The sequence below is a fragment of the Planobispora longispora genome (assembly GCF_016863135.1).
Taxonomy (GTDB): Bacteria; Actinomycetota; Actinomycetes; order Streptosporangiales; family Streptosporangiaceae; genus Planobispora; species Planobispora longispora.
This window is the reverse complement of record NZ_BOOH01000017.1, coordinates 1-56,116: the sequence shown is the minus strand read 5'-3', so window position 1 is coordinate 56,116 and position 56,116 is coordinate 1. Positions and strand designations below refer to the sequence as shown.

Below are 56,116 nucleotides of genomic sequence, written 5' to 3'. Positions count from 1 at the left end.
GACGGCCCCGAAGTGCGGCTTGAGCTGCCGCTGCACCGTGAACTCGCGCCGCATGTCGTGGGCGGAGGCGGCCTTGTGGCCGCGCGGCGGCCTGCGCATGATCAGGTCCTGCCCGTCGTACCGGAGCAGGTAGGTCAGGTTCGACACGCCCCCGCCGAACTGGCGGACCTCCGGGAGCCCGGTCAGGCCCGGCAGCCGGGACGACAGCCAGGCGTGCAGCGCGGCGACGTCGAAGGCGTCCTCCTGCCGGACCTCTCCGGCCTCCTCACGACCCGCGGAGCTCGCGGAGCTCGCGGAGCTCGCGGAGCTCGCGGAGCCGGTCATGTGACGTCCTGGGGGGCGACGGTTGCGATAGGCACGGGAAACTCCTTCGTCTGGGGCGATGACAACATACCAAACGGTCGGTACGCTCACGGGACCGCTGTTCCACCGGGAGGGGTCGCTCCGCCGGGAGAGGTCGCCCCGGTCCGACGGAAGGGGCTCCCCATGCCACAGGTCCACACCGTCCGCGGCCCGATCGACACCGCCGAGCTCGGCCGCACCTACATGCACGAGCACGTGTTCGTCCTCACCGCCGACGTCCAGCAGAACCACCCCGGTGAGTGGGGCGACGAGGAGCAGCGGGTCGCCGACGCGGTCGAGAAGCTCCGCGCGCTGGCGGCGCAGGGAGTCCGCACGATCGTCGATCCGACGGTCATCGGCCTCGGCAGGTACATCCCGCGCATCCAGCGCATCGCCGACCAGGTGCCCGAGCTCAACATCGTCGTGGCGACCGGCTGCTACACCTACGGCGACGTCCCGTTCTTCTTCCACTACCGGGGCCCGGGACTCAGCGCGGCGCTCGGCACGGAACTCCCCGACCCCATGGTCGACATGTTCGTCGGGGACATCGTGGACGGCATCGCCGGCACGGGGGTGCGGGCGAGCCTGCTCAAGTGCGCCATCGACCACGCCGGGATGACCGGCGGCGTGGAGCGGGTGATGCGGGCCGTGGCCAAGGCCCACCGTCAGACCGGCGCCCCCGTCACCGTGCACACGCACCCGGCCAGCCGCACGGGGCTGGAGGTCAAGCGGGTGCTCTGCGACGAGGAGGGCGTCGACCCGCGCCGCGTCGTGCTCGGGCACAGCGGCGACAGCACCGACGCCGACCACCTCACCGAGCTGGCGGAGGCCGGTTTCATCCTCGGCATGGACCGCTTCGGCGTCAACCTCGACACCACCTTCGAGGCGCGCGCCGACATCGTCGTCGAGCTGTGCCGGCGCGGCTTCGCCGGGCAGATGGTGCTCTCCCAGGACGCCGCCTGCTACATCGACTGGATCGACCCGAACGTCCTGCCCTTCCTGCCGCAGTGGCACTACCTCCACATCGAGCAGGAGGTGCTGCCCTACCTGCGCAAGCACGGCGTCACCGAGGAGCAGATCACCACGATGCTGGTCGACGTCCCCCGCCGCTACTTCGAGAACGCCTCCGCCTACTGACCCGGCCCTGCACCCAGAACCGAGATGTCGGGATACCGGGATACCGTGCCCACCTGGTCCATTCATGTCCGGATAGCGGCACGCTGACGTAAATCCTGTCCAAGGACCAGTGTGTTCCCGCCGTCCCCAGGGGATCAGAAACGAAGATTCTCATGGTCCGCCCGGATCGGACATCGCGGATCCCGGCCCTTGGTGATGCCCTTCACGACCGGCACGGACGGCCCTCCCCGCAACCCGCGGGGAGGGCCGTCCGTCCAGGTCGAGGTGCCCCCCGCCTGTCCTCCGATTCCCGGGCAGCGGCCATGAGGCGATCAGGCAGCGAGTTCAGGAGGACTTCAGTGATCAAGCGCGGCAAGCCGACCAAGAACGGACAGGTCAAGCTCACCTTCACCGTGCCGACCGAGCGGGCGCCGGGTGGGATCTCCCTTGTCGGCGACTTCAACGACTGGGACCCGTACGCCCACCCGATGCAGCAGAAGAACGACTCCTACCAGGTGACCGTCACCGTCCCCGCCGACCGGGACGTCTGCTTCCGCTACCTCGCCCACGGCGGCGTGTGGTTCGACGACGAGGACGCCGACCGCCACGACCACCACGGCGGCCACCTGAACGCGGCCACGACGCCCGCGGCCCCGGCGGAGACCACCGGCGCCCCCTCCGGGCGAGCGCACCGCCCGAAGACCGCCAAGATGCCCACCGGCCGGGTCGCGGCGAAGAAGTCCCTGGTCACGCCCATTTCCGCCGCGGCGCCCGTGCTCACCACGTCGTAACCCGGAGGGCACGCCGCAGTCCGGAGAGAACGCCGTAACACCCCCGATCCCCCCACCGGCTCACTCGCATTCCGCACCCTCCGCCTACGAACTCTTTGCCGGACACGGAGATGACCCCACGAAGCGGACGGGGAGAAGGTGCGTATCGTCAGTGAGTTGGGGAGACGCGATGAGCCGTCCGAAGATAGGCAGGGCCGCGGCAGCGGCTTTGGTGACGAGCGCCGCGCTGACCGGGTGCATGCCGTGGGACAGCGACGATGAGGACAAGGTGGTCTCGGCCGCCGCCAAGGCCAAGGCCGCGGCGGCGCAGAAAGCCGCCGCGCTCAAGGCGAAAAGGGATAGGGCCGCGAAGGCCAAGGCCAACGAGCTGGGGCAGATCCCCGTTCTGATGTACCACCGGGTGATCGAGAAACCGTCGAACACCGACGACCGCACACCCAAGCAGTTCCGCACGGAGCTGGAGCGGCTGGCGAAGGAGGGCTACGTCCCGATCACCGCCGCCGAGTACGTCACCGGCAACATCGGCATCCCCGAGGGACGGCACCCGGTCGTCATCACCTTCGACGACGCGTCGCCGTCGCAGCTGACCCTGGACGGGACGGGCGCGCCGGCGCCGGACACCGCCGTCGCCATCCTGCAGGAAGTCGCCAAGCGGCACCCGGGTTTCCGGCCGGTGGCGACGTTCTTCGTCACCCGCGACATGTTCGGCAAGAGCACGCCCGAGGAGCAGACGCAGATGCTCACGTGGCTGCACGACAACGGGTTCGACATCGGCAACCACACCTACGCCCACGTCAACCTCCTCGGCAGGTCCAAGAAGGAGGTCAACGCGGAGATCGTCCGGGGCCACCGGCTCATCACCAAGCTGATCAGCTCCGCGCCGGTGACGCTGGCGCTGCCGTACGGCAACCAGCCGAGCACGAAGACGTGGGGCCTCAAGGGGCGCTCCGGGGACGTCTCCTACAACTACGGGGGAGTCTTCCTCGCCGGATACACCCCCGCGCCCTCGCCGTTCGTCAAGGACTTCGACGCGGTCGGCATCCCCCGGATCCGGGCGATGGACAAGAAGGGCGACTGCGCCAAGTTCTGCTCCACCGCCTGGCTCGACTGGCTGAAGCAGAACCCCGGCGAGCGCTTCACCTCCGACGGCGACGCCAAGACGGTCGCCTACCCGAAGTTCAAGGCGCCCTTCATGGTCAAGCGTTTCACCGACCGCGCCGTGGCCTACTAACCTTTCCCGGATGACAGAGATGATCTCGGAGCTGTTCGATCCGGCGGCATGGCGTGAGGTGGAGGGCTTCGACTTCACCGACATCACCTACCACCGCGCCGTGGACCAGGGGACGGTGCGGATCGCCTTCAACCGGCCCGAGGTCCGCAACGCGTTCCGGCCCTCCACCGTGGACGAGCTCTACCGCGCGCTCGACCACGCCCGGATGAGCAGCGACGTGGGCTGCGTGCTGCTCACCGGGAACGGGCCCTCGCCCAAAGACGGCGGATGGGCCTTCTGCTCCGGCGGCGACCAGCGCATCCGGGGACGCGACGGCTACAGGTACGCCGCCGGGGAGACCGCGGAGACCGTCGACCCGGCACGGGCGGGCCGCCTGCACATCCTGGAAGTCCAGCGGCTGATCCGTTTCATGCCGAAGGTCGTGATCTGCGTGGTGCCGGGCTGGGCGGCGGGGGGCGGGCACAGCCTGCACGTGGTGGCCGACCTGACGCTCGCCAGCCGCGAGCATGCCCGCTTCAAGCAGACCGACGCCGACGTGGGCAGCTTCGACGGCGGATACGGCTCGGCCTACCTGGCCCGCCAGGTGGGCCAGAAGTTCGCCCGCGAGATCTTCTTCCTCGGCGACGTCTACACCGCCGAGGACGCCCACCGGATGGGCATGGTCAACGCCGTGGTCCCGCACGCGGAGCTGGAGAAGACCGCGCTGGAGTGGGGCCGGAAGATCAACGGCAAGAGCCCCACGGCCCAGCGCATGCTGAAGTACTCCTTCAACCTGATCGACGACGGGCTCGTCGGCCAGCAGCTCTTCGCGGGGGAGACCACCCGCCTGGCCTACATGACCGACGAGGCCGTCGAGGGCCGTGACGCGTTCCTGGAGAAGCGGGACCCCGACTGGAGCCCCTTCCCCTGGTACTTCTAGACGCCTGATACTCCTGGACATCCGGTACTTCTTGCCGCCTGGTACTTCCAGGTCGCGGGCGCTTCCGGCCCACGCCGGGAAACCGGCTTTCCGCGGAAAACCGGCCGGATCGGAGGCCCGTACCCCATGCGGATGCGGCCTCCGCCCGGCTCGGGCAAGCTGGGGCGATGACGAAGCTCGACCGGCGGGTGGCGGAGGCGGCGGAGGCCGCGCTCGCGCAGCGGAAGTTCGTGACCGTGATCGACGTGCTCACCGGGGTGCGCTGGCTGCAGGCCCGGCACGTCGACACCTGGCGGCAGGGCAGGGTGGCCGCGCTGGAGCAGCTCGCGGCCGTGGACGGCGCGAAGATGGCCGACGCGGTGGCGATCCTGCGGCGCTGGGCCGAGGAACGGGGGCTCGTGCCCGGCGAGACCTCCTACACCTCGGCCGCCCGCGACCGGGGCCCGCTCCGGTTCCTCACCGAGGGGGACGACGCCGCCTTCCGGGTCCACTGGATCTCCCCGGAGATGAGCGAGGCCCGGCGCAGGCAGCTCGCCGAGCGGCAGAGCAAGGCGCCCGACCTGACGGTGATCGAGTCGCAGCAGGCGTGGGAGTGCGCGGACTGCCGCGACACCGGCCCCTACCTGATCATGGAGGAGGGCGCTCCCCACTGCCTGACCTGCGCGGACCTGGACCACCTGGTCTTCCTCCCCGCGGGCGACGCGGCGCTCAGCCGCCGGGCGAAGAAGGAGAGCGGGCTGGCCGCGGTGGTGGTCCGCTTCAACTCCCGGCGCAAGCGGTACGAACGCCTGGGCATCCTGGTCGAGGAGGCCGCGCTGGCGCTGGCCGAGGAGCGGTGCCTGGCCGACGAGGAGGTACGGCTGCGCCGCCGCGAACGCGACCGCGATCGGCGGGCGCACGAGGACGTGCGGTTCCAGGCCGGGATGGCCGAGGAGATCGTCCGGCTGTTCCCGGGCTGCCCGCCGGAGCGGGCCGAGGGGATCGCCCGGCACGCCGGGCAGCGCGGCAGCGGCCGGGTGGGGAGGACGGCCGCCGCCCGGGTCCTCGACGAGAACGCCGTCACGCTCGCCGTGATCGCCTCGGTGCGGCACCTCGACACCGACTACGACCGGCTGCTGATGTCCGGGGTGCCCCGGGCCGAGGCCCGCGACCGGATCCGGGCGGACATCGACCGGGTGCTCGGCGCCTGGCGGGCGTCCGGCTGACCCGTCCGGCCGCGGGCGCCGGACCGTCCCGCGGCCCGCCCGGCCGCCCGGCCGCGGGCGCCGGACCGTGAAACTGTCGGTGCCCGGGCTCACAATGGCCGGATGGAGAAGTGGCGTGAGGTCCGCGAGACGGTGCGCGAGTTCGCCCTGCGGTTCCCGGAGTCCTACGAGGACCACCCCTGGGGTGAGACGGTCGTCAAGGTCAACAAGAAGATCTTCGTCTTCCTCGGCGTCGAGGAGCCGACCGAGAAGTGGAACCCCACCCTGGGGGTGAAGCTCCCGGAGTCGCACGGCCACGCGCTCGCCCTCGACGGAGTCGAGCCCTCGGGATACGGCCTCGGCAAGGCCGGGTGGGTGACGATCCCGCTGACGGGCGCGCTGCCCGAGACCGAGGTGCTGCTCGACTGGGTCGAGGAGAGCTACCGGGCCGTGGCCCCCAAGAAGCTCGTCGCCAAGATCGACATCCCGGAGGCCTGATCCACCTCCGGGGTAGGCGGAGCGTCAATTCTTACCAAGATGCCGGTGGGTAACCTATCGGCGCTTCCGGACAGGGGCATCACCCCCACGTTTCCACAGGTCGGCGAGGACAGCCGATCCCCGGACGAGGGAGCCGAGGCCCGTGATCAACCGTGTCTTTCTGGACATCGACCAGCGGCACCGGTCCTCCGGTCCCCGCCGGCCCGGCCTCTCCGGCCTGTCCCTCCAGGTGACCGACGCGTGCAATCTCGCCTGCTCGTACTGTTACTTCTACGACAAGGCCCCCGTCACCCTCACCCGGGAGATCGTCGACCGGTCGCTCGACCTCCTGGATCGCGAGCACGACGCGTCGGTCCCGGAATGGCACATCAACCTGTTCGGCGGCGAGCCGACGCTCCAGCCCGAGCTGATCCGCTACATCTGCGCGCGGGCCTCGGAGCGTGCCGCCTCCGCCGGCAAGAAGGCGAGCTTCTCGCTGACGACGAACGGCACCCGGTTCGACCGGCGCTTCCTGGAGCTCACCACCGAGTTCGGAATAGCCACCATGCTCAGCCTCGACGGCAACCGGGCGGCCCACGACCGGTTCAGGAAGTATCTCGACGGGCGCGGGTCGTACGACACGATCATGGACAATCTGGAGTGGCTGAAGGCGGCGCCGCATTTCAAGGTCCGCCTGACGATCTCGCCGCCGACCGTCCGGCATCTGGCCGACAGCGTCGAGGAGCTGATCGGGCTCGGGATCACCGGCATCGCGACGAGCCCGGTCGTGGAGGAGACCTGGAGCGAGGACGATCTCCTGGAGTTCGCATCGCAGTGGCAGCGGATCGCGGCGATGTACATCCGCGAGCGGCTCCGGGGGAACAGGATCTCGATCAAGGGTCTGGACACGCGTGAGTCCCGGGAACCACTGGAGATCTGCAAGGCGCCCGCGGCCTCTCACTCCGGATGCGGCGCCGCGACCAGCTTCGTCTTCGTGAACGCCTTCGGAGACCTCTACCCCTGTCACCGCTATCCGGGCTACTTCGACAAGTCACCGCAGGTACGGCTGGGCTCCGTCTTCACGGGGATCGACCAGGAGAAACGATCTCGCTACCTCGCCGCGAACCTGGCCTCGTCGAAGAAGGGGTGCGGATCCTTCGTCAGTTCGACGAAGGAGCGCGGGGCGTGCGGGGAGTGCGCGATCCAGGGAGCCTGCGGAGGGGCCTGCATGGCCGTCAACGAGTACCTGACGGGCGACCCGGCACAGCCTCCCTCGGTTCCGGGCGCCATCGAGCAGATCAAGCTGTCCGTGCTCAACCAGGTCCACACGTATCTCACCGCCCGGGAACCCGGCGCGTGAGTCACAGGAAGGGACCGCGTGGCCGGAGACCGCGGGGTCCAGCCGTAAAGGACGTGAAGGGAGAACGAACCATGCCGGAGAACAGCGGAAGCACACCGGACGACGGGGAAGACATCGCGGAGTTCACCATCAGGAGGCCGTTCAACGAGCAGCGGCTCCTCAAGTCGTCGGACTTCGATGAGGCGATCAAGAGGGACCTCCAGCTTCCCGACGTCGACACGATCCTGAAGGACCTCCAACGCGAGTACGGGATCCGGATCGGCCTCTCGCCCAACCTGATCCGGAAACTGGAGGCGATCAAGGAGAGTGCCTGCGAGGACTCCCCCGACCTGAGATTCGGGTGCTACTCGACGGACGTCTGCATCATCTGTGACACCAACGACTACTGCCCGACGTGCGACACGATGGACTGGTGCGTGGGCTCGCACGACACCCACCTGGTCTGAGCGGCCCGCCGGGGGGCCCTTCAGGGGGCGTCGTGCGGGCGGGCGGCGAGGACACGGGTGAGCAGGGCGGTGAGGCCGGCCCGCTCACCGGCGTCCAGCGACGAGAACCACTCCTGCTCCCGGCGGGTCTGCTCGGCGAAGGCCTCGCGGACGGCGGCCTCGCCCCCGGCGGTCAGCGCGACCGTCACGGCGCGCCGGTCCTCGGGCACGGGGCGCCGCTCGACCAGGCCGTCCCGTTCCAGCGTGTTGACCACGTTGGTCACCGCCGAACGCGACATCACGGAGATCTCGGCGAGCCGGGCGGGCTGGGTCGGGCCCAGCAGCCAGAGCTTGAACATCAGGCGGAACCCGGGGAGCGTCCAGCCGCGCGGGCGGTGGATGCGCGTCTCCAGGTCCGTCACGAGCAGGTAGGCCAGCTGGAGCAGGCTGTAGGCCAGCTCGAACGCCTCGGCGTCGGCCGGGGGCGGCATGGCGGCCAGGCGCTGCCTGGCGTAGGCGGCGTACAGCAGGTCCGCCTTGGCCCCCGGCTCCCCGGCGCCCGCCAGACCCGCCATCCCCCCGGCCCGCGTCCCCTCCGCGCCATCGGCCCGCGGGCCTTCCGTACCCGTCGGGCTCGCCGCCCTTCCGGCCCGCGGGCTCTCCGCACCCGCCGCTCCGCCGGCCCGCGGGTCCCCCGTACGCGTCACGCCCGCCACTCCTCCGGTCCCCGGTCCGGGGTCTCCGCTCACCGTTCCCACCGGGCAAGTCTTGCGTAGACCCTCCCCCGGCGTGGATATTGTTATGGCTGTAACAATATTCGGGAGGTCCTCGTGCGCATCGTCATCGCCGGTGGCGGGATCGGCGGCCTGACCGCCGCCCTCAGCCTGCACGCCGCCGGCTTCGAGGACCTGACCGTCCACGAGGCCGCCCCGGAGCTGCGGCCCCTGGGCGTGGGCATCAACCTGCTCCCCCACGCGGTGCGGGAGCTGACCGAGCTGGGCCTCGCCGACCGGCTGGCGGGGATCGGGGTGGCCACCGCCGAGCTGGCCTACTTCAACCGGTACGGCGCCCCCATCTGGTCCGAGCCCCGGGGCCTGGACGCGGGCTACGCCTGGCCGCAGTACTCCGTGCACCGGGGGCGGCTGCAGATGCTGCTGCTGGAGGCCGTGATCGAGCGGCTCGGGCCGCGGGCCGTGCGGACCGGGAGCAGGATCACCGGCCCCGGCGAGGAGGACCTGCTCATCGGCGCGGACGGCATCCACTCGGCGGTCCGCGCGCACCTGTTCCCCGGCGAGGGCCCGCCCCCGTGGAACGGCCTGGTCCTGTGGCGCGGCATGACGTACGGCAAGCCGTTCCTGACCGGGCGATCCATGATCATGGCCGGGGACGGGACGCGGAAGTTCGTCGCCTACCCGATCGAGACGGGCGAGCGCACCCTGATCAACTGGATCGCCGAGCAGCCCCTGGAGGGCGAGGCCCCCGACCGCGGCGACTGGAACCGGCCGGCGGACCTGGGCGAGATCGGGCGGCACTTCGCGGACTGGCGCTTCGACTGGCTCGACGTGCCCGGGATCATCGCCGGGGCGGAGGCCGCCTACGAGTACCCGATGGTGGACCGCGAGCCGCTGCCGTACTGGACCTCGGGGAACGTCACCCTGCTGGGCGACGCCGCCCACGCGATGTACCCGATCGGGTCCAACGGCGCGTCCCAGGCGATCATCGACGCCCGCGTGCTCGCGCACTCCCTGGCCCACGGCGACCTGGCGGCCTACGAGGCGGCCCGCCGTCCCGCCACGACCGCCCTGCAGCTGTCCAACCGGCGGATGGGACCCGAGGTCGTGATGAAGCTCGCCCACGAACGCGCGCCGGAGGGCTTCGACGACATCGAGGACGTCGTCCCCTACGCGGAGCGGGCCGAGATCGCCGCCTCCTACAAGCGCACGGCCGGGTTCGACCCGGCCTCCCTCAGCGGGCGTCCCTCGTGGAGCGTGACGCGATGAGCACCGAACCACCCTCCGGACCGTCCGCCGAGCCGCCCTCCGGACCGCGCCGTGAGCCCTCCCCCGGGCCGCGCCGGAGCGCCGCGCCCGTGGATCTCGAACCGCTCGCCACGTTTCACGTGGAACTCGACCCGATCCTCGATCTGGGCGACTCGCAGTGGGGCCGCCGACGAGTGATCAACATCGTGGGCGGATCGTTCGAGGGCCCCAGGCTGTCCGGTGACATCCTGCCCGGCGGGGCCGACTGGCAGGTCGTGCACCCCGACGGCATGGCCAGCATCGACACCCGCTACACGCTGCGCACCCACGACGGCGCCCACCTCTACATCTCCACCTCCGGCGTACGGCACGGCCCCCGCGAGGTCCTCGACCGCCTGGCCCGGGGGGAGGCCGTGAACCCGGCCGAGTACTACTTCCGGCTGTTCTGCCGTTTCGAGACCGGTGACGACCGCTACCTGTGGCTCAACCGGACCCTCGCCGTGGCCTCCGGGGCCCGCACCGCCGACGCCGTCCGCTACGACGCCTACGCCCTCACCTGACCAGCCGTCATCCCGCCCCGACGCCCCCCTTGAGGAACCCGCGATGCCGAAGCTGAACCGCCCCCCGCTCCCGCTGAGCGTCGAGCACGACGCCCCCGTGCCGATGCGCGACGACACGATCCTGCGGGGCGACGTGCACCGCCCGGCCGAGGGCGGGCCGTTCCCCACCCTGCTGGTGCGCACGCCGTACGGCGAGAACACCTTCCGTTCGATCCCGGTCGTCCCCGCGCTGGAGGCCGGGTTCGCGGTGGTGCTCCAGCACTGCCGGGGGCGCGGCGGCAGCGACGGGGAGTTCCGGCCGTGGCTGGACGAGGGCGCCGACGGCCACGACACGATCGCCTGGATCACCGCGCAGCCGTGGTCGAACGGCGAGGTCGTCATGAGCGGCATGTCCTACCTGGCCGGGTGCGCCCTCCAGGCCGCGGCCACGCGCCCGCCGGGCCTGAAGGCGGTGGTCGCCTCGATGACGCCGCACGACTTCCACGACGGGCTGAAGTACCACGGCGGGGCGTTCGCGCTGGGCTCGGCCCTGAACTGGGGGGCGATGCAGACGATGCTCGGGCTGCTGCACGGCATGGAGGCGGGTGAGGACGTCGGCGCCGGGTTCGGCGCGATCCTGCCCGTCCTGGGCGACCAGGCCGCCGCCGCGCGCACCCTGCCGCTGAGCGACATCCCGGGCATCCCCTGGTGGAATGACTGGATCTCCCACCCGGACCGCGACGCGTACTGGCGGGAGCTGGCCGAGACGCTGCGGCACGACCGGATCGAGGTGCCGGTCATGCATGTGGCGGGCTGGTTCGACCTGTTCCTGTCCGGGACGCTGGAGAACCACCGCCGCCTGGGCGGCCCGCTGGTCATCGGCCCCTGGACCCACCTGGCGCCGGGAGCCTCGGGCGCCGGGCGGCTGGACTTCGGGTTCTTCGCCTCGGCGCAGGCGATCCGGCTGGAGCAGCGCCAGCTGGCCTTCCTGAAGGGCGAGGACACCGGTCCCGCCGTGAAGATCTTCGTCATGGGCGACGACGTCTGGCGCGACGAGGAGGCCTGGCCCCTGGCCCGCGCGGTGGAGACCCGCTACTACCTGCACGCCGACGGCCTGCTCTCGCCCGCGCCCCCCTCGGCGACCGAGCCGGCCACGTTCACCTACGACCCCCGCGACCCGGTCCCCACGGTCGGCGGCCCGCTCCTGCTGCCCGACCCCACCAACGTCGGCCCCCAGGACCAGCGCGACGTCGAACTCCGGCCGGACGTGCTCTGCTTCACCACCGACGTGCTCACCGGGGACGTCGAGGTGACCGGGCCCCTGTCGGTGACGCTGCACGCCTCCACCTCGGCGGCGGGCACCGACTGGACCGCGAAGCTGGTCGACGTGCACCCCGACGGCCGGGCCATGAGCGTGATCGACGGGATCGTGCGGGCCTCGGCGCCGTCCGGGGTGCACGAGATCGACCTCGTGGCCACCAGCCAGGTCTTCAAGGCCGGGCACCGCATCCGGGTGGAGGTCTCCAGCTCCAACTTCCCGCGCTTCGACCGCAACCCCGGCACCGGCCGCACCTCCGCCGAGACCGCCGAGCACGAGCTGGTCCTCCAGCACCAGGCCGTCTTCCCCGGCTCCCACATCACCCTGCCGATCGTTCCCCGCTGAGCGGCAGGGCCCCGGCGCATCGGAACCGGGGCGACAGGACCCGGCGCGTCAGGAGGGGTCAGGGCTGCTGCCAGGCCAGGCGGATGGCGAAGCCCACCAGGAGCACGCCGGTGACCTGCTCGATCCTGGCCCGCACCCGGGGCGTGCGCAGCAGCGCGCCGAGGCGGGCGACGATCACGTTGTAGAGGCTGAACCAGAGGAGGTACAGCCCCGCGAAGATCGCCGACAGCAGCAGGGCCCGGCCCAGGGTGTTGCCCTGGGTGGGCAGGAACTGCGGCAGGAACGTCACGAAGAACAGCGCCACCTTGGGGTTGAGCACGTTCGACAGCAGGCCGTTGCGGATGTGCTGGAGCGGGGAGCACCGTTCCGGCGCGGCGTCGGGGGTCACGACGGCGGCGGCCGTACGGCGGCTGGCGCGCAGGGACTGCACGCCGAGCCAGAGAAGGTAGATCACGCCCACGACCTTCAGCACGGTGAAGGCGGTGGCGGAGGCCAGCAGCAGGGCGGAGAGCCCGACGGCGGCGGCGGTGGCGTGGACGGTCAGGCCGATCAGGCCGCCGAACATGGTCAGCAGGCCGGCGGTGCGGCCGAAGGCGAGAGCGTTGCGGGTGATCAGGGCCTGGTCGGGCCCGGGAATCATGATCATTACAAACGCCGTGACCGCGAAGGTCGTCAGCATGGAACGGGGGTCTCCCTGAACGCGTGGTGAAACAAGTGCCTTGTGGGCTCGTTCATCCTATTCGTCCAGAGAGACCCTGAATCAACCGACCGGTAGCGTGATGTGAGTTACCGGGCGGAGGTACGGAAGGGCGCGGCCGGCCTGCCCAGGTTCGGCGCGCCGAGCAGCGCCCGGGAGGAGAGGGCGTAGATCCCGTCGTTGGTGAAGGCCCAGACGATCTTCCGGTCCCACTCGACGTAGACGGCGTGGGTCTGGTTGCCCAGCGCGTAGTCCGGGACGTTCTCGCTGAACCCGGCCGGGACGAACTGGGCCGCGATCTTCGGACGCCTGATGTCGCGGGTGTCGAAGAACTGCACGCCCGCGTTGTAGAACGCGTACGGCAGCAGTCCGGCCTCCGGGTCCCCCGGCGAGGTGTAGGAGCCCGAGCGCTTGGGACCGAAGCTCCCGCCGCGCTGGCAGTAGTCGGCGAACCTCGCGCCCTCCGCGGGCCGCGGCCGGGGCAGCGCGCCGACGATCCGGGGCGAGCGCGGGTCGCGGACGTCGATCTGGAAGACGTCCTTGTACGGCTCGCGGCAGTCCTCGCCCAGCGGGTAGCCGGAGACGTAGATCATGCCGGTCTTCTCGAACTGCGAGACGTCCACGTTGTCCGCCTCGGTGCCGCCGACGGACATCGGCAGGTCGAGGTGGGCGACCTCCCTCATCTTCGCCGGGTCGGAGATGTCCAGCACCGAGAGGCCGAAGCCGCCCAGCGCCGCGAAGCCGTACCGCCCGCCCTCCTCGATCGGCGTCGGGATGAACAGCGGCATCCGCGCGCCCATCCAGGAGGTCTGGTTGCCGCAGCGCGGGTTGCGCGCGTAGGCGGCGGACTCGTCGGCGACCTGGCCCTTCCTGTGCCACTCGCCGACCTTCCTCGGGTTGGCCGGGTCGGACATGTCGTAGGCCTGGTAGCCGGCCGAGTACAGGTAGGTCGGCACCTCGGTGTTGCTCCAGGTGTCCAGCGGCGCGACGGCGACGAACATGTGCTTCCCGCCGGTCCAGTACGGCACGTCCAGCGAGCCGGAGCCCTGCTGCGGCCCGGTGACCGGCGCGTTGAGCGGGTCGGCCACGCTCGCGTCGGTGGTGACCGTGGACAGCAGCTTCCAGTCCTTCTTCCGGGGCCCGTCGAGCCGGTAGACCTTGAAGCCCTTGAAGCTCGTCTGCGCCCGGAGCGCCGCCACGCCCTCGGGGTTGTCGAACTTCGTGCGCCCCAGCGCGTCGCCCAGCTCGCCGACCTGGCGCTTCTGCTCGAAGCTCTGCACCATCACGTACGCCTTGAGCTTCGCGCTCCACTGGATCGTCGAGGCGCCCCAGTAGTCGTGGGCGTCCCAGTCCTTCCCCTTGTGCAGCTCGACGTTCTCCCCGTAGGGGACCTTCACGTCGGAGCGGCTCAGCCGCTCGACGATCCTCACCTTCCGCACGTCGGTGACGTCGTAGACGCGGGCCTCGCTGCGGTCGTACTGGAACAGGTAGCGGCGGCCGTCGAAGTCGACGATGTTCTGCCAGGTGTGGAAGTAGTCCGGGGTGAAGTCCGCGCCCCGGTAGGCGGCCTCGACCTTGATCGGTCCCTCGATGTGGGAGCGCGGGTCGTAGCCCTTGGTCTTCGGGAACAGGTCCCGCGCGCCGCCGGGGAAGGCGTGGCGCTCCTCGCTGGCCGGAGTCAGCGACGGGTGCCGGAAGGAGCCGTCGAGCTGCATGCCGTACGTTCCGGCCCCGGGCTCGGACGGACGGCGGTCGCCGCAGACGGAGGGGATGTTCGGATCGTCGGGGGCCGTCGCCCGCGCCGCCGTGCCGGAGGTGAGGAGGAGTCCCGCAACACCGGAGGTGACCAGGGCATGCCGGAGAAAGTGACGCATGGCGCGGCCTTTCGCACAGGAAGGGGGGAACGCGCCCAGCCTCGCCCCTGAGGCCTCTCCCGTACCATCCGCCGTTCCACAGGATGGAACCACCGGCGTTCCGCCATGTGGAACGGAGGTCTTCCTGAACGCGCGGTGAAACAAGTGCCTTGCAGGCGCATTACTCCTATTCATCCGAATACCCCGAGATCCACCCGGTCTGGGAAAATCGACGGAGGAATGCTCCCGGAGTGGATCACACCGGCCAGAATTCGCCGGGGATATCCGAACCGGGCACGAAGGCGGCGTCGACGGAGAAGGAGGCGTGTGGACGAGAACGTGTCACTGGCTCGGCTCGCCCACCGGCTGGAGGAGGCCGTGAACGAGTTACGCGGCATCCCCGTCGGCGTCGAGCGGCTGGAGGACGGCGAACTCATCCTGCAGCAGATCGCCCACGCCATGGGCGCCTCCGACGAAGTGCGCGCCATGTACCCGACGGGCACGCCGGAGGTCGGCCGCCGGGGGCGGAGGAACATGCCCGAATTCCTCGTCGCCCTGCGGCGCGGCATGCGGGCCCGGCTGATCATCCACACGAGCATGCTGGACGACCCGGTCAGCGCGGCCCGGGTCAGGGAGATGCACGCCGGCGGCACCCTGTACCGGATCATCGACGAGCCGATCCAGCAGCTGCTCGTCTTCGACCGTTCCGTGGCGTTCCTCCGGGTCACCCCCGTCGCCCACGCACCGGGCGCCCTCCTCATCAGGCAGCAGAGCCTGATCGCCGCCTTCATCGACCTGTTCGAGCAGACCTGGGCCAGGAGCAGGGAGGCCACCGAACCGGCGTACCGGCTGACCCCGCGCGAGCACGAGGTCCTCGCCCTGATCGCCGAGGGGCGCTCCAACGGCGCCGTCGCCCGCGCCCTGTCCATCACGGAGGCCGCCGTCGGCAAACACATCGCCAGTGTGTTCACCAAACTCGGACTCCCCAACACCGAGGACGACAACCGGCGGGTGCTCGCGGTGCTGGCCTATCTGCGCGGCTCGGTGCGGTAACGGCGCGGGGGTAGGGATAGACCTACCACGTCCTCGCCCCAGCCTCCATGCGGGCGAGATCGATTACGGACTTCAATGGACGTCATGCAACGTATGACTGGATTATTGGTCGGCGCGGTCTTCGGCGCGGTCTTCGTCGTCATCAACGCGCAGAGCCCGCTGAACACCCTGACCGCCGGCCTCCTGCGGGTGATCGCCTGCCTGGCGGCCGCGAGCGTCCTCGCCATGTGGTTCCTCACCGTCCGAAGAGAACGGTCCGCCGGGACGCCCGCCGCGGCGTCCGCCGGGACCACCCCGTCCGCCGGGACCGCGCGGCCCGGCGGTCCGGGCATGTACGGCCGCGGCTACCTGGTCATCCTCGTCGCCGAGGTGGTCCTGCTCTACGGCGGGCTCCAGGTGCTGGCCGCCTGGGAACGTCCCGTGCAGACCAACGTCGCCTGGATCGCCCTCGTGGTCGGCGTGCACTTCATCGCGCTGGCGCCCGTGTGGAAGGACTGGATGATCGCCGTGCCCGGCACGGTCCTGTCCCTGCTCGGCGTCGCCGGCCTCGTCATGGTGTCCACCGGCGCCCTGGACTGGGTGCCGTTCGTCAGCGGAGTGCTCTCCGGGGTGGTGCTCCTGGTCGGGTGCGTCGCCTTCGGCTGGCGCATCATGGCGGCCACCCGGGCTCAGGCCGTCCAGACGGTCTGAACCCGGGGCCCCGGCCCCCGATCCCTGGGAGTCCCCGAATCCCTGAGAGCGTCCGCAGCCGCCCTCAGGTCACGGTGAGGCGCTGCTGGTACCTCTCCTCGCGCCAGTGCTCCTTCTCCAGCACCTCGGCCAGCGTGACCGCCGCGTCGTAGACGTCCGCGAACCGGATGTAGAGCGGGGCGAAGCCGAAGCGGAGCAGGTCCGGGGCGCGGAAGTCGCCGTGCACGCCCCGGTCGATCAGGGCGCGCATGACCGGGTAGCCGTCGGGGTGGAGGAAGCTGACCTGGCTGCCGCGCCGCTCCGGGTCGCGCGAGGAGGCGAGCGTGAGGCCGTACGGCGCGCAGAGCTCCTCCACCAGCTCGATGAAGAGCGAGGTCAGAGCCACGCTCTTGGCCCGCAGCTGCGACAGGTCCACCCGCTCCCAGATGTCCAGCGAGGCGTTGAGCGCGGCGAAGGACACCACGTGCGGAGTGCTCACGGTGAAGCGCCGGATGCCCTCGGCCGGGCGGTAGAAGGGCTCGAACGCGAACGGCGCGGCGTGACCGTGCCAGCCGGACAGCAGGTGCTCGGTCGCGTTCTGGTGGCGCGGGTGCACGTAGACGAACGCCGGGGAGCCGGGGCCGCCGTTGAGGTACTTGTAGGTGCAGCCGACCGCGAAGTCCGCCGCGGTCACGTCCACCTGGAAGGCGCCCGCGCTGTGGCACAGGTCCCAGATCATCAGCGCGCCGGCCGCCTGCACCCGCGCGGTCACCCCGGCGGTGTCGTGGCGGTCGCCGGTGCGGTAGTCGACCTCGGACAGCAGGACGCACGCGACGTCGTCGTCCAGCGCCCCGGCCAGGCCCTCGGAGCCGCGCACGTCGCGGATCTCGTAGTCACCCAGCCCCTTGACCAGGCCCTGGACCATGTACCGGTCGGTCGGGAAGTTCTCCAGGTCGGAGATGATCACACGGCGTCCCGGGCGGAGCCGCAGGGCCGCCGAGACGGCCTTGACGATCGCGATCGAGGTGCTCTCGCCCACCACGACCTGACCGGGGCCCGCGCCGATCAGCGGGGCGATCCGGTCGCCGGTGGTCTCCGGCAGGTCGAACCACCCGGCGGCGTTCCAGCCGCCGACCAGCCGGCCCGCCCACTCGTCCTCCACGACCCGCGTGACCGCGGCCGAGGCGGTCTTCGGCGGGGCGCCGAGCGAGTTGCCGACGAGATAGATCGTCCCCTCGGGGAGGACGAACTCGTCCCTGAAGTCCTTGAGGGGGTCCGCGGCGTCGAGCGCGACGCAGTCCGCGCGGCTGATTGTCACGAGTCGTCTCCGGAGTAGGTCCTTACCGATGCCCCCATCATCGGACATCGACGGTGGTCAGAGCATCACCGGGTTCCAGGGAACGGAACTCCCGGCTCCTCCTGCCGCCGATCAGCCCAACCGGCCGCGGTCCGGGGTCAGCCGCACCACCGTGTACGGCAGCACCGGGCTTTCGGCTCCGTACTGGAAGTTGACCACCAGCAGGTCGCGCCCGTCGAACGCCGCCGTGGAGGGGCCGTGCAGCCTCGGATCGGTGACCCGCGCCAGCAGTCTGCCCCGGCCGGAGCCGGCGTCGAGCCGTATCACGTTGACGGTGTTGCCGTCACCGTCGGCGTTGCTGACCGCGTAGAGCGTGCGGCCGCGGAGGAGGAGGCCGTCACCGCGTACCAGGGCACCGCCCAGATCGATCGGCCTGACGGTGCGCCGCCGCAGATCGACGCGGTGCAGCACTCCGTCGTTGTAGTCGGCGACGACGAGGTGCCGCTGGTCCGGGGTGACCGCGATGCCGTTGAGGTTGAAGCCCTCGGTGTACACGATGCCCGTGCCCCGAAGGTCGAGGAAGGCCCGCAGCGGTGCGGTCGCCCCGTTGCCGCCCCGCAGCTCCGCGGCGCCGATGCGGTAGATCGTCGGTTGGAACGAGTCGGTGACGTAGACGTCGCCGTTCCCGGCCACGGCGACGTCGTTGAGCATCGAGTTCGGCGTGGCGGTGGCGAAGCGGTGCAGCAGGGCGCCGGTCCGCGTGTCGTACACCCACACGAAGCCGGTCGCCCCGCCCGCGACGATGAGACGGCCTGCGGCGTCGACCTTCATCCCACCGGCGGTGGTCCGGCCGTCGGCGGCGTTGCCGGGCAGCCACACCGAGGTCCGGGGCGAGCGGACGTCGCCACGGTAGATGCGTCCGTCGGTCACGCTGCCGACGTAGAAGTACGGCGTCCTCGGGTCGCGGGCGATGCCCTCGGGGTAGGCGTCGTCGCCGGCCAGGACGTAGACGCCGGGCCGGTCGGCCGGGGTCGCCGTCGCCGCCAAGGTCGCCGCCGTTGTCGTCGTCGCCATCGCCGCCGATGCGGCGCCGGCGGAGGAGGCGAGCACCACAGCCGCCACGGCCGCGGAGAGAAGTCGGTGAATACGCACAGTTTTCCTTCGATTGTCGGTCCCCGCCAGCCTCGCCCACGGACCGGCACCCCAACAAGATCGTTTTTGGTATCCCGGTATACCCTCGCGGTATGCCGGTCGACCTGCGACTCATGCGATATGTCGTCACGATCGCCGAGGAAGGCGGCTTCCAGCGCGCCGCCGAACGCCTGCACATGGCCCAGCCGCCGCTGAGCAGGCAGATCCGCGACCTGGAACGCCAACTCGGGGTGGCGCTGTTCCACCGCCGCCCGACCCGGCTCACCGAGGCGGGCAAGGCGTTCGTGGCGTCCGCGCGGAGGATGCTGGCCGACGCCGACGCGATGATCGAATTGATGCGGGCGGTGAGGCAGGGTGAGTCCGGCACGGTGCGCCTGGGGATGGTCATCAGCGCCGCCCACGAGACGGTGCCGGAACTGCTCGCCGCGTTGCGGTCGGCGCACCCGGACGTCACCGTCCGGGCGCGCGAGGCCTGGTCGGGCGAGCTCGACGCCGGCCTGCGGGCGGGCCGGTTCGACCTGGTGCTGGGGCGGATGATCCCGCGGCGGCCCGGCCTCGCCCGGCAGACCGTCCGACGGGAGCCGCTGGTCGCGGTCGTCGGCACCGCCCACCCGCTCGCCGGCCGCCCGGCGGCCGCCCTGTCCGACCTGTACGGCAGCCGGCTCCGCCTGGTCCCCGGTGACGTGGCGCCGGACTACCGCGGCGCGGTCCTCGCCGCCCTGGCGCCTACTGGCCTGGAGTTCGAGGCGGACGACTGCGAGGTGCTCGGCTGGCGCCACCTCGGTCTCACCGACGGCGAGAGCTTCGCGCTGGTACCGCGTTCGCTCGGCGCCCTGCCCGCGGCCGACGGCGTGGTTCTCCCGCTCACCGACCACCTGCCCGCCCCCGACCTGGAGCTGGTCTGGCGGCGGGACGCCCTGCCCCCGGCCGGTGTCGCCTTCGCCCGCGTCGCGGAGGCGACGGCGCGTGAGCGCGGCTGGCTGGAAGCCGCCCCCGTCGGCCTGCCCGCCTGACACCGACGCCGCCCGTGTCGCCTGCCCGCCTGACACCGACGCCGCCCGCCTGCTACGGCGAGGTGACGGCGACGACCGCCGGGACGGTGGCGGCCGTCCCGCGCTCTCAGCGGCCGAGGAACCGTACGGCGTTGCCGCCGAGGAGCTTGGCGCGGGCCGTACCGGACAGGAACTCCGCGCCCCGCACCAGCGACCCGACGGGCGACTCCCCGAGCGGGTAGGGGAAGTCGGAGCCGAGCATCACCCGGTCCTCGCCCATCGTGTCCACCAGCAGCCGCAGCGCCCGCTCGTCGAACACGACCGAGTCCACGCTGAAGCGCTCCACGTAGCGGGACGGCGGCAGCTCCGAGACGCCGACCAGGTCGTTCCGGCGGTGCCAGGCGTTCTCGAAGCGCCCGAGCCAGAAGGCGAACGAGCCGCCGCCGTGCGCGAAGCAGATCCGCAACGACTCCGGCACCCGGTCGAAGACCCCGCCGAGGATCATCGCCAGCACCGACAGGTGGGTCTCGGCGGGCATGCCGACCAGCCACTGCGCCATCCAGCGCTCCAGCCGGGGGCCGCCCGGCAGGTCCCACGGGTGGACGAAGACGGGCGCCCCCACGGCGGCGCAGTGCTGGAGGAACTGCACGATCCCCGCGTCGTCGAGGTCGCGGTCCCCGACGTGGTTGCCGATCTCGACGCCCGCGTGCCCGGCGGCCAGGCACCGGTCCAGCTCGGCGCAGGCCAGGTCCGGGTCCTGGAGCGGCACCTGGCAGAACGGCACCAGCCGCTCGTCCGCGCAGATCTCCAGGGCCAGGTCGTTGAAGATCTCGGCCACCCGCACCGCCTGCGCCGCCGGGCGCTCGTAGGAGAAGAACACCGGGGTCGGCGAGACCACCTGCACGTCCACCCCGTCGGCGTCCATGGCCGAAAGGCGGCGGGCCGGGTTCCAGCAGTCGTCCTGGATCCGGCGGAACTCCCGGTCGCCGAGGAGGATCATGGCCTCCCGCTCGGAGTCCACCCGGAGCCGGGGGGCGTCCGCCCAGCCCAGCTCCGGCCAGCCCTTCGGGACGTGGTGGGTGTGGACGTCAACGATCACTCGTCATCCCTTGCCCGGGTGGAGCGCACCGCAGTTCTCGCAGGTGCGGGCCTTCTCGTCGGCGTAGAACGCCTGGAAGATCGGGGGCAGGTCGGTCACGATGTCGCGGACCTGGAGCTCCACCTCGTGGACGACCGCGCTGCACTCCTGGCAGTACCAGAGGAACTTCTCCAGCACGCCCTCCGGCCGGATCCGCTCGACCACCAGGCCGATCGAGCCCTCCTCGGGGCGCTGCGGCGAGTGCGGCACGTTCGCCGGGAGCAGCCACATCTGACCCTCGCGGATGTGCACGGTGTCCGGCCCGTCGGGGGTCATGACGTTGACGTGCATGTTCCCGCGGACCTGGTAGAAGAGCTCCTCGTAGGGGTCGATGTGGAAGTCGGTGCGCGCGTTCGGCCCGCCGACGACCATCACGATGAAGTCCCCGGCCTGCTCGAAGAGGACCTTGTTGGCCACCGGGGGCTTGAGCAGGTGGGCGTGCTCGTCGATCCACGCGGTGAAGTCGATGGGGGGAATCATGGCTGGTCCTCTCGGAGCGGGTGATAGGCGACGGCCTGGATCTCGATGAGCAGGTGCGGGTGGGGCAGCTGGTGCACGGCCACGGTGGTGCGCGTCGGGCCGGTCTCGTCGAAGTACTCGGCGTAGACCCGGTTGTATCCCCCGAAGTCATTCATGTTGACCAGGTAGGCGGTGATCTGGACGAGGTCGCTCAGGTCGGCCCCGACGGCCTTGAGGATGTCACCGATGTTCTCGATCACCGCCCGGGTCTGCGCGGCGATGTCGAGCGTGACCGTGCCGAACGCGTCGGCCGCGGCCCCGACGATCGTGTTGTCCGGGCGGCGGGAGCTGGTGCCGGAGACGTAGATGAAGTCCCCGGCCCGCTTGGCGTGCGGGAACCGCCCGCGCGGGACGGCCTTGCCCTTGACGACGATCCCCTCGCTGTTCCCGCCGCTCACGAGGCCGCCTCCCCGCCACGGGTTCCCCCGGTGACGGGCTCCCCGGCGGTCGTCTCCCCGGCGGTCGATCCTCCCGCGGACGGCTCCGCGGTGAACGAGACCGAGCCCAGATGCTGGATCTCCGCCCTGACGTGGGCCCCGGCCGGCAGCGGCTCGGCGGCCGTGGCGGCTCCGGCCAGCAGCACCCAGCCGGGCTCCAGGACCGTCCCCTCCGCCGCGGCCAGGCGGGCGGCCTCGACGATCGCCCGGCGCGGGTCGCCCAGGATCGCGGCGGTGGAGCCGACCTGGACCGGGCGGCCGTCGATCTCGAAGACGACGCCGAGGTTCCAGCGCGCGGGGTCGTACGGCCGCCAGGGGCCCACGACGTACCCGGCGGCGGAGGTGTTGTCGGCGATCACGTCGGGGAGCGAGAACCGGAAGTTCTCGTACCGCGAGTCGATGATCTCGATGCCGGGAGCGGCGGCGGCGATCGCGTCCGGCGCGAACGCGTCGGCGACCGAGGCGATCCGCCGCCCGATCAGATAGACGACCTCGGGTTCCACCCGGGGATGGATGTAGCCGGCCAGGCCGACGGCGGCGCCGTCGGGGATGGCGGTGGAGGCGGTGACGCGTCCGAGGATGACGTCGTGCACGCCCATCTGGCGGCGCTTGCCCTCGCTGGTGAGGCCCAGTTTCACCCCCGAGATCCGGTCCCCGCGCTCCAGCCGGAGCCGGAGCAGCTCCTGCTGGACCCGGTAGGCCGTGGCCACGTCGCAGCCCTGCTCCGGCTGCGGCACGGCGCGGGCCGTACGGGCCGCCTCGTCCAGGATCTCCGCCAGCTTGCGGACGTCGGCGGTCACCGGTTCTCCTTCACTCGGGCGCCGTCCCCGTCCCCCGCCGGAGCGGAGCCGTTCCCGGCCCGGGCCAGGTCCAGCGCGATGTCCACGATCATGTCCTCCTGGCCGCCCACCATCCGGCGGCGGCCCGCCTCGGCCAGGATGGCCCGGGCGTCCACCCCGTAGCGCGCCGAGGCGGCCTCGGCGTGCCTCAGGAAGCTGGAGTAGACCCCCGCGTAGCCCAGCGTCAGCGTCTCCCGGTCCACCCGGACCGGCCGGTCCTGCAACGGCCTGACCAGGTCGTCGGCCGCGTCCATCAGGGCGTTCACGTCGCAGCCGTGCTCCCAGCCCATCAGGTCGGCCACCGCCGCGAACGCCTCCAGCGGGCAGTTGCCCGCGCCCGCGCCCATCCCGGCCAGGGAGGCGTCCACCCGCAGGGCGCCGCCCTCCACCGCCACGACCGAGTTGGCCACGCCCAGGCCCAGGTTGTGGTGGGCGTGGATGCCGATCTCCGTCCCCTCGTCGAGGACCTCGCGGTAGGCCCGGACCCGGGCCCGGACCCCGTCCATGGTCAGCCTGCCCCCGGAGTCGGTCACGTAGACGCAGTGCGCGCCGTACGACTCCATGAGCACGGCCTGCCGCGCCAGCTCCTCCGGCTCCGCCATGTGCGACATCATCAGGAACCCGGCCACGTCCATGCCGAGGTCCCGCGCCGTCGCGATGTGCTGGGCGGAGATGTCGGCCTCGGTGCAGTGCGTGGCGATCCGGACCGAGGTGACCCCGAGCGCGTGGGCGCGCCTGAGGTCGCCGACGGTGCCGATGCCCGGCAGCAGCAGGGTGGTCAGCCGCGCCCGCCGTACGGCTCCCGCGACCGCCTCGATCCACTCGTCGTCGGTGTGCTCGCCCGCGCCGTAGGTGAAGCTGCTCCCGGCGAGCCCGTCCCCGTGGGCCACCTCGACCGCCGCGACCCCCGCGGCGTCCAGCGCCGCCGCGATGGCGGCGGCCTGGGCGGCGGTGTAGCGGTGCCGGATGGCGTGCATGCCGTCCCGCAGGGTCACGTCCTGAACGTAGATCCTCACGGGGCCACCGTCCTGTCCGCGAGAGGGCCGGCGGCGCGGGACGCGGACTCTCCGGCCGCGTCCGGCGCGGCGCGCTCGGCGAGCCGCTCGGCGGTGCGCAGCGCGGCCGAGGTCATGATGTCCAGGTTGCCGGCGTAGGCCGGGAGATAGTGGGCGGCGCCCTCGACCTCCAGGAAGACGCTCACCTTGACCCCGCCGGTCCGCTCCCCGGTCGGCAGCGGCTCCCCCGCCGGGATCCCGTCGAACTGCACGTCCTGCTTGAGCCGGTAACCGGGGACGTACTGCCGCACTTTCTCCACCATCTCCCCCACGGCTCCGGCCACGGCGGCCTCGTCGCACCCGTCCACCAGGCAGTAGACGGTGTCCCGCATGATCAACGGCGGTTCGGCCGGGTTCAGGACGATGATCGCCTTTCCCCGGGCCGCCCCGCCGACCCGCTCGATCGCCCGGGAGGTCGTCTCGGTGAACTCGTCGATGTTGGCCCGGGTGCCCGGCCCGGCCGACCGGGACGCGATCGAGGCGACGATCTCGGCGTATCTGACCGGGACCGCGGAGGCCACCGCCGCCACGATCGGGATCGTCGCCTGCCCGCCGCAGGTGACCATGTTGAGGTTCGGCTCGCCGAGGTGGGCGTCCAGGTTGACCGTCGGCACCACGTACGGGCCGATCGCGGCGGGGGTCAGATCGATCACCCGCTTGCCGTGCTCCCGCAGCACCCGGTCGTTGCCCGGGTGCGCCGCCGCGGAGGTCGCGTCGAGCACGACGTCCACGTCCGCGAACTCCGGCAGCCGCACCAGGCCCTCGACGCCCTCGTGCGTGGTCGCCAGCCCGCGCCGCCCGGCCCGCGCCAGGCCGTCGGAGCCGGGGTCGATGCCGGCCATCGCGACGACCTCGACCTTCCGGGACAGCAGCGCCTTGAACATCAGGTCGGTCCCGATGTTCCCCGACCCCAAGATCGCGATCCTCACGGTCGCTCACCGCTCCTCACTCGCTCCGCGGGCGACCTCGTCCCTCGGCCGACCACTCCACTCGCCCCGCCGGGCTCGCTCCGCCTCACTCGAAGACCGCCCTGACCGAGCCGACTCCGTCGATGTGCGCCTCGAACACGTCGCCGGGCTCGACCTCCACCACCGGGCCGAGCGCCCCGGTGAGCACGATGTCGCCGGCCCGCAGCGGGAAGTCCGTGCCGTCCAGCGCGTTCGCCAGCCAGACGGCGGCGTTCAGGGGGTTGCCGAGGCAGGCCGCGCCCGCGCCGGTGGAGACCTCCTGGCCGCGCCGGTTCATGGTCATCCCGGCCAGCCTGAGGTCGAGGCCGGTCAGCGGGGTCGGGGTGGCGCCGAGCACGAAGGCCCCGCTGGAGGCGTTGTCGGCGATCGTGTCCACGAGTGTGATGTCCCACCCGGCGATCCGGCTGTCGACGATCTCGATCGCGGGCAGCACGAAGTCCACGGCCCGGATGACGTCGGCCACGGTGAACGGCCCGCCGGTCAGGTCGGCGCCGAGCACCAGGGCGATCTCCGCCTCGGCCCTGGGCTGGAGGAACCGCCCGGTCGGCACGGGCAGCCCGTCCAGATGGGCCATGTCGGCGAAGAGCATGCCGAAGTCGGGGCTGTCCACGCCGAGCTGGCGCTGGACCGCCGCCGAGGTCAGGCCGATCTTCCGGCCGACCAGCCGCCGCCCCTCCGCCAGCGCCCGGCGCGTGTTGATCGCCTGTACGGCGTAGCCGGTCTCGGCGGTCCGGCCGGGCAGGGTCTCGCGCACCGGCGGGCACGGCTTGCCGCTCCGGGCGGCCTCCAGCAACCGGTCGGCCGCCTCGGTGAACACGTCGACGGCCTCGCTCCACTCATCGGTCATATCTCGGCCCTTCCCGGCTCCAGCTTGATCGTTATCGTGGTCGGCTCGGAGTAGAAGTCCAGCGAGCGCGTGCCGCCCTCGCGGCCGATGCCGGAGAGCTTCACCCCGCCGAACGGGGTGCGCAGGTCCCGCAGGTACCAGGTGTTGACCCAGATCAGCCCCGCCTCCAGCGACTGGGCGACCCGGTGGGCGCGGCTGAGCGAGGACGTCCAGACGGTCGCGGCCAGGCCGTACTCGCTCTCGTTGGCCAGGGCGACCGCCTCGGCCTCGGCGTCGAACGGCGCGACGTGGCAGACCGGGCCGAAGATCTCCTCCCGGTTCACCCGGGAGCCGGACGGCAGACCGGTCAGCACGGTCGGCTCGACGTAGTAGCCGCCGTCGCGGTCGTCGCCGAAGCGCGGCGCCCCGCCGCCCGCGTGGATCTCGGCGCCCTCGTCCTCGGCCAGCGCGTAGTAGGACAGCACCTTGTCCCGGTGCTCCGCCGAGATCATCGGCATCATCGTGGTGTGCTCGTCCTGCGGGCGGCCGAAGGCCAGCTCTCGTGCCCGTCCGGCCAGCCGGGCGACGAACTCGCCGAACACCGGCCGCTCCACATAGAGCCGCTCGGTGCACAGGCAGACCTGCCCGCCGTTGGTGAACACCGACCGCACGGCGCCCTCCACGGCCGCGTCCAGGTCGGCGTCGGCGAAGACCAGCCCGGCGTTCTTCCCGCCCAGCTCGAACGAGACCGGCTTGACCCGGTCCGCCACCGACTTCATGATCGCCGATCCGGTACGGCTCTCGCCGGTGAAGGTGACCGCGTCCACCCCCGGGTGCTCGACCAGGAACTGCCCGGCCGAGCCGGGGCCGAAGCCGTTGACGACGTTGAGCACGCCCGGCGGGAGCCCGATCGAGGCGGCGATCTCGGCCAGCACGGCCATCGAGCCCGGCGTGTGCTCCGACGGCTTGACCACGACGGTGTTGCCCGCGACGAGCGCGGGGCCGATCTTCCAGGTCGCCAGGAGGAACGGCAGGTTCCACGGCACGATGACCGCGACCACGCCCAGGGGCCTGCGCACGGTGTAGCTCAGCACGTCCTTCAGGTGGAACGCGTTCTCCGGGTGCTGGGCCGCGATCTCGGCGAAGGACCGGAAGTTGGCCGCGCCCCGGGGGATGTCCAGGGTGCGGGTCTGCGTGATCGACTTTCCGGTGTCCGCGATCTCCGCGGCGACCAGGTCCTCGAACCGCTCCTCGATCGCGTCGGCCAGGCGGCGCATCCAGGCGGCCCGCTCGGCCGCCTGCAGTCCCGACCATCCGGGCAGGGCGGCACGGGCCGCGGAGACCGCCCGGTCCACGACGGAGCGGTCCGCCTCGTGGACCCGGCGGACCTCCCGGCCGGTGACCGGGTCGTATCCGGCGAACGTCTCGCCCTCGGCGACCGGCAGCCCACCGATGAAGTGGGTGACCAGGTCAGACACGGTTTCTCCTCGGGGCATCCTGGGGAATCGGGCATTCTTCTCTACCTATGGGTATAGAGCGACGGGCCATCGATGAGCAACAATTCGTTCCGTGACACGGAACTCCGACCGCCTCTCCATGCTGGAGAAGTCCTGGCTCGTGCTGGACGCGTTCCGCCCCACGGGAGGGCCGCTGCGCCTGACCGACGTGGCCGAACGCTGCCACCTGCCCAAGACCACCACCTTCCGGCTGCTCACCGAGCTCGCCGAGATCGGCGCCGTCGCCCGGCGGGAGAACGGCTACTATCTCGGCCGCCGGCTGTTCGAGCTCGGTTGCATCGTCCCCCTTGAACGCGATCTCCGCCATGCGGCGCTGCCGTTCATGCACGATCTGTACGAGGCGACCCACGAGACCGTGCATCTCGGGGTGCGCGACGGCCTCGACGTCGTCTACGTGGAGAAGATCCGCGGTCAGGAGGCCTTCGCCCTCCCCTCCCGGGTCGGCGGCCGCCTCCCGCTGACCTGCACCGGCATCGGCAAGGCCCTGCTGGCCTACTCGGGCCCCGAGCTGATCGAGGAGGTCCTCGCCCGCCCGCTGCGCCGCCTGACCCCGCACTCGATCGTCGATCCCCGGCGCCTGGAGGAGGCCATCGGCCAGATCCAGGCGGCCGGCCTCGCCTACGAGCGCGAGGAGGCCCAGCCGGGCGGCGCCTGCATCGCGGCCCCGGTGTTCCACGAGGGAGCCGCCGTGGCCGCCCTGTCCGTCTCCGTCCCGCTGCCCCGCTTCCACCCCACCCGCCTGGCCCCGGCCGTCAAAGCCGCCGCCCTCGGCATCTCCCGTGCCCTCTCCCGCACCATCTGACGCGGATCGCGCCGGTACGGCGCGCACCAAGGCCAAAGGCCCGACGCCGGTACGGCGAGACGTGGCACGGACGTGGTCGGCGCCGCCGTACGGGTGGTCACGCGATGGAACACTGAGGGAGTGCTCGTCGAAAGCGTCATACCCGTGTCCGATCAGCCCGTCATGGAATTATTCGTCACGCAGAGCACAGGACCCGCTGACCGCACTCTGCTGGTGATCCACGGCGGTCCCGACTGGGACCACACCTACCTGCGTGAGCCACTCACAGAGCTTGCCGATCGCCATCGGATCGTCCTGCCGGATCTACGCGGCTGCGGGCGTTCCACCCGTGGTCTCGCCGATGACCGATACACCCCTGCCGCCGCCACCAACGATCTCATCCGGCCCTCGGGCTGCCCTTACTTCTGATCCAAGGCCGCCAGGACATGGTCTTCCCTGTGGACCTGGTTGAGGACACCGTGAAACTGATCCCTTCTGCCCGCGCCGTGGTGATCGAGGAGGCAGGACACATGGCCCACATCGACCAGCCCCGCATATGGCTCGATGCCATCGCCGACTTCCTGTCCTGACCGCTCGATCACCGCGTCACGATCAACACGATGAGTCGCCGCACCGGCGCCGGTCGCGCTCGGCGGCCGCTGCGGGAGACCTTTCCTGGAGGTCACCTTCCTGTACCCCGTGCCGTCGATGGGAGCGTTTCGGCGCGGCATGATGGCCTCATGGGGCGGGCGTGGGAGGCATGGGGAGATGTCGTCGTCGCGGCCGTTCTGGCCGTCCCGCTCGCCACTCTGGCCGCCTTCCTCCTCGCCCGCTCCCGCACCCGCTCCGGGCACTCCTCGCCCCGCCGTACGGCCCTCGCCGACGTGGTCATCGTGGCCGGGACCGCCCCCTGGATCTGGATGATCCTCACCCCCGGGACGGAGCCGGGGGTGCATCTCGTCCCCCTGGTCGACCTGCTCGACCAGCTCGTCCTGCTGTCCCCCGGAGCGGTGTTCGTGCAGGTCGGGGGCAATCTTCTGGTCTTCGCCGCGCTCGGCGCCATGCTCCCGGTCCGCTCGCCGCGCTTCGCCTCGATCGGCGCGGTGGCGGGCGTCGCGGCGGGGGCCTCGCTCCTCGTCGAGCTCCTGCAGTACGGCCTGCGCCTGGACCGGGTGAGCTCGGTGGACGACGTCCTCCTCAACACGGCGGGGGCCGTCCTCGCGGCCGTCGTCACGCGCCGGTGGTGGGCCCGCCGATAGCGGTCGGGATCGTTCCAAGGTAACGGACCGAGAAAACTCTCGTAGATCGCCACAGGGGCACGATCCACTCAAAAGAAGCACGGGACCAACCTCTGTATCTGTGCGATCGTGGACAAGGCGGGGCAAGTTCTCTGGAGACGCCAAACCCGGCTGGTGACAGAGGGTGATCACACGTGCAGCAATCCCCCGTACCTCCCGAGACCCCGATCTACCGGCGCATCGCCGACAGGCTCCGCGAAGCGATCCTGTCCGGCGAGCTCCGGGACGGGGACCGGCTTCCGGGCGAGAACGCCCTCATGGCCCAGCACGGCATAGCCCGCGCGACCGCCAGGCAGGCGCTCTCAGTGCTCATCAACGAAGGGCTGGCCGTGCCCAAACGCGGCTCGGGAGTCTACGTCCGGCAGTTCCGGCCCCTCAGGAGGCACGGCTCCCGGAGACTCTCCCAGGAACGGTGGGGGCGAGGGCAGGCCATCTGGGACTCCGACACCAGGGGCCGGCCGTACACCGTGGACGACATGCAGATCGCCAGGGAGGAGGCGGAGGAGGAGATCGCCCGCGTGCTGGACAGCGCGGAGGTCTGGGTACGGCGCAGGCGCTACTCGGTGGACGGGCGGCCGGTCCAGATGTCCGTCTCCTACTTTCCCGCCGCGCTGGTCGAGGGCACCGCGGTCGTGCGGGAGGACACCGGCCCCGGCGGTGTCTACGCGCGCCTGGGCGATCTCGGCCACGCCCCGGCCCATTTCACCGAGGAACTGAGGGCCCGCATGCCCCATCCGCACGAGACCGTTCTGCTGGACCTCCCGGCGGGCACCCCGGTCATCGTGATCATGAGGACGGCCTACAGCGCGAACGGCATCCCCGTCGAGGTCAACGAGATGATCCTCGACTCGGCCTCATATGTACTTCAGTATGACTTCGACGCATAGATCAAGGGCAATAGTCAACCGATAGGTTGACCTGACCCTCGCGATCATTGATTTCTCTAGAGATGTGCCTCACCTTCGGAAATGGAACGTCACAGCGGTGGCCCTGGGCGCGGGGAAGGTGCGTGGATGTCTTTCGACCGGCATCTGGCGGAGATAGCCCGGGAGTTTCCCGACTGGACGATCTGGCGGAGTGACGCGGGGCGGTGGTGGGCCACTCGCCATCACCCGCTCACTCCCGTGCAGCGCGAGGCGGGCTGCGCGATGACCATCGACGCGGACGACCCGGACGGACTGCGCGAGCAGCTCTACGACCAGAGGGAGCGCCTTGACGGCACGATCCCTTGACGACCGCCCGGTGCCGGAGTCAGCCCAGCTCAAGCGGCTCCGGCGCCGGGCCCCCAATCGCGGAAGCCTCTGACCCTATCGGGGGCGGGGGCTTCCGCCCGCAGGCCTGCCCGCGAGTGCCGATGGGCTGCACTCGCGGATCTCCCGTGAACCCCGCCGCGGGCCTCGCCCGCGGCGGGGTTCACGGGCCTCACTTGCGGGTGGCGAGCTCCTCGTCGTCGTCCCGGGCGGGTTCGAGGGTCACGTCGGTGTCGTCGGCGGCGGCGGGTCGGCCGTGGGCGGGGGTCCGCGTCCCGTCCTCCTCGTCCTCCACGATCACGCGCACCGCCTCCACGTCCACCTCGGGGGCGGACTGCGGGGCGGGGGCGACGGCCGCCACGGCGGCCGGGGCGATGGCGGCCGGGACCGGCGCGGAGGGCAGGACCGCGTCCTCGTCGATCAGCGGGCCGGCGACGCCCTCCCGCTGGATCAGGTCGCCGATGACCGCGCCCATCTCGTTGAGACGGCGCATGACCTCGCGGTGGGTGTCGGTCAGGTAGGTGACGCGCCGGCCCGTGCTCTCGTCCAGGACCGAGGCGCGCTGCTGGGCGGAGGTCAGCGTGGCGTGGGCCTCGGAGCGGGCCGAGGTCAGGGTCGCCTCCGCCTCGGCCCGGGCGGAGGTCAGCGTGGCCTCCGACTCGGCCCGGGCGCTCCGCAGGGTCTCGTCCGCCTCCATGCGCGCCGCGTTGAGCTTCTCCTCGGCGTCGTTGCCCGCCTGCGCCAGCATCTGCTCGGCGTTGGCGGTGGCCTCGCCGACCCTGCGCTCGGCCTCCTGCTGGGCGGAGGACAGGATGCCCTCGGCGCGCTCCCGGGCGGAGGTCAGCATGCGCTCGGCCTCCTGCTGGGCGGAGGACACGACGCTCTCGGCGTGCTCCCGCGCGACGGCCAGCATGCGATCGGCCTCGGTGGCGGCGTCGTCCCTGACCTTGGTGGCCTCGGTCGCGGCGACCTCGCGCTTGGCCGCGGCCTCCTCCTCGGCCAGTTTGAGGATCTGGCTGAGCCGCTGGCCGAGCTCGTCGTAGTCCTGCGGCGCCTCGGAGAGCCTGCGCCGCGCCTCGGCGAGCTCCAGCCTGCCCTGCTCCGCCTGATCGATCGCCCGCGCGACCCGCTCCTCCAGATCGCGGATCTGGTTGCGTGTGCGGATCATGTAGTCATGGACCTGACGGCGGCTGTAACCGCGCATGACGACCTCGAACGAGTCCTCATGCATCAGGTCGGGAAAGCTCTCATGCTGGTTTGTCATCGTGATGCCCGTAGAGGTCGTGTGGCGGAAAAGGAGACGTCAGGAAACGACTCTGCTGCCATCTACCCGAGACCGCAACCGGAACGCCGGACCTCCTTGCGGAAATACCGGACACCCTCACTCCCCGTAACATCGGTCCCATGACGACGACCCCCTACATCGCCTCACTCGACGACGGTGCTTCCCCTGACATCCACCCGGAAGCATACGTAGCCCCGGGAGTGGTGGTCGTCGGCCGCGTACGGCTCGGCCGCGCCGCCAGCGTCTGGTACGGCTCGGTCCTGCGGGGCGACGACGAGGCCGTCGAGGTCGGCGAGGAGTGCAACATCCAGGACCTGTGCTGCCTGCACGCCGACCCCGGCCAGCCCGCCGTGCTGGAGCCGAGGGTGAGCCTGGGTCACAAGGCCATGGTGCACGGGGCGCACGTGGAGACCGGGGCCCTCGTCGGCATCGGCGCGATCGTGCTCGGCGGGGCGCGGATCGGCGCGGGATCGCTGGTCGCCGCCGGAGCCCTGGTCGGTCCCGGGAAGAAGATCCCCGCCGGGGTCCTGGTGGCGGGCGTCCCGGGCAAGATCGTCCGTGAGCTCACCGACGACGACCGCGCGTCCTTCGCCCGCACCCCGGACAACTACATGGCCAAGGCCGCCCGCCACCGCGCCGCGACGGCCCTCCCGCCGGCGTGAGCCTCCGCCCCGCGGCGGCCCGCCGGGGCCCGGTCCCCGGCCACCGCGCCGCGACAGTCTTCTCACCGGCGTGAAGCGCCCGCCGCCGCGCTCCGGCGGCGGGACGGGACCGTGAGTAACATGACCGCCGTGCGACAGTGGGACGGTTTCGCCGCCATCGAGAGCGATGTGCGTGCCATCGTCGCCGACCCCCGGTGGGCGGCGCTGCCGCCGCCCGCGCGCGCCCAGGCCGTGGCGCTGCGCGTGCTGGACACCCCGGACGGCGGGCGCTGGCTCTTCGGCGCGCACGCCCGCTGGTACCGGCAGGACCCGGCCGACGGCCGCTGGCACCTGTCCCCGCCCCCGGCGGACCGGGAGACGCGCGCCGCGGCCCGGATCGTCCGGATCGCCTCGGTGATCCTGCCGCATCTCGTCCCGGCCGGTCCCGACTTCGCCGTGGATCGGGGGTCGGTCCAGGGCTTCGTCGGCCCGGACGTGCCGCACGGCGTCACCGAGCGGGTCCGGACGCTGGTCGTCGCCCAGCGCGGCAGGCGCAGGGAGGACTTCCCGATGCACGGCCCCTTCACCGAGCTGTTCGCCGGGGAGGTGGCCAGCCCGGTCGCCGCCGTCTGGGGCACGCTCATGTGGTGCGCCTACGCCCCCGCCTTCGACGGCAACGAGGTGCTGCTGTCGATGTTCGGGGAGTTCCTGTCCCGCCCGCTCCCGGGTGACGAGTGGGTCCGCTGGCTCGCCCCCGTCTCGCTCGACGACCTCATCGCCCTGTACGGCGAGCGCGTCCGGGCCGGCCATCCCGAGGCCGGGCTCCGCCTGGTCGCGCTGATGGCCGACACCGCCCAGGCCGTCCGGGGCGACCGCCGCTTCCGGCCCCGCGCCGAGGCTCTGCTCGCGATGGTCGCGCCGATCCTCCGCCGGACCGGCGAAGACGTCTCCGCCGCCCACCGGGGCGACGACGCGCTGCGGCAGGCGTGGCTGGCGCGGTGCCCGGCCCACGTGGCGCTGGCCGAGGTCTCCCCCGGGGACCGCTTCCAGCACGCTCTCTACGACCTCGTCGAGGCCCTGGGCTTCCTCACGCCGAAGGGCGCGGACCCGCGGGCGGTGGCGGGGGCGCTGCTCGCCGCCGACGTCGCGGCGCACGCGCCCCGGGCGGCCGACCGGATCTACCCGTGGCTGGATCCGGAGCTCCGCCACATCCTCCACGTCGTGCTCACCCGGTCCACGCACCCGCTGCGGGGCTGCTGGCCGCGTTCCCGCGACGCCGCGTCCCCTCCGGCGTCTTCCGGGGCGTCCTCCGCGCCGCCCGCCGTGCTGCCCTCCGCCCTCCAGCCGCCGGACCGGGCCTCGGCGGCGGCTTTGCTGGGCGCCGCCTACGCCACGGGGCTGGCATGGTGCCGGCTGACCGGGACGGCCGTACCGGAGCGGGGATTCGCGACGGCCTCGGCGCTCGCGCAGCGCCTGGCTCATGAGCGGGACGATCCTGTCCCGGGCGTGCCGGGAACGTACCCGCGTCACTTCTGAAACGGGCTGGCCCACACGAGCGGACTTAAACCATAGATCTGGTTATTTCATCCTTACTTCCCCTATATCCGTCTAATACCCCTCGTGTCACACAATTAGCTGAATCGTGATCTCGCATTCGGGAAATGACCCTTCAGGGTGCGCGGTGGGGGCGCACCGGGCTGTACCGAATGGTCCCGATGGGCCATGGGCACGCAAGAACCCCCGCCGTAACCTCGAAGTGGGTGTGGGCTGCGGAAGGAAGGACGACGCGGTGGGGCACGACGAGCTGGACCTACGGGTCCACGACCGTGACGCGTTGGACGAGATCGCGCTCTATGCCGAGGTTCTCAGTGCCGTCGCCATCAGCGAACGGCCTCTCACCTTGGCGGAGCTCGACAACGCGCTCGGATTGAGCGCTCCGGCGACATGCTGAAGCGCTGAGGCAACCATCTGCACCGCCTAGTCCCGGGCCCCTTCCGAGGGGTCCGGGACGTGGCCGGGAAAGACCCTCGGGTGACTAGTCACGACCGGACAAGCCGGGCAATAGCCGCTGACGCTTCCTTGACCTTCTCCTCCGCCTCCGGCCCCCCCGTGCTGATGGCGTCGGCGACGCAGTGCCCGATGTGGTCTTCCAGCAGCCCCAGCGCCACCGCCTGCAGGGCCCGCGTCACGGCCGAGACCTGCGTCAGCACGTCGATGCAGTAGGCGTCTTCCTCCACCATCCGCTGGAGGCCCCTGATCTGCCCCTCGATCCGCCGCAACCGGGTGAGATAGGCCTGCTTGTCCCCGCTGTACCCATGCATGACCTAACGGTACCCGCGTCAGCCACGGCTGGAAGCAGCCGTGATCAGTTCCTCCCACTTTCCGGCCACCACGGGCGCCCCGTAGGCGGCCGCGGCCTCGAGCGCGCCCGCCGCCAGCGCCCGGCGCCTGCGCTCGTCGTCGATGAGCGCGAGCAGCGCGGCGGCGTACGCCTCGATCTCGCCCTCCCCCTCCGGGACCAGGACCCCGCTCCGGCCGTGCGTCACGAACTCCCCCGCCCCCCGCGAGTTGTCGAACCCGATCACCGGCACCCCGCTGGCCATCGCCTCGATCACCGTCATCCCGAGCACCTCGGCCCGCGACGTCACCGCCACGATCGAGGCCTTGGCGAACTCCCCGGCGAGGTCGGGGGTGGTCCCCATGAAATAGACGTGGTTGTGCAGGCTCAGGTCGCGGACCAGGGCCCGCAGGCGCTTCTCCTCCGGGCCCCCGCCGTACAGCCGCAGCCGCCAGTCCGGACGCTTGTCGGCGATGACGGCGAAGGCCCGGATGAGCCGGTCGTAGGCCTTCACCGGCACCCAGCGGCCGCCCGCGGCGATGATGCGGTTGTCCATGCGCGAGCGCGGCCAGGGCCCCGCGGGCAGGGCGTCCGGGATCAGGCCGACCCCGACGCCGCCGTCCATCAGGCGCTCCCAGTCCTGGCGGCCGCTCTCGGTGGCGGCGGCGACCGCGTCCAGGCGCGGGTAGAACTTCTTGATCGGCCCGGGCACCGGTGGGCGGCCCCACTCGCGGGCGATGCGCACCATGTCGCGGGGCGCGTGCCGGGCGGCCTGCACGCCCAGCCCCGGCCTGGTGGTGATGAGCGCGTCGGCCCGGAGGGCGCGCAGCCGCCGCCACAGGGCGACCTCGGTCCGGAGCTGTCCTCGCGGGAGCAGGTGGCGCACGCCCGGCCTGGCGTCGACCACCCAGGAGAGCTTCACCGCGGACTCGACCGGGAAGAAGGGCCGCTCCCTGTGCCGGCGGACGCTGAGGATCTCGACCTCGTGCCTTCGTGCCAGCTCTCCCGCGAGGTTGATGACGGAGCGGACGTCGCCGCGCATGCCGTACGCCGAGGGAACGAGCAGGCAGATCCTCACCCACCCACCTCGATCATGAGCGTGTCGTCGGCGGTGTAGCAGGGACGGACCGGCACCCCGTCGATCTGGGCGGCCGGGTAGTGCAGGCGGCGGCGTTTGCCGTCCACGTCGTCCAGCCGCGAGCCCAGGCGGAGCGGCTCGGACAGGCCGTCCACCTTCAGCGTGGGCTCCCAGGTGCCCGGTTCCTCCGGCGCGACCCCCACCACGTCGCACAGGGAGAGCGCGGCGTGGAAGCGCACGCCCTGGACCGTCGCGGCGGCGGTCAGCTCGGCGTCGGTCCCGCTGCGGCGCAGCGCCAGGCGGGCCTCGTGCCGCGACTCGTCGTCGTCGAGGCCGGTGAAGGCCAGCAGCCCGGTGACCTCGAAGCGGCCCTCCCGGAACCAGACGGCGCGGACCTCCGCGGCCGGCTCGACCTGGTCGACCTTGAGCGCGAGGAAGCCGTTGCGCGTCCGGTAGGCCCGGTAGGCCAGCGTGCGCCGGCTCAGCGCGTAGGCGTCGAGGTGGTCGAGGGAGAAGCCGGGGTCGACGCTGCGCAGCCGGGTGCGCCGCCCTTCCCGCTCCAGGTAGACGTCCCAGCGGCCGGATCCGAGATCGAGCGGGGCGAGGGAGACCGCGAGCGTCACGTCACGGGTCTCCTCACCGGGCGTCCCGGGGGCGCCCAGCGTCACGTCGCGCTCTTCGGAGGTCGCCCGGTGGCGCAGCACCAGCCCGACCCCCTCGGTGAGAGGGTCGTCGACGGCCAGCCGGAGGGACAGAACGTCGGCCAAAGTGACTTCGGCATCCATGACGACGACGCGCACCGCCAGCCCCTCCCCGTCGAATGAGCTACGCGACGTTGAGGTTACCGTGATTTTTCCGTAATCAGAAGGAAGAGTTTCGGACCCAGTGTCCTTTTCGCTGAGGGTTGACGAAAAGTCAGGCACGGCCCGCAAAACGCGGGCCGTGCCTGACGTCCGGTCGGGAAACCCCGGCGGGCGCGGTCAGCGCGAGATCATCCGGGGCCGGAGAACCCGGCGGCTCAGGAGGCCTCCACCGGCTCGCCCTTGATGGACTTGATCAGGAGCTGGGACACGTCCACGACCTCCAGGGTCTCCTTCGCCTCGCCCGCGTTCTTCTTCTCGTTGATCGAGTCGCCCAGCATGACCAGGCAGAACGGGCAGGCGGTGGAGATGGTGTCCGGGTCGGTGGTCAGCGCCTCGTCCACCCGCTCGGTGTTGATGCGCTTGCCGATCCGCTCCTCCATCCACATCCGCGCGCCGCCGGCGCCGCAGCAGAAGCCCCGGTCCTTGTGGCGGTGCATCTCCTGGGTCTTGACGCCGGGGACCTTGGACATGATGTCGCGAGGCTGCGAGTAGACCTTGTTGTGGCGGCCGAGGAAGCACGGGTCGTGGTAGGTGATCTTCTCCTCGATCGGGCTGACCGGGACCAGCTTGCCCTCGTCCACCAGCTTGGCCAGCAGCTGGGTGTGGTGGACGACCTCGTAGTGGCCGCCGAGCTGCGGATACTCGTTGGCGAGGGTGTTGAAGCAGTGCGGGCAGGTGGCCACGATCTTCTTGACCCCGGCCTCGTTCAGCGTCTCGATGTTCTGCTGGGCCAGCATGTTGAAGAGGAACTCCATGCCCAGGCGGCGGGCCGGGTCACCGGTGCAGGCCTCCATCGGGCCGAGCACCGCGAACTTCACATCCGCGATGTGCAGCAGCTCGGCCACGGCCTTGGTGGTCTTCTTCGCCCGGTCCTCCAGGGCGCCGGCGCAGCCGACCCAGAAGAGGTACTCGGTGTCCTCGGGCATCTTCTCGTCGACCATCTGGACCTCGAAGTCGAGCTCCTCGATCCAGTCGGCCCGCTTCATCTCGGACATGCCCCACGGGTTGCCCTTGTTCTCGAGGTTCTTGACCATGACGCCGGCCTCGGTCGGGAAGCTCGACTCCACCATGACCTGGTAGCGGCGCATGTCGAGGATGTGGTCGATGTGCTCGATGTCGACCGGGCACTGCTCGACGCAGGCGCCGCAGTTGGTGCAGGACCACAGCACGTCCGGGTGGATGACGCCGTCCTCGCCGACCAGCGGCTTCTCCAGCAGGGCCAGGACGTCCTGGCCGGCGTGCGCCCGCTGCTCCTCGGTCGCCATCAGGTACGGGGCGATCGCGAAGACGTGGTCGCGCTGGTCGAGGATGAGCATCTTCGGCGAGAGCGGCTTGTCGGTGTTCCACGCCGGGCACTGCGACTGGCAACGGCCGCACTCGGTGCAGGTGTAGAAGTCGAGGAAGCCCTTCCAGGTGGTGTCGGTGATCTTGCCCCGGCCCAGCCGGTCGCCGTCGAGGTCCTCGTCCTCGAAGTCGACGACCTTGCCGTCGATGCGCATCTCCTGCGCCGGGCCCAGGGCGTTGGGACGGCGGGAGAACAGCACGTTCAGCGGCGCGGTGAAGATGTGCATGTGCTTGGAGTTCACCACGATGACGAGGAACACCAGCATGACGCCGATGTGCAGGAGCAGCCCGATCTCCTCCAGCAGCGTGCTGGTCGGCAGGATCGAGGCGACCGCCTCGGAGACGAAGGCCCCCGACTCGTAGGGGAAGTTGCCGGTGTTGACCGCCGCGCCGCGCGCGAGGAACAGCGTCCAGATCACGTTGAAGATCATGAACAGGACGAGCCAGGCGCCGCCCAGGTGCGAGCCGGAGAAGCGGGAGCCGCGGCCGAGCTTCTTCGGCGAGTTCTTGATGCGGATGATCGCGAAGGTCGCCAGGCCCAGGAGGCAGGCGAGCGCGATGAAGTCCTGCAGGAAGCCGAGGACCGGCCAGGTGCCGATGAGCGGGATGTGGAAGTCCGGCGTGCCGGTGATCGCGCCCTGGATGAGCGCGCCGTACGCCTCAAGGTAGACCGTGGCCAGGATGAAGAACGCCCACATGACGAAGAAGTGCGCGACGCCGGACGCCGTCCACTTCAGCAGCTTCTTCTGCCCGAAGACCTCGACCAGCTGGGCCTGGATCTCCGCGCCCGCGTTGTCCTTGGCGTACTCGATCCGCTCGGGGGCGGGCGGGCCGATGGTGGCGAGCTTGTACAGGAACAGGACGCGGCGCGCGGCGAGCGCGAGCGCGACGACTGTCATGACGAGCCCGATGATGGCTACCCAGAGCACGGGTCCTCCCACAGACGGCGTTGGCTGCCAGCGTACGACCGCCGGTCATCCACGGTGACAAGGGGTCACCCCGGATCCTACCCGTGGGTAACTTCCATCCGGGATGGGACCCTCGGCAACCGTGGTCACCTTATGGTTAATTCATACTCCGGAACAATGCTCTAGACACGTCGAAACGCCGCGAACCGCCGTACAAACCGCGTGAAACTCCGAACGGGCGGCTCAGGTTCCGTCGATGTACCGCTGGACGGTGGGCGCGAGCAGCGCGACCAATTCCTCGATGCCGACCGAGGCGATCGGTTCGAGCCTGATCACGTACCGCACGAGCACCACGCCGAACATCTGCGCGAACGCCGCCTCCATCCGGAGCGGGGAGACCCCCAGCGCCTCGCCGACCTTCTCCAGCAGCGCGTGCGTCATGAACTCCCGGATCATGCCGACGACCTGCTCGTTGGTCATCGCCGTGCGCATCAGCGCCAGCACGGGCTGACGAGCCTGGGCGTCGGCGGTGATCGTGAGGATGAACCTGACCAGCCGCTCCCCGGTCTCCTCCCGCGGCCCGGCCACCAGCAGCGGGATGATCTCCTCCGGGTTGACCGGCAGCTCCATCGCCGCGACGAACAGGCCCTCCTTGCTCGTGAAGTAGTGGTGCACGAGCGCCGGGTCCACGCCCGCCTCCCGGGCGATGCCCCGGATCGTGGCCTTGTCGAACCCCTTCTCGGCGAACGTCCGGCGGGCCGCCGCCATGATCTCGCCGCGCGTGTCCGCCGATCCCGGCCTGCGCCCCGGCCTGCGCCGCCCCGTCGTCACCTCGCTCACGCGGCCTCCTCCGCCGGCCGCGCCCGCGACGCCGCCGTGCCCGTGGACCGCTCGCCGCGCTCGCTCACGCGTTGGCCGCGGCCGCGAGATGGAGGCGGGCGAAGGCCAGTCCTTCCGCGAGGTCGTCGATGCGCTCGGTGCGGCTGGCCGCCTTACGCGTGTTGATCTCCAGGACGACCAGGCCGTCGAAGCCGTTGCCCGCCAGCCGCTCCAGGATCGGCGCGCAGGGCTGGTTGCCGCGCCCCGGCACCAGGTGCTCGTCCCGGTTGGGGATGCCGACCCCGTCGGCCAGGTGCAGGTGGGCCAGGCGGTCGCCCAGCTTCGTGAACATCTCCCAGGCGTCGGACCCGGACACCGCCGTGTGCGACAGGTCCAGGGTGACCTGCGGGAAGTCGTACTCGACGGGGTTCCAGTCCGGGGAGTACGGGACCACCTTGTTGCCCCGGGCCCGAAGCGGGAACATGTTCTCCACCGCGAAGACCACGTCGGTCTCCTCGCGCATCCTGGCGAGCCCGACCTCGAAGTCGCGCGCGTAGTCGCGCTGCCAGCGGAACGGCGGGTGCACCACCACCGTCTTCGCGCCGACCCGCTCCGCGGCCTGCTGGGCGCGCTTCAGCTTCGCCCACGGGTCCTTGCCCCACACCCGCTGGGTGACCAGCAGGCAGGGCGCGTGGATGGCCAGGATCGGCAACTGGTAGTGGTCGACCAGCCGCTCCAGGACGTCGACGTCCTGGCTCACGGGGTCGGCGCCCACCATGATCTCCACACCGTCGTACCCCAGGCGCGCCGCCAGCTCGAAGGCGTCCGGGGTGCGCTCCGGATAGACCGACGCCGTGGACAGCGCGACCTGCGCGCTGGGCACCCGGATGACGCTCATCGGAAACTCCTCGCCTTCGCGTTCTCATCCGCGAACGACTCGATGCCCGTCTGCCCGCCTGCCCGCCCGCTTCGATCCCTCACAGTGTTCAGACTAAGCGCGTCCGTTACGGAATGGCGTCCGGCCACCCCCGTGCGGCCCAGATCACATGACGGGCCGGGGCACGAGCCACATTCCCGGACGCTACCCCGATCCGGGCACGGTTCACACTTCCGATCGCATACCCGGGCGACGCACCGGAACACATGTCCGGATCCCACGGCTACGGTTGAGGGATGCCGCGGTTCGTGAAGGGCGCCATCCCCAGCCCCAACATCTGGAACAACCCCCACGTCTACGAGCTGGAGAACCGGGCGGTCGACCCCGAGGGCCGGATCGAGGCCGCGATCACCGCCATCCGCCCCTGGGCCGGCGCCACCGTCCTCGACATCGGCTGCGGGACCGGCTACCACCTGCCCCCGGCGTCCGCCACGGCCGCGCGGGTGATCGGCGTCGAGCCCCACGCCGACCTCGTCGAACTCGCCAGGCGCCGCTGCCGCGCCCTGCCCAACGTGGAGATCCACGCCGCCACCGCGCAGGCCATGCCCCTCCCGGACGCCTCGGTGGACGTCGCCGTCGCCCGCTGGGCCTACTTCTTCGGCCCCGGCTGCGAGCCCGGCCTGGCCGAGCTCTCCCGGGTCGTACGGCACGGCGGCGCGGCCTTCGTGATCGACATCGACGCCACCAGGGGCGCCTTCGGCCGCTGGTTCAGCCAGTCCGTCCCCGCCTACTCCACCAGGGCCGTGGAGAACTTCTGGGCCGCCCGGGGCTGGACCACCCAGCGTCTCGACCTGCGCATGTCCTTCGAGCGCCGGGCCGATCTGGAGGCGGTCCTGCGCATCGAGTTCACCCCGGCGATCGCCGAGCGGGCCATCGCCGAGACCCCCGGCCTGGAGCTCGCCTACCCCAACCTCCTGCGCTGGCGCCTCTACTGACCGCGCGGGCCGTCCGTGCCCGCCATCATCCGCGACCCCCACCGGCGCACCACCGGGGTGCCCGCCCCCACCAGCAACAGCACCAGCAGCGGAGCCAGCGTCACGCCCAGCGCGAACCCGGCCGCCACGTCGTGCGGATAGTGCACGCCGACGAACACCCGGGAGAAGGCCATCAGCGCGGCCAGCGGCAGCACGAAGGCGGCCAGCGCGCGCCAGGCGAGGACGAGGGTGCCGGCCGCCGCCGCCGCGATCACCGCGTGGTTGCTCGGGAACGACCAGTCCCCCGCCTCGGGGCAGGTCGCGATGGTCACCAGTCCCCGGCACGGCCGGTCCTCCCGGACGACGACCTTGACGACCTCGCTGAACAGGTAGGTCAGGGTCACGGCCACCGGGCCGAGGAGGACCAGCGCCATGTCCCGCGGCCGGAGCCTGCGCGCCCGCCACCAGGCCAGGAAGTACAGCGCCGCGAAGACGAGCAGCCCCGCGTCCGTCCCCGTCTCCGCGAAGGCGTGCAGCCACGCGGGGGTGCCCCGGGCGAACTCGACGATCTCCTCGTACACGCCCTGCCCCTCGAACGAAAGTGAACATTCCGTGAATGATCGATTCTAGGTCGAAGCGGCGCGGGACGCGGCGGTCGCAGGACGGCCGCAGACCCGTCGGCCGGGGGACGCCGGGCCGGGAACAGACGGGCCGGGCTTGACATTGACACCGGCGTCAAGGATTACCGTCGTCGCATGAGGAGGGCCGGATGCGGATCGGGGAGCTCGCCCGGCGGGCGGGGATCAGTACCAGGGCGCTGCGCTACTACGAGCAGCAGGGGCTGATCACCGCGCGGCGTGCGGCCAACGGTTACCGCGAGTACAGCGAGGACGACCTCAGACTCGTCACCGAGATCCGCTCGCTGCTCACCGTGGGGTTCACGCTGGAGGACGCCAGGCCGTTCGTGGCCTGTCTGCGGGCCGGGCACGCGTCGGGCAGCTCGTGCCCGGAGTCGGTCGCGGTCTACCGGCGGAAGCTGGCCGAGATCGACGACGAGATCCGAACCCTCCTGGCCCGCCGGGCCGAGGTGGCCGCGCAGCTCACCACGGCCTGCCCTGGATGCCTACCGAGAGAGCAGGACGAGAAATGATCACTTTGACCGCCGAGAACTTCGCCGAGCAGGTGCTGGACAGCGACAAGCCCGTCCTGGTGGACTTCTGGGCCGAGTGGTGCGGCCCGTGCAAGATGATCGCGCCGGTCCTGACGGAGATCGAGGCCGAGTACGGCGACCGCGTCACGATCGCCAAGCTCAACGCCGACGACTACCCCGAGATCTCCAGCCGGTACGGGGTCCTCGGGCTGCCGACGCTCAACCTCTACAAGAACGGCGAGGTCGTGCAGCAGATCAAGGGCGCCAAGCCCAAGCGCCTCCTCCTGGCCGACCTCGAAGGTCACATCTAGGAAAACATTCCCCGGACAGTAAGAGACCACTTCCTGAAAACCGGACAAACTGCCATCATTGCCGCCGAACATCGTTCTAATCGGTAGAGATGAGGCAGGATGCGCATGCGCGCAGGGGCGGCCCTCGCGGCCGCGCTCGGCCTGGCCGTCGTGGCGGCTCCGGCGGCCGTCGCCGGAACCGCCACGGCCGCGGCGGCGGAGGTCCGGACGGTCAAGGTGGCGTCCTTCGACGGCACCGAGATCGTCACCAACTTCTTCCCGGCCAGGAACCTCGGCGCCGGCGAGCAGGCGCCGACGGTCCTCGTCGGCCCCGGCTGGTCGGCCCCCGGCGACCGCACCGGCGAGACCCGCAGCAGCGACGCGGGCGGGGTCGTCGGCACCGGCGCACTGCGCGACAGCGGCTACAACGTCGTCACCTGGGACCCCCGCGGGTTCGGCGGCTCGGGCGGCGAGGCCAACGTCAACCACGCGGACCTGGAAGGCCGGGACGTCTCCGCGCTGATCGACTGGATCGCGCAGCAGCCCGAGGCCGCGCTGGACCGGGAGGGCGACCCCCGCGTCGGCATGGCCGGCGGGAGCTACGGCGGCGGCGCCCAGTTCGTCACCGCCGCCGCCGACCGCCGCGTCGACGCCCTCATCCCCTCCATCGCCTGGAATTCGCTGCTCGGCAGCCTGTATCCCGACAACGCCTACAAGGCGGGCTGGGCCGGCATCCTGTGCGCCGGCGGCATGGCCGGGACCAACCGCGTCGAGGCGCACGTGCGCAGCTCCTGCGTCTCCGGGGCGACCACCGGGACCATGTCCCCCGAGGACGAGGAGTGGTACGCCGACCGCGGGCCCGGCCACCTCGTCCGGCGGATCAAGGCGCCCACCCTGATCCTCCAGGGCACCGTCGACACCCTGTTCCCGCTCGACGAGGCGGTCGCGAACTACGAGCACCTGCGCCGCGCGGGCACCCCGGTGAAGATGGCCTGGTTCTGCGGCGGCCACGGCGCCTGCGCGAGCAACCCGGGCCCCGCCGGGCACATCGAGAAGATCAGCCTCGCCTGGTTCGCCAAGCACCTGAAGGGCGAGCGGCAGACCGACACCGGGCCCGCCTTCGAGTACGTGGACGACACCGGCGTGTGGCGCGGCGCCTCCCGCTACCCGCTGCTCCCCTCGGGCCTGCTGCACGGATCCGGCAAGGGCGGGCTCCAGGTGCGCCCGGGCGACACCTCCGGCCTGCCGACCGCCGCCAGGCCCGCCGCCAAGGCGGTGAACGTCCAGATCAAGGCCCCGCGCGCCGAGGGCCAGCTGGTCGGGGCGCCCCGGGTCACCCTCGTCTACCGGGGCAAGGCCGCGACCGGGAGCCCCTCCACCACGTTCGTGTACGCCCAGCTCGTGGACGAGCGCACCGGCGTCGTGGTCGGCAACCAGGCGACCCCCGTCCCGGTCCGGCTGGACGGGCGGCCCCACGTCGTCTCCCGCGAGCTGGAGACCATCGCCTGGCGGGCCGCGCAGGACAGCCGCCTGACCCTGCAGATCACGTCCGGGACCGCGCTCTACACGCCGCAGCGCGCCACCGCCGACCTGGACCTGCGCGTCACGGTCGTCCTCCCGCTGACCCGCCCCGCCGCGCCCGTCGCTCCCTGATCCATCGGGCTTTCACCCGGTACGGCATCCCGTACCGGGTGAAAGTTGTCGGTGCGGGCCGGTAGCGTGCGGCCATGGCGAAGAAGGTCGGCTATCGCTGTAGCGAGTGCGGTTGGCAGACCGCCAAGTGGGTCGGACGCTGCGGCGAATGCCAGTCGTGGGGCACGGTCGACGAGGAGACCGCCCGCAGCGGCGTGAGCGTGGCATCCGGCGGGGCGGTCACGGCTCCGGCCGTCCCGATCGGGCAGGTCAAGGCGGAGGTCGCGCACGCGCGCACCACCGGGGTGCCCGAGCTCGACCGGGTGCTCGGCGGCGGCCTGGTGCCCGGGGCCGTGGTGCTGCTGGCCGGCGAGCCCGGCATCGGCAAGTCCACGCTCCTGCTGGAGGCGGCCTCCAAGATCGCACGCCAGCAGACCGTCCTCTATGTGACGGGCGAGGAGTCCGCGGCCCAGGTGCGGCTCCGGGCCGACCGGATCGGCGCGATCCACGACTCCCTCTACCTCGCGGCCGAGACCGACCTGAGCGCGCTGGTGACCCACGTGGAGCGGGTCCAGCCGGGCCTGCTCGTCGTCGACTCGGTGCAGACGATCGGCTCCACCCAGGCGACCGGCGTCCCCGGCGGGGTCACCCAGGTCCGCGAGGTCGCCGGCAACCTGGTCAGGATGGCCAAGGAGCGCGGCATGTCCACGGTCCTGGTCGGCCACGTCACCAAGGAGGGCTCGATCGCCGGTCCGCGGACGCTCGAGCACCTCGTCGACGTGGTGCTGCACTTCGAGGGCGACCGCCACTCCCGGCTCCGCATGGTCCGCGCGATCAAGAACCGCTACGGCCCGGTCGACGAGGTCGGCTGCTTCGACCTGCACGAGAGCGGCATCGAGGGCATCGCCGACGCCAGCGGCCTGTTCGTCTCCCACCGCACCGAGCCCGTCCCCGGCACCTGCGTCACGGTCACCATGGAGGGCACCCGGCCGCTGCCCGCCGAGGTCCAGGCCCTGGTCGCCCGGACCGAGGCCCAGCAGCCCCGCCGCTCCTCCTCCGGGCTCGACCCCTACCGGGTCACGATGGTGCTGGCCGTGCTGGAGCGGCGGCTCAACGCCCGCCTCGGCGGCTGCGACGTGTTCACCGCGACCGTGGGCGGCATCAAGCTCAGCGACCCCGCGATCGACCTGTCGGTGATGCTCGCCGTGGCCAGCGCCGCCGGGGACAAGGCGCTCCCGCCCGGCCTGGTGGTGCTGGGCGAGGTGGGCCTGGCCGGAGAGCTCCGGCCGGTCCGCGACGTCCGCCGCCGCCTGTCGGAGGCGGCCCGCCTGGGCTTCACCCGCGCCCTCGTCCCCACCGGCTCCCTCGACGCCGGCAAGGGCAAGCGGGGCGAGGCCTCCCTGGTCCGCGTCAACGGCCGCGCGAGCTTCGCCCCCGGCTTCGACGTCATCGAGGCGGAGAACGTCTGGGACGCCCTGTCCCACATCACGTGACTCCTCCCCGCCGGCGGATCCACCACCCAGAGCTGATCGCCCGACGGTTCCGGACCTCGCGAGGGCGACGCCGCTAAGCTGGGTCCCCGGACCCGGTCGAGGGTCCCTGTCCACGAGCGGGCTCGCAACGCAGACCACGGGGGTCAAGTGGCAGCAACCTACAAGGGGCTTGACGAGCGCCGAAGAGCCATCCTGGCCGCGGTCGCCCCGGGCACCGCGCTCCGCGACGGCCTGGAGCGCATCCTCCGGGGACACACCGGCGGCCTGATCGTGCTGGGCTACGACAGCACGGTCGAGAAGATCTGCAGCGGCGGGTTCGAGCTGGACGTCGAGTTCTCCGCGACCCGGCTGCGCGAGCTGGCGAAGATGGACGGCGCCATCGTGCTGAACTGCGACGACAGCAAAATCGTGCGGGCGGCCGTACACCTCATGCCCGACCCGTCCGTCCCCACCGACGAGTCCGGCACCCGCCACCGCACCGCCCAGCGGGTCTCGGTGCAGACGGCCTTCCCCGTCATCTCCCTCAGCAAGTCCATGCGGATCATCGCCCTCTACCTGGACGGCGTCCGCTACGTCCTGGAAGAGTCGGCGGCCATCCTGTCCAAGGCCAACCAGGCCCTGGCCACCCTCGAACGCTACAAGCTCCGCCTGGACGAGGTCTCCGGCACGCTCTCGGCGCTGGAGATCGAGGACCTGGTGACGGTCCGCGACGTCGCGGTGGTCATCCAGCGGCTGGAGATGGTCCGCCGGATCTCCGACGAGATCGCGGGCTACGTGGTCGAGCTCGGCACCGACGGCCGCCTGCTCTCCCTGCAACTCGACGAGCTGGTCGCCGGTACGGAGACCGACCGCGAGCTCATCGTCCGCGACTACCTCCCCACGACGGGCCGCCGCGTCCGCACGGTCACCGAGTCCCTGAACGAGCTCGACCGGCTCTCCTCCGGCGGCCTGCTCGATCTCGCCCAGGTGGCGCAGATCCTGGGCCACACCGGCGCCGAGGCCCTGGACAGCCCGGTGAGCCCGCAGGGCTACCGCCTGCTGGCCAAGGTCCCGCGCCTGCCCGCCACCATCGTCGACCGCCTGGTCGAGCAGTTCACCAGCCTCCAGAAGCTCCTGGCCGCCAGCACCACCGACCTCCAGGAAGTGGGCGGGGTCGGCGAGACCCGCGCCCGCCACATCCGCGAGGGCCTGTCCCGCCTGGCCGAGTCGTCCATCCTGGAACGCTACGTCTGACCCCGTACGGGGTAACGCGCGCCGTGATCAGCGGAGGTGGAAGACGGCCTTGCGGCTCTTCATGCCGGTGGCGCGGACGGTGGCCACGTAGGTGCCGGGGCGGGCCGTGAGGCGTTCGGCCTGGCAGTCGGTGGCGGAGCGGTGGCGGTCCCACTCGATCGACTGGACGTACGGGATGCCCCGTTCGAGCCTGCGGAGGTTCTCGGTCTCGCCGCTCACGCAGTCGGAGGACGACCAGACACGGTCGTTGCCGGAGGTGATGCGGATCTCAAGGGAGCGGGGGCCCACGTCGGCCACGCACATCACCTTGCTGGTGTTGACCAGCGTGAGGAAGAAGCGGGGCAGGTCGCCCGCGCCGTACACCTCTCCGTCCGCCTGCAGGCTCAGCACGAGGTCGGAGGTCTCGCAGACGCCGCCCGGGCGCTTGGGCGGAGGGGACGGCTTGGCCGGTTCGGGAGTCGGCGCCGCGGCGGACGGCGACGCCGACTCGGTGTTCTTCTGCGAGGGCGTCGGGGTGACCGTGACCGTGGGCAGGGCGGCCAGCAGCGGGTCGGGGCCGGGAGACCCGGTCCGGGACGCCTGCGCCGCCTGGACGTCCTGCGGGCCGCCCGACGACGAGCAGGCCCACGCCACGACGGCGACCACGATCAGGACGGCGATGAGGGCCGTCAGGCGGCGCCGCCAGTAGACGTCCACCCCGATGTCGCTGCGGAACGTGTCCGGATCCATGCGCACAGTATGGAGATTCATGTTCGGCCACGAGAGGCGACCCGCCGCGCGCTATACCGTTTCCGAGGGCAAAGCTGCGGGTAGACCGCACTATCGTCAAGAGGTGTCCAAGTCCAGCCCGCTGCTCCGTCCCATCCTCGACTGGTATGCGGCCAACGCCCGCGACCTCCCCTGGCGCGCCCCGGACGCCACTCCCTGGTCGATCCTGGTGAGCGAGATCATGCTGCAGCAGACGCCGGTGGTCCGGGTGCTTCCGGTCTGGACCGAGTGGATGGAGCGCTGGCCCACGCCCGCCGCGCTGGCCGCCGAGCCGCCCGGTGAGGCCGTACGGCACTGGGGCCGGCTCGGTTACCCGCGCCGGGCGCTCAACCTGCACGCGTGCGCCCGGGCGATCGTGGAGCGGCACGGCGGCGAGGTCCCCGCCGATCATGCCGCCCTGCTGGCCCTGCCGGGCGTCGGCGAGTACACCGCGGCGGCGGTGGCGAGTTTCGCCTTCCGGGGGCGGCACGCCGTGCTCGACACCAACGTGCGCCGGGTGTTCGCCCGCGCCGTCTCCGGCCAGGAGTATCCACCGAAGGCGACCACCGCCGCCGAGCGGGTGCTCGCCGAGTCGCTCCTGCCCGGCCCGGAGGACGCGCCCGTGTGGGCCGTCGCCGTGATGGAGCTGGGCGCCCTGGTCTGCACGGCCCGCACCGCCCGCTGCGCCGACTGCCCGATCAACGATCGGTGCGCGTGGCGGCTGGCGGGCAAGCCCGCCTACGACGGGCCGGCGCGCAAGGGCCAGACCTACGCCGGGACCGACCGCCAGTGCCGGGGCCGGCTCCTGACCGTTCTCCGCCAGGCCCACGGTCCCGTCCCGAAGGCCGCCCTCGACGTCGTCTGGGACGACGCCCCGCAGCGCGAGCGCGCCCTGGACGGTCTCGTCGCCGACGGGCTGGCCGAGGTCCTGGACGACGGCACGTACCGGCTCCCGTCCTGAGGGCCCGGCCGGCTCGCGCTCTCGGCGCTCTCCTGCCGGGTGTCCCGGCGGGGCTAGGCGGCGAGGCGGAAGCCCAGGGCGGTGAGGTTGACCCGGGCCCAGTCGAGTTCGTCGGCCAGCATGCTGACCAGCGCGCCGGGGCCCTTGGTCCGCACCGGCACCGCCAGGTCGTGGGTCTCCACCTCGATGTGGGCGGTTCCGCTCACCGCGCCGGAGAGCATCGCGGTCAGGGTGTCCTCCAGCACCGGGCGGGTGCTGGGGAGTTCCTGGCAGGCGTCGCCCATGTGGTTGTGGACGTGGCCGAGCTTGACCACGGGCGCTCCCGCCGCGGCCAGGCCGCGCAGGGCCGCCCCCGGCTCCTCGCCGCCCCCGGCGAGGTGACAGGCGTCCAGGCAGACTCCGAGGTGCTCGGAGTCGATGTCGCAGACCCGCTCCAGGGCCTGCTCGGTGGTCTCCAGGACGCACCCGGGCCACGGCTCGAAGCCGACCCTGATGGTCTTGCCGGTCACGCTGTAGAGGCCGCGCAGCTCGCGGGCGAGCCGCTCCAGGCGGCGCGAGGCGATGGAGTGCAGGTCCGCCGGCCAGTCGCGGCGCCAGCCGATGGGGATGGTGGAGATGCTGCCGCACCGCACGTCCTCCGGGAGGAGGAAGGCCAGGATCTTGGCCAGCGCCATCGTGTAGCGGTAGCGCTCGGGCTTGGCCCAGTCGGGGCCCGGGGCTTCCTGGTTGCGGCCGCCGGTGCCGTTGAGGCTGACGACCTCCAGGCCGCGCTCCTCCAGGGAGCGGCGGAGCCGTACCAGCTCGATGCGGTCGGCGACGAGGTGATCGGCGACGCTAGGGGAGAGCCAGAGTCCGACGCCCATGCGCTCCACGTCCAGGCGCTTGCGCACCGGGACCGCGTAGCGGGTCAGGTGGGCGATCAGGTTCTCCAGGTCCTCCGCGGGGTGCACACCTGCGTTGTAGGCCAGGTGAACGAGCGTTCCATCCTCGTGCCGCAAACGCATTCGATGCCTCCCAGGCATGCTCCGTGTAAGAGACTTTGCTGCCCCACACCCGCGTGGCTCCGGCTTCATGGGCCGGAAGTCCCTCTCTTTCCGGGAACTCGGCCCGGTCCGCCGAGAGCATCTCGCGTGCACGCCGGTCTCCGCGTCACTCCGGGAGCGGATTCCGCCGTACGCCGCTGGGCTGATCTCGGGGAGGTTCCGGTCCCGCATGGGCGGCTGGTGAGCCGCGGGACAGGACAGGGCCCCGTTCGCTCTACAGAGTGTAGTACTACTTGTGGTGGCGGAAAGGTGTTCCTTGGGTAACAAATAGGCAGACCCCGCGGTGAGCCTCGTCACCGCGGGGTCTGCCTGTTTGTTCTCTGTCGTGCCCGAGGGCGTCAGTGCTGGATGGGCTCCACGATGGACGCCGCCGAGTCGGGAACCTGGTTGGTGGACTCGCCGACGAAGACGAACTTGGCGTTGTCGCCCTCGCCCTCGATCGTGATCTTGACGGTCTGGCCGGGACGGAGCTCGCCGTACAGGATCTTCTCGGAGAGAGTGTCCTCCAGCTCGCGCTGGATCGTACGGCGGAGCGGCCGGGCGCCCATCACCGGGTCGTATCCGCGGTCGGCCAGCAGCTGCTTGGCCTCCTGCGAGACCTCCAGACCCATGTCGCGGTCCTTCAGGCGCTCGCCGACCTGGCCGAGCATGAGGTCCACGATCTGGATGATCTCCTTCGGCGTCAGCTGGTGGAAGACCACGATGTCGTCGACGCGGTTGAGGAACTCGGGCCGGAAGTGCTGCTTGAGCTCCTCCTGGACCTTCGCCTTCATCCGGTCGTAGTTCGACTCCGAGTCGTTGGACTTGGCGAACCCGACCCCGATGCCCTTGGAGATGTCCCGGGTGCCGAGGTTGGTCGTCATGATGATGACGGTGTTCTTGAAGTCCACCACGCGCCCCTGGGCGTCGGTCAGGCGACCGTCCTCCAGGATCTGCAGCAGCGAGTTGAAGATGTCCGGGTGGGCCTTCTCGATCTCGTCGAACAGGACCACGGAGAACGGCTTGCGCCGCACCTTCTCGGTGAGCTGGCCGCCCTCCTCGTAACCGACGTAGCCGGGCGGGGAGCCGAACAGCCTGGAGACGGTGTGCTTCTCCATGAACTCGGACATGTCCAGCATGATCAGCGCGTCCTCGTCCCCGAACAGGAACTCGGCCAGCGACTTGGACAGCTCGGTCTTACCGACGCCGGACGGGCCGGCGAAGATGAACGAGCCACCCGGACGGCGCGGGTCCTTCAGACCGGCGCGGGTGCGGCGGATCGAGCGGGACAGACCCTTGACGGCGTCTTCCTGGCCGATGATCCGCTTGTGCAGCTCCTCCTCCATGCGGAGCAGTCGCTGGGACTCCTCCTCGGTGAGCTTGAAGACCGGGATGCCGGTGGCGGTGGCGAGGACCTCGGCGATGAGCTCCTCGGTGACCTCGGCCACGACGTCCATGTCGCCGGCCTTCCACTCCTTCTCCCGGCGCTCGCGCTTGAGCTGGAGCTGCTTCTCCTGATCGCGCAGGGCCGCGGCCTTCTCGAAGTCCTGCGCGTCGATCGCGGACTCCTTCTCGCGCCGCACGTTGGCGATCTTCTCGTCGTACTCGCGCAGGTCCGGCGGGGCGGTCATCCGGCGGATGCGCATGCGCGAGCCCGCCTCGTCGATGAGGTCGATCGCCTTGTCCGGCAGGAACCGGTCGCTGATGTAGCGGTCGGCCAGCTGCGCGGCGGCCACGAGGGCCCCGTCGGTGATGGAGACCCGGTGGTGGGCCTCGTAGCGGTCGCGCAGGCCCTTGAGGATCTCGATCGTGTGGCTGAGGCTGGGCTCGGCCACCTGGATCGGCTGGAAGCGCCGCTCCAGGGCGGCGTCCTTCTCCAGGTGCTTGCGGTATTCGTCGAGCGTGGTGGCGCCGATGGTCTGCAGCTCGCCGCGGGCCAGCATCGGCTTGAGGATGCTGGCGGCGTCGATCGCGCCCTCCGCGGCGCCCGCGCCGACGAGCGTGTGCAGCTCGTCGATGAACAGGATGATGTCGCCCCGGGTGCGGATCTCCTTGAGAACCTTCTTCAGGCGCTCCTCGAAGTCTCCGCGGTAGCGCGAACCCGCCACCAGCGCGCCCAGGTCCAGGGTGTAGAGCTGCTTGTCCTTGAGCGTCTCGGGGACCTCGCCCTTGACGATCTTCTGGGACAGGCCCTCCACGACGGCGGTCTTGCCCACGCCGGGCTCGCCCACCAGGACCGGGTTGTTCTTGGTCCTCCGGGAGAGGACCTGCATGACCCGCTCGATCTCCTTGTCACGGCCGATGACCGGGTCCAGCTTGCCCTCGCGGGCGGCCTGGGTCAGGTTGCGGCCGAACTGGTCGAGCACGAGCGAGGTCGACGGCGCGGCCTCCTGGGGCCCGCCCGAGGCGGCCGGCTCCTTGCCCTGGTAACCGTGGAGCAACTGGATGACCTGCTGTCGCACCCGGTTGAGATCGGCGCCCAGCTTCACCAGCACCTGGGCGGCCACGCCCTCGCCCTCACGGATGAGGCCGAGCAGGATGTGCTCGGTGCCGATGTAGTTGTGCCCCAGTTGCAAGGCCTCGCGGAGCGACAGCTCAAGGACCTTCTTGGCGCGCGGGGTGAAGGGAATGTGCCCCGACGGCGCCGACTGGCCCTGGCCGATGATCTCCTCGACCTGCTGCCGCACACCTTCAAGACTGATGCCGAGGCTCTCCAGAGCCTTGGCGGCAACGCCTTCACCTTCATGGATCAGACCAAGAAGAATGTGCTCCGTACCGATGTAGTTGTGGTTGAGCATCCTTGCCTCTTCCTGGGCAAGGACGACAACCCGCCGTGCGCGGTCGGTGAACCTCTCGAACATCTCGTCGCTCCTCACAGAGCGGTCAGGCAGGTCCGGGATATCCGGGCCCTGTCCTCCCGCATGGTAGCCCTGACCCGGAGACCGCTCTATGCCATAGGACGTTCCCCGAGAGCAGGGCGTTCACGCTCCATCCAACTACTTGTCGGGGGTGTGATGTTCCCGCTACGCCGCAAGCGAACGACGTTTATCGACCATCGAACGGCATAAGAGGGCTTCTCCGCCGCTAACGGCGATCCGGAAGGGCCTTTCGGAGCGGAAGATAGCGGCTGCCGGGGAGCCGCCGCACAACCGCGGCGACCGGCTCCGGAGCTCCACGGCGAACGCGGAGCACGTAGAGAGCGCACATGCGGAGAACACGTTAGAAGAAGCGCCCGCGTCACGTAACCGCGCGAGGGCGGCCATCGAGGCGCGCCCGGTGACGTACGGCGGCCGCCAGGCGACCCGGACGCGGGTGATCGCGAGGCGCTCGCAAACAGACTGTGAAGCCCGCGCAATGTTTTCGGAAGACGGGGGACGGCGGGGACGGCAGGACTCCGTACGGCGGCCGGACCGGACGCCGCGCGACGTTTGCGCGCCGGGAGAGAACGGGCGCGAACGGGCCCCGAAATGCATCATGCGGCCATGGCCGCCACCGGACCCCACCGTGGCCGCCATAACCGCATGATCACGAGCGGCGAACCATTTCGCCGACCGTCGCTCAGTGAGCCCGCTCGTACTCTTCGACGATCGAGGAGGCGATCCTGCCGCGCTCGCTGACGTTCTTGCCCTGGGACTTCGCCCACGCCCGGATGTCCGCGCTCTTCTCCCGGGTCAGGGCCCGAGCGCTGCCACCGCGACGGCGCCTGGGGGCCACAGCGGTGGAACGGCGGGCACTGCTGACGAAAGGAGCCAGGGAGTCGCGGAGCTTCTTCGCGTTTACGTCACTCAGGTCAATCTCATAGCTGGCGCCGTCAATCGCGAAGCTGACGGTCTCACTGGCCTCGCCTCCATCGAGGTCGTCGATGAGAATCTCCTGGATCTGCTTGGCCATGTAAGGAACCCTTTCACGGAGCATTGTTTCATTGCTAGCTAAACATATACCCGCGCTGTCTGGGCAGCAATTCCAGGATCCCGGGCGATTCTTCCGGCAAACCGGGGCGAGGAAGGGAGGATCAGCCGTTACTGAGAGTCGGCTTGATCGATTCGTTTCGAGGGCCGACGACCGGCGGCCTCACCGCGGAAGAGCTTGAAAACTGCATACACAATAACCCCGCCGACCACCACGGGGGGCGTCAGCGCCGCTATTACGTCGTACATGTCCTCGCTCCGCAGGGTCGGCATTCAGGAACCGCGAAATCGTCGCCCGCAGGGACCCGGCAGGCCGGGAACACACCCGCGCGGGCGTATCCGCTCACCTATGACCTTAGCGGCTTCCAGGAGCGATGTGCGTCCCAGGGGCAACTCTACCGCTCCCGGGCACACTCTAATGCGTCTCTCCAGGCGTCTTACCGGTTGCACTCGTAAAGTGCCCCGGAAAAGCCCGGCGGAGTGACCACACGATGATCTTTATGCCGCCGAAGCCAATGTCAGGCCAGGTCTTTGGCCACGAGAGTACCCGCCACCCGGTCGTGGAACCCCCGCAGAAGAGGCCCGTCGAGGAGGATCGACAGGCCCATCGCAAAGCCGAAGACGGCCGCCGGCAGGTTCAGCACGGGAATGCCCACGGTCAGGAGAACGCCCGGATACAGAACCGCCCGCTTCAGCAGCCCGCCGGGCTGCGGAGCCGTGCCGCACGGGACCACGCGGATCCTCATCACTTTCTTGCCGAGGGTGCGGCCGCTCCGGCGGTGCAGCGCATAGTCATAGAGCGTATAAGCGCCAAAGGCGATCAGTCCGGCGAACAACCCCGGAAGCACCCGGGGGTCCCTCAGCCGATCTCCGTCCTGCGGCGCGAAGGCCGCGTAGAACAGGAATGACAGAATCCAGTACAGCACCACGAAGGGGGCGCCGTCGATGATGCGGGCGAGCAATCGTTCGCGCCATCCCGCCGGCGGCCCGGGAACTCCGGGGGGCGGAACCCCGCCTATTGGGCCTTCCGGGAGGGCGCCCGGGCTCTTTGCGACCGAGCCCCCCATTGCCGCCGGACCCCCCTTTGCGACCGAGCCCCCCATTGCCGCCGGACCCCCCGCTGAGGCCGGCCCCATTGGATCCGCGTCCATTGCCGTCACGCCCATTGCGGCCGGTCCCATTGGATCCCGCCGGGCCGAAACCGGGTCCATTGACGTCTCAGGCCGGGCTCCGGACAGCCCGGACGCCGATAGGTGGTTCTCGCCTTCGAGGCGCGAGGAGGCGTCCATGCCACCCCTCTCACCGAAGTGAATGGATTTGCCCTCGGACCGGAGCCTGCCCCCGGGCTGTTACCCCACACCGTTTTCCCGCCGGTAAGTGAAGACGGCCCGATGCACGCGTCCACGCGAGCGGGGTCCGAGAACCCGTCCGCACATGAAAGCGGGGCCGGTGGACGAACCACCGGCCCCGGCAATCACGAAGCGAATCGGCCTCGGCTACTTGGTCTTGACGACCACCGTCGAGGCGACCTTGTCGTGCAGGGCCTGCTGAAGGGGCTTGTCCCACAGCAGCCAGAGCACGTTCAGCAGGTTGAAGACGCCGGCGACGAGGCTGAGAATCGGAATTCCGCCCAGGACCAGCGGCCCGCTGTACACGCCCACCCGCTTCACGGCGTAGTCGGTGGGAAGACCGCCGGAGAGCGAGCTGCTTCCGACCGGCACCACCTTGATGCCCATGGCCATCTTGCCCAGGGTCTGGCCGTTCTGCTTGAGCATGAAGAACTCGTAAGCGAAAACGATCAGGCCGGTGATGAGGTAGGCGAGGAATCCGGCGAGGAAGAGGTTCCCGAGCTCGAGCTCGCCCGTCGTGACGTCGTACCCCGGCCCCAGGATGGAGTTCAGCACGTTCGTCAGGAGGGTCAGCGGGATCGCGACGACGATGAGGCCGTCGATGATCCGGGCCACGAGACGCTGCCACCACTCCGCGAGGGGAGCCGGGGCACCGGGGACCACCGCGCCCTGCGGGCCGTATCCCTGGCCGTAGGCGGGGGCCTGCTGGCCGTAGCCCTGCGGCTGCCCGTAGCCGGGCTGCTGGCCGTAGGCCGACGAATCGCCGTACCCCGGCTGCTGCTGGCCGTAGGACTGCTGCTGCCCGTAGCCGGGCTGCTGGCCGTAGGACTGCTGCTG

At 71.0% G+C, this 56,116-nt stretch carries 58 protein-coding genes (1 of these 58 cut by a window edge); 30 read left to right on the top strand and 28 right to left on the bottom strand.

The window, feature by feature from the left end; genetic code table 11:
- Positions 1–324, bottom strand: the start of a protein-coding gene (locus Plo01_RS10265) for a phosphotransferase family protein (protein ID WP_203890298.1). 792 nt of this gene lie to the left of the window's left edge; 324 of the gene's 1,116 nt are visible here — the first part of the coding sequence; it begins with the start codon at positions 322–324; its stop codon lies off the left edge, out of view.
- Between the two features lie 162 nt (positions 325–486).
- Between Plo01_RS10265 and Plo01_RS10260 the strand changes: the two genes are divergently transcribed.
- The 8 genes from Plo01_RS10260 to papA all read left to right on the top strand — a co-directional run bounded on the left by Plo01_RS10260 (position 487) and on the right by papA (position 7,866).
- Positions 487–1,479, top strand: coding sequence for a phosphotriesterase family protein (locus tag Plo01_RS10260; RefSeq protein WP_203890297.1), 993 nt, complete (start codon positions 487–489; stop codon positions 1,477–1,479).
- 338 nt (positions 1,480–1,817) lie between these two features.
- Positions 1,818–2,249, top strand: coding sequence for an isoamylase early set domain-containing protein (locus tag Plo01_RS10255; RefSeq protein WP_203890296.1), 432 nt, complete (start codon positions 1,818–1,820; stop codon positions 2,247–2,249).
- A 169-nt stretch (positions 2,250–2,418) separates the two neighbouring features.
- Entirely contained in the window at positions 2,419–3,480 is a 1,062-nt protein-coding gene (locus Plo01_RS10250) for a polysaccharide deacetylase family protein (protein WP_203890295.1), read from the top strand.
- 19 nt (positions 3,481–3,499) lie between these two features.
- On the top strand, positions 3,500–4,399 hold the full coding sequence (locus Plo01_RS10245; RefSeq protein ID WP_203890370.1) for a 1,4-dihydroxy-2-naphthoyl-CoA synthase: 900 nt from the start codon (positions 3,500–3,502) through the stop codon (positions 4,397–4,399).
- Positions 4,400–4,566: 167 nt separating this feature from the next.
- Entirely contained in the window at positions 4,567–5,604 is a 1,038-nt protein-coding gene (locus tag Plo01_RS10240; RefSeq protein ID WP_203890294.1) for a DUF2293 domain-containing protein, read from the top strand.
- A gap of 102 nt (positions 5,605–5,706) precedes the next feature.
- Positions 5,707–6,081 carry an MmcQ/YjbR family DNA-binding protein gene (locus Plo01_RS10235; protein WP_203890293.1) on the top strand — a complete coding sequence of 125 codons (375 nt, stop codon included), beginning with the start codon at positions 5,707–5,709 and terminating at the stop codon, positions 6,079–6,081.
- A 142-nt stretch (positions 6,082–6,223) separates the two neighbouring features.
- Positions 6,224–7,420, top strand: a complete 1,197-nt coding sequence (papB, locus tag Plo01_RS10230; RefSeq protein WP_203890292.1) for a PapB family radical SAM/SPASM ranthipeptide maturase — start codon at positions 6,224–6,226, stop codon at positions 7,418–7,420.
- 71 nt (positions 7,421–7,491) lie between these two features.
- Positions 7,492–7,866 (top strand): freyrasin family ranthipeptide, encoded by a 375-nt coding sequence (gene papA, locus Plo01_RS10225; RefSeq protein WP_203890291.1) that lies wholly within the window; start codon positions 7,492–7,494, stop codon positions 7,864–7,866.
- Between the two features lie 20 nt (positions 7,867–7,886).
- On the opposite strand, the gene Plo01_RS10220 is transcribed toward papA, so the two are convergent.
- Positions 7,887–8,420 (bottom strand): MarR family winged helix-turn-helix transcriptional regulator, encoded by a 534-nt coding sequence (locus tag Plo01_RS10220; RefSeq protein WP_203890290.1) that lies wholly within the window; start codon positions 8,418–8,420, stop codon positions 7,887–7,889.
- Between the two features lie 255 nt (positions 8,421–8,675).
- Between Plo01_RS10220 and Plo01_RS10215 the strand changes: the two genes are divergently transcribed.
- Genes Plo01_RS10215 through Plo01_RS10205 form a run of 3 tightly spaced genes read left to right on the top strand, consistent with a single transcriptional unit; the run spans position 8,676 to position 12,026 of the window.
- A complete protein-coding gene (locus tag Plo01_RS10215) occupies positions 8,676–9,845 on the top strand; it encodes a flavin-dependent oxidoreductase (RefSeq protein WP_203890289.1) in 1,170 nt (389 codons plus the stop codon).
- Complete coding sequence (locus Plo01_RS10210) at positions 9,842–10,384, top strand: DUF3237 domain-containing protein (RefSeq protein ID WP_203890288.1); 543 nt, start codon at positions 9,842–9,844, stop codon at positions 10,382–10,384. The genes Plo01_RS10215 and Plo01_RS10210 overlap by 4 nt, the downstream gene beginning before the upstream one ends.
- A gap of 43 nt (positions 10,385–10,427) precedes the next feature.
- Positions 10,428–12,026, top strand: a complete 1,599-nt coding sequence (locus Plo01_RS10205) for a CocE/NonD family hydrolase (RefSeq protein ID WP_203890287.1) — start codon at positions 10,428–10,430, stop codon at positions 12,024–12,026.
- A 58-nt stretch (positions 12,027–12,084) separates the two neighbouring features.
- On the opposite strand, the gene Plo01_RS10200 is transcribed toward Plo01_RS10205, so the two are convergent.
- Positions 12,085–12,705 (bottom strand): LysE family translocator, encoded by a 621-nt coding sequence (locus Plo01_RS10200; protein ID WP_203890286.1) that lies wholly within the window; start codon positions 12,703–12,705, stop codon positions 12,085–12,087.
- 107 nt (positions 12,706–12,812) lie between these two features.
- Positions 12,813–14,597 (bottom strand): LVIVD repeat-containing protein, encoded by a 1,785-nt coding sequence (locus Plo01_RS10195; RefSeq protein WP_203890285.1) that lies wholly within the window; start codon positions 14,595–14,597, stop codon positions 12,813–12,815.
- A 306-nt stretch (positions 14,598–14,903) separates the two neighbouring features.
- Between Plo01_RS10195 and Plo01_RS10190 the strand changes: the two genes are divergently transcribed.
- Both Plo01_RS10190 and Plo01_RS10185 read left to right on the top strand, forming a co-directional pair.
- Positions 14,904–15,629, top strand: a complete 726-nt coding sequence (locus Plo01_RS10190) for a helix-turn-helix transcriptional regulator (RefSeq protein WP_239316113.1) — start codon at positions 14,904–14,906, stop codon at positions 15,627–15,629.
- A gap of 93 nt (positions 15,630–15,722) precedes the next feature.
- Positions 15,723–16,319 (top strand): hypothetical protein, encoded by a 597-nt coding sequence (locus Plo01_RS10185; RefSeq protein WP_203890284.1) that lies wholly within the window; start codon positions 15,723–15,725, stop codon positions 16,317–16,319.
- A gap of 64 nt (positions 16,320–16,383) precedes the next feature.
- On the opposite strand, the gene kynU is transcribed toward Plo01_RS10185, so the two are convergent.
- Both kynU and Plo01_RS10175 read right to left on the bottom strand, forming a co-directional pair.
- A complete protein-coding gene (kynU, locus tag Plo01_RS10180) occupies positions 16,384–17,664 on the bottom strand; it encodes a kynureninase (RefSeq protein WP_203890283.1) in 1,281 nt (426 codons plus the stop codon).
- Between the two features lie 63 nt (positions 17,665–17,727).
- Positions 17,728–18,747, bottom strand: coding sequence for an SMP-30/gluconolactonase/LRE family protein (locus Plo01_RS10175; RefSeq protein WP_203890282.1), 1,020 nt, complete (start codon positions 18,745–18,747; stop codon positions 17,728–17,730).
- A 92-nt stretch (positions 18,748–18,839) separates the two neighbouring features.
- On the opposite strand from Plo01_RS10175, the gene Plo01_RS10170 reads away from it, so the two are divergent.
- Positions 18,840–19,760 carry a LysR family transcriptional regulator gene (locus Plo01_RS10170; protein WP_203890281.1) on the top strand — a complete coding sequence of 307 codons (921 nt, stop codon included), beginning with the start codon at positions 18,840–18,842 and terminating at the stop codon, positions 19,758–19,760.
- A gap of 106 nt (positions 19,761–19,866) precedes the next feature.
- Here the strand turns inward: Plo01_RS10170 and Plo01_RS10165 are convergent, their stop codons facing one another.
- The 8 genes from Plo01_RS10165 to Plo01_RS10130 form a co-directional block, all read right to left on the bottom strand.
- Positions 19,867–20,838, bottom strand: a complete 972-nt coding sequence (locus tag Plo01_RS10165; RefSeq protein ID WP_203890280.1) for an amidohydrolase family protein — start codon at positions 20,836–20,838, stop codon at positions 19,867–19,869.
- Positions 20,839–20,841: 3 nt separating this feature from the next.
- Positions 20,842–21,357, bottom strand: coding sequence for a 3-hydroxyanthranilate 3,4-dioxygenase (locus tag Plo01_RS10160; protein ID WP_203890279.1), 516 nt, complete (start codon positions 21,355–21,357; stop codon positions 20,842–20,844).
- Positions 21,354–21,794 carry a RidA family protein gene (locus tag Plo01_RS10155; protein WP_203890278.1) on the bottom strand — a complete coding sequence of 147 codons (441 nt, stop codon included), beginning with the start codon at positions 21,792–21,794 and terminating at the stop codon, positions 21,354–21,356. The genes Plo01_RS10160 and Plo01_RS10155 overlap by 4 nt, the downstream gene beginning before the upstream one ends.
- Positions 21,791–22,633, bottom strand: coding sequence for a 2-keto-4-pentenoate hydratase (locus Plo01_RS10150; RefSeq protein ID WP_203890277.1), 843 nt, complete (start codon positions 22,631–22,633; stop codon positions 21,791–21,793). Before Plo01_RS10150 ends, Plo01_RS10155 begins: the two co-directional genes overlap by 4 nt.
- Positions 22,630–23,688 (bottom strand): 4-hydroxy-2-oxovalerate aldolase, encoded by a 1,059-nt coding sequence (dmpG, locus tag Plo01_RS10145; RefSeq protein ID WP_203890276.1) that lies wholly within the window; start codon positions 23,686–23,688, stop codon positions 22,630–22,632. Before dmpG ends, Plo01_RS10150 begins: the two co-directional genes overlap by 4 nt.
- A complete protein-coding gene (locus tag Plo01_RS10140) occupies positions 23,685–24,656 on the bottom strand; it encodes an acetaldehyde dehydrogenase (acetylating) (RefSeq protein ID WP_275415375.1) in 972 nt (323 codons plus the stop codon). Before Plo01_RS10140 ends, dmpG begins: the two co-directional genes overlap by 4 nt.
- A gap of 85 nt (positions 24,657–24,741) precedes the next feature.
- Positions 24,742–25,542: a 2-keto-4-pentenoate hydratase gene (locus Plo01_RS10135; RefSeq protein ID WP_203890275.1), complete on the bottom strand. Its 801-nt coding sequence runs from the start codon at positions 25,540–25,542 to the stop codon at positions 24,742–24,744.
- Positions 25,539–26,999 (bottom strand): 2-hydroxymuconic semialdehyde dehydrogenase, encoded by a 1,461-nt coding sequence (locus Plo01_RS10130; RefSeq protein WP_239316112.1) that lies wholly within the window; start codon positions 26,997–26,999, stop codon positions 25,539–25,541. Before Plo01_RS10130 ends, Plo01_RS10135 begins: the two co-directional genes overlap by 4 nt.
- Before the next feature lie 91 nt (positions 27,000–27,090).
- On the opposite strand from Plo01_RS10130, the gene Plo01_RS10125 reads away from it, so the two are divergent.
- The 6 genes from Plo01_RS10125 (at position 27,091) to Plo01_RS10105 (ending at position 30,349) form a co-directional block, all read left to right on the top strand.
- Positions 27,091–27,840 carry an IclR family transcriptional regulator gene (locus Plo01_RS10125; protein ID WP_239316111.1) on the top strand — a complete coding sequence of 250 codons (750 nt, stop codon included), beginning with the start codon at positions 27,091–27,093 and terminating at the stop codon, positions 27,838–27,840.
- 120 nt (positions 27,841–27,960) lie between these two features.
- Positions 27,961–28,248 carry an alpha/beta fold hydrolase gene (locus Plo01_RS40150; RefSeq protein WP_239316109.1) on the top strand — a complete coding sequence of 96 codons (288 nt, stop codon included), beginning with the start codon at positions 27,961–27,963 and terminating at the stop codon, positions 28,246–28,248.
- 29 nt (positions 28,249–28,277) lie between these two features.
- Positions 28,278–28,409 carry an alpha/beta fold hydrolase gene (locus tag Plo01_RS40145; protein ID WP_239316107.1) on the top strand — a complete coding sequence of 44 codons (132 nt, stop codon included), beginning with the start codon at positions 28,278–28,280 and terminating at the stop codon, positions 28,407–28,409.
- 150 nt (positions 28,410–28,559) lie between these two features.
- The gene (locus tag Plo01_RS10115; protein WP_203890273.1) at positions 28,560–29,078 is read left to right on the top strand and encodes a VanZ family protein; all 519 of its coding nucleotides are present in this window, start codon (positions 28,560–28,562) and stop codon (positions 29,076–29,078) included.
- A 173-nt stretch (positions 29,079–29,251) separates the two neighbouring features.
- On the top strand, positions 29,252–30,004 hold the full coding sequence (locus Plo01_RS10110; protein ID WP_203890272.1) for a GntR family transcriptional regulator: 753 nt from the start codon (positions 29,252–29,254) through the stop codon (positions 30,002–30,004).
- 126 nt (positions 30,005–30,130) lie between these two features.
- Entirely contained in the window at positions 30,131–30,349 is a 219-nt protein-coding gene (locus Plo01_RS10105) for a hypothetical protein (protein WP_203890271.1), read from the top strand.
- Positions 30,350–30,539: 190 nt separating this feature from the next.
- On the opposite strand, the gene Plo01_RS10100 is transcribed toward Plo01_RS10105, so the two are convergent.
- Positions 30,540–31,631: a hypothetical protein gene (locus tag Plo01_RS10100; RefSeq protein ID WP_203890270.1), complete on the bottom strand. Its 1,092-nt coding sequence runs from the start codon at positions 31,629–31,631 to the stop codon at positions 30,540–30,542.
- A 140-nt stretch (positions 31,632–31,771) separates the two neighbouring features.
- Here Plo01_RS10100 and Plo01_RS10095 point away from each other — a divergent pair, with 140 nt between their 5' ends.
- From Plo01_RS10095 to Plo01_RS10085, 3 genes are all read left to right on the top strand, one after another.
- Positions 31,772–32,314, top strand: coding sequence for a gamma carbonic anhydrase family protein (locus Plo01_RS10095; RefSeq protein ID WP_203890269.1), 543 nt, complete (start codon positions 31,772–31,774; stop codon positions 32,312–32,314).
- Between the two features lie 120 nt (positions 32,315–32,434).
- Positions 32,435–33,829: a hypothetical protein gene (locus tag Plo01_RS10090; RefSeq protein WP_203890268.1), complete on the top strand. Its 1,395-nt coding sequence runs from the start codon at positions 32,435–32,437 to the stop codon at positions 33,827–33,829.
- 253 nt (positions 33,830–34,082) lie between these two features.
- Positions 34,083–34,244 (top strand): hypothetical protein, encoded by a 162-nt coding sequence (locus tag Plo01_RS10085; protein WP_203890267.1) that lies wholly within the window; start codon positions 34,083–34,085, stop codon positions 34,242–34,244.
- An 88-nt stretch (positions 34,245–34,332) separates the two neighbouring features.
- On the opposite strand, the gene Plo01_RS10080 is transcribed toward Plo01_RS10085, so the two are convergent.
- The 6 genes from Plo01_RS10080 to Plo01_RS10055 form a co-directional block, all read right to left on the bottom strand.
- The gene (locus Plo01_RS10080) at positions 34,333–34,614 is read right to left on the bottom strand and encodes a metal-sensitive transcriptional regulator (RefSeq protein WP_203890266.1); all 282 of its coding nucleotides are present in this window, start codon (positions 34,612–34,614) and stop codon (positions 34,333–34,335) included.
- A gap of 18 nt (positions 34,615–34,632) precedes the next feature.
- Complete coding sequence (locus Plo01_RS10075) at positions 34,633–35,709, bottom strand: glycosyltransferase (protein ID WP_203890265.1); 1,077 nt, start codon at positions 35,707–35,709, stop codon at positions 34,633–34,635.
- Positions 35,706–36,509, bottom strand: a complete 804-nt coding sequence (locus tag Plo01_RS10070; RefSeq protein WP_203890264.1) for a hypothetical protein — start codon at positions 36,507–36,509, stop codon at positions 35,706–35,708. The genes Plo01_RS10075 and Plo01_RS10070 overlap by 4 nt, the downstream gene beginning before the upstream one ends.
- A 218-nt stretch (positions 36,510–36,727) precedes the next feature.
- Positions 36,728–38,845 (bottom strand): (Fe-S)-binding protein, encoded by a 2,118-nt coding sequence (locus Plo01_RS10065; RefSeq protein WP_203890263.1) that lies wholly within the window; start codon positions 38,843–38,845, stop codon positions 36,728–36,730.
- Positions 38,846–39,067: 222 nt separating this feature from the next.
- A complete protein-coding gene (locus tag Plo01_RS10060) occupies positions 39,068–39,664 on the bottom strand; it encodes a TetR/AcrR family transcriptional regulator (RefSeq protein WP_239316105.1) in 597 nt (198 codons plus the stop codon).
- Between the two features lie 64 nt (positions 39,665–39,728).
- On the bottom strand, positions 39,729–40,541 hold the full coding sequence (locus Plo01_RS10055; protein ID WP_203890262.1) for a sugar phosphate isomerase/epimerase family protein: 813 nt from the start codon (positions 40,539–40,541) through the stop codon (positions 39,729–39,731).
- 275 nt (positions 40,542–40,816) lie between these two features.
- Here Plo01_RS10055 and Plo01_RS10050 point away from each other — a divergent pair, with 275 nt between their 5' ends.
- Positions 40,817–41,515: a class I SAM-dependent methyltransferase gene (locus tag Plo01_RS10050; protein WP_203890261.1), complete on the top strand. Its 699-nt coding sequence runs from the start codon at positions 40,817–40,819 to the stop codon at positions 41,513–41,515.
- On the opposite strand, the gene Plo01_RS10045 is transcribed toward Plo01_RS10050, so the two are convergent.
- Positions 41,509–42,075 (bottom strand): phosphatase PAP2 family protein, encoded by a 567-nt coding sequence (locus Plo01_RS10045; protein WP_203890260.1) that lies wholly within the window; start codon positions 42,073–42,075, stop codon positions 41,509–41,511. The genes Plo01_RS10050 and Plo01_RS10045 overlap by 7 nt on opposite strands.
- Positions 42,076–42,263: 188 nt before the next feature.
- Between Plo01_RS10045 and Plo01_RS10040 the strand changes: the two genes are divergently transcribed.
- The 5 genes from Plo01_RS10040 (at position 42,264) to disA (ending at position 47,292) form a co-directional block, all read left to right on the top strand.
- Positions 42,264–42,644 (top strand): MerR family transcriptional regulator, encoded by a 381-nt coding sequence (locus Plo01_RS10040; protein WP_203890259.1) that lies wholly within the window; start codon positions 42,264–42,266, stop codon positions 42,642–42,644.
- Positions 42,641–42,955 (top strand): thioredoxin, encoded by a 315-nt coding sequence (trxA, locus tag Plo01_RS10035; protein WP_203890258.1) that lies wholly within the window; start codon positions 42,641–42,643, stop codon positions 42,953–42,955. The genes Plo01_RS10040 and trxA overlap by 4 nt, the downstream gene beginning before the upstream one ends.
- A gap of 99 nt (positions 42,956–43,054) precedes the next feature.
- Positions 43,055–44,587, top strand: a complete 1,533-nt coding sequence (locus Plo01_RS10030) for an alpha/beta hydrolase family protein (RefSeq protein WP_239316103.1) — start codon at positions 43,055–43,057, stop codon at positions 44,585–44,587.
- Positions 44,588–44,661: 74 nt separating this feature from the next.
- The gene (gene radA, locus Plo01_RS10025) at positions 44,662–46,059 is read left to right on the top strand and encodes a DNA repair protein RadA (protein ID WP_203890257.1); all 1,398 of its coding nucleotides are present in this window, start codon (positions 44,662–44,664) and stop codon (positions 46,057–46,059) included.
- A gap of 147 nt (positions 46,060–46,206) precedes the next feature.
- Positions 46,207–47,292, top strand: coding sequence for a DNA integrity scanning diadenylate cyclase DisA (disA, locus tag Plo01_RS10020; RefSeq protein ID WP_203890256.1), 1,086 nt, complete (start codon positions 46,207–46,209; stop codon positions 47,290–47,292).
- Positions 47,293–47,319: 27 nt separating this feature from the next.
- Here disA and Plo01_RS10015 read toward each other — a convergent pair whose 3' ends face one another.
- Positions 47,320–48,021, bottom strand: a complete 702-nt coding sequence (locus tag Plo01_RS10015) for a hypothetical protein (protein ID WP_203890255.1) — start codon at positions 48,019–48,021, stop codon at positions 47,320–47,322.
- Positions 48,022–48,124: 103 nt separating this feature from the next.
- Between Plo01_RS10015 and Plo01_RS10010 the strand changes: the two genes are divergently transcribed.
- Entirely contained in the window at positions 48,125–49,000 is an 876-nt protein-coding gene (locus tag Plo01_RS10010; RefSeq protein ID WP_239316101.1) for an HhH-GPD family protein, read from the top strand.
- Positions 49,001–49,053: 53 nt separating this feature from the next.
- Here the strand turns inward: Plo01_RS10010 and Plo01_RS10005 are convergent, their stop codons facing one another.
- The 5 genes from Plo01_RS10005 to Plo01_RS09985 form a co-directional block, all read right to left on the bottom strand.
- Positions 49,054–50,004, bottom strand: coding sequence for a TIM barrel protein (locus tag Plo01_RS10005; protein WP_203890253.1), 951 nt, complete (start codon positions 50,002–50,004; stop codon positions 49,054–49,056).
- 377 nt (positions 50,005–50,381) lie between these two features.
- The gene (locus Plo01_RS10000; protein WP_203890252.1) at positions 50,382–52,883 is read right to left on the bottom strand and encodes an ATP-dependent Clp protease ATP-binding subunit; all 2,502 of its coding nucleotides are present in this window, start codon (positions 52,881–52,883) and stop codon (positions 50,382–50,384) included.
- Between the two features lie 697 nt (positions 52,884–53,580).
- The gene (locus tag Plo01_RS09995; RefSeq protein ID WP_203890251.1) at positions 53,581–53,913 is read right to left on the bottom strand and encodes a histone-like nucleoid-structuring protein Lsr2; all 333 of its coding nucleotides are present in this window, start codon (positions 53,911–53,913) and stop codon (positions 53,581–53,583) included.
- Between the two features lie 535 nt (positions 53,914–54,448).
- A complete protein-coding gene (locus Plo01_RS09990) occupies positions 54,449–54,997 on the bottom strand; it encodes an RDD family protein (protein ID WP_275415374.1) in 549 nt (182 codons plus the stop codon).
- A 429-nt stretch (positions 54,998–55,426) separates the two neighbouring features.
- Positions 55,427–56,116, bottom strand: a 690-nt coding sequence (locus tag Plo01_RS09985; RefSeq protein WP_203890249.1) for an RDD family protein, incomplete at its 5' end; no start/stop codon positions are given.

Coding starts and splice junctions, on each gene's coding strand:
- Plo01_RS09995 (WP_203890251.1), bottom strand. CDS start 53,913: ATGGCCAAGCAGATCCAGGAGATTCTCATCGACGACCTCGATGGAGGC.
- Plo01_RS10220 (WP_203890290.1), bottom strand. CDS start 8,420: ATGGCGGGTCTGGCGGGCGCCGGGGAGCCGGGGGCCAAGGCGGACCTG.
- radA (WP_203890257.1), top strand. CDS start 44,662: ATGGCGAAGAAGGTCGGCTATCGCTGTAGCGAGTGCGGTTGGCAGACC.
- Plo01_RS10200 (WP_203890286.1), bottom strand. CDS start 12,705: ATGCTGACGACCTTCGCGGTCACGGCGTTTGTAATGATCATGATTCCC.
- Plo01_RS10055 (WP_203890262.1), bottom strand. CDS start 40,541: ATGAGCGTCATCCGGGTGCCCAGCGCGCAGGTCGCGCTGTCCACGGCG.
- Plo01_RS10235 (WP_203890293.1), top strand. CDS start 5,707: ATGGAGAAGTGGCGTGAGGTCCGCGAGACGGTGCGCGAGTTCGCCCTG.
- Plo01_RS10105 (WP_203890271.1), top strand. CDS start 30,131: ATGTCTTTCGACCGGCATCTGGCGGAGATAGCCCGGGAGTTTCCCGAC.
- kynU (WP_203890283.1), bottom strand. CDS start 17,664: ATGTCCGATGATGGGGGCATCGGTAAGGACCTACTCCGGAGACGACTC.
- Plo01_RS10005 (WP_203890253.1), bottom strand. CDS start 50,004: ATGCGTTTGCGGCACGAGGATGGAACGCTCGTTCACCTGGCCTACAAC.
- Plo01_RS10160 (WP_203890279.1), bottom strand. CDS start 21,357: ATGATTCCCCCCATCGACTTCACCGCGTGGATCGACGAGCACGCCCAC.
- Plo01_RS10050 (WP_203890261.1), top strand. CDS start 40,817: ATGCCGCGGTTCGTGAAGGGCGCCATCCCCAGCCCCAACATCTGGAAC.
- Plo01_RS10040 (WP_203890259.1), top strand. CDS start 42,264: ATGCGGATCGGGGAGCTCGCCCGGCGGGCGGGGATCAGTACCAGGGCG.
- papA (WP_203890291.1), top strand. CDS start 7,492: ATGCCGGAGAACAGCGGAAGCACACCGGACGACGGGGAAGACATCGCG.
- Plo01_RS10030 (WP_239316103.1), top strand. CDS start 43,055: ATGCGCATGCGCGCAGGGGCGGCCCTCGCGGCCGCGCTCGGCCTGGCC.
- Plo01_RS10095 (WP_203890269.1), top strand. CDS start 31,772: ATGACGACGACCCCCTACATCGCCTCACTCGACGACGGTGCTTCCCCT.
- Plo01_RS10135 (WP_203890275.1), bottom strand. CDS start 25,542: ATGACCGATGAGTGGAGCGAGGCCGTCGACGTGTTCACCGAGGCGGCC.
- Plo01_RS10185 (WP_203890284.1), top strand. CDS start 15,723: ATGACTGGATTATTGGTCGGCGCGGTCTTCGGCGCGGTCTTCGTCGTC.
- Plo01_RS10100 (WP_203890270.1), bottom strand. CDS start 31,631: ATGACAAACCAGCATGAGAGCTTTCCCGACCTGATGCATGAGGACTCG.
- Plo01_RS10205 (WP_203890287.1), top strand. CDS start 10,428: ATGCCGAAGCTGAACCGCCCCCCGCTCCCGCTGAGCGTCGAGCACGAC.
- Plo01_RS10195 (WP_203890285.1), bottom strand. CDS start 14,597: ATGCGTCACTTTCTCCGGCATGCCCTGGTCACCTCCGGTGTTGCGGGA.
- Plo01_RS10090 (WP_203890268.1), top strand. CDS start 32,435: ATGACCGCCGTGCGACAGTGGGACGGTTTCGCCGCCATCGAGAGCGAT.
- Plo01_RS10015 (WP_203890255.1), bottom strand. CDS start 48,021: ATGGATCCGGACACGTTCCGCAGCGACATCGGGGTGGACGTCTACTGG.
- Plo01_RS10240 (WP_203890294.1), top strand. CDS start 4,567: ATGACGAAGCTCGACCGGCGGGTGGCGGAGGCGGCGGAGGCCGCGCTC.
- trxA (WP_203890258.1), top strand. CDS start 42,641: ATGATCACTTTGACCGCCGAGAACTTCGCCGAGCAGGTGCTGGACAGC.
- Plo01_RS10245 (WP_203890370.1), top strand. CDS start 3,500: ATGATCTCGGAGCTGTTCGATCCGGCGGCATGGCGTGAGGTGGAGGGC.
- Plo01_RS09990 (WP_275415374.1), bottom strand. CDS start 54,997: ATGGGGGGCTCGGTCGCAAAGAGCCCGGGCGCCCTCCCGGAAGGCCCA.
- Plo01_RS10170 (WP_203890281.1), top strand. CDS start 18,840: ATGCCGGTCGACCTGCGACTCATGCGATATGTCGTCACGATCGCCGAG.
- Plo01_RS10000 (WP_203890252.1), bottom strand. CDS start 52,883: ATGTTCGAGAGGTTCACCGACCGCGCACGGCGGGTTGTCGTCCTTGCC.
- Plo01_RS10250 (WP_203890295.1), top strand. CDS start 2,419: ATGAGCCGTCCGAAGATAGGCAGGGCCGCGGCAGCGGCTTTGGTGACG.
- Plo01_RS10115 (WP_203890273.1), top strand. CDS start 28,560: ATGGGGCGGGCGTGGGAGGCATGGGGAGATGTCGTCGTCGCGGCCGTT.
- Plo01_RS10210 (WP_203890288.1), top strand. CDS start 9,842: ATGAGCACCGAACCACCCTCCGGACCGTCCGCCGAGCCGCCCTCCGGA.
- Plo01_RS10260 (WP_203890297.1), top strand. CDS start 487: ATGCCACAGGTCCACACCGTCCGCGGCCCGATCGACACCGCCGAGCTC.
- Plo01_RS10080 (WP_203890266.1), bottom strand. CDS start 34,614: ATGCATGGGTACAGCGGGGACAAGCAGGCCTATCTCACCCGGTTGCGG.